This is a genomic window from Ruegeria sp. AL1 (genome assembly GCF_056540905.1).
The window spans coordinates 225,360-281,593 of record NZ_JBQFXP010000003.1; the positions used below are offsets into that span (position 1 = coordinate 225,360).

Consider the following 56,234-nt stretch of genomic DNA (forward strand, 5'->3'; position numbering starts at 1 on the left):
GACCGGTCGCGCGAAGTCTCACCTTGCGGACAGCCAATTGTTGATCTTCTGGCTTTCGGGGCCCGCTCGGATGTCGTTCTGGCGGTAGAGCATGCGCTGTCGGACGGCAAGGCAATCTCGGATTATGATCTGCTCAGCGGCATTTCCGAACTGGAAGGCGAGATGCAGGATCATCCTGATGATCCGATGATCGGTCTGGTTGTTGCGTTGGCGCATATCGACCTGGCATGGGCCTGGCGTGGCACCCGGGGACGCGGTGGTGCCCTGCCGCCGCTGCATCAATCGCGTTGTGCTGCGCATTTCGACCGGGCCGCGGCCATTCTGCCGGATTGTCAGGCGGCGCTGCCGGACAGCCCGGCCATTGCCGCTGCGGATTGCGCCTTGCTGGCAGGTCAGCGTGTCTCGCGCGCGCGGGTGGCCGAGAAATATGAGGCTCTGATTTCGTTGGACCCGCAAAACCACCGCCACATGCGGGCCATGGGCAGCCATTTGCTGCCGCGCTGGTTCGGCAGCTACGAAGAACTGGAAGTGCAGGCTTTGCGCAACGCGGCCCGCACGCAGAAAATCTGGGGCGCGGGTGGCTACACCTGGGTACAATTCGACGCCATCGCGCTGGATGACGAAGCCTGTGCGCGCGTGGATGTTGAGTATTTTCTGGAAGGGATGCGCGATATCGTGACGCGCCGCCCGGATCAGCAGACGATCAACCTTCTGGCTGCGTATTGTGCGATCACGCTCAAGTCCAGAATGGGGGCGTGTCCGCGTGCCGATCAGGCGCGCAAACAGATTTGCGCGGCGGCAGATTGGCTGATCCGCGACCATCTGACCGAATTGCACCCGCTGATCTGGGCGCATGCGGCGGATGGGTTCAACAACAGCCTGCGCGTCAGCTCTCCCGAGCGGTTCGCCGCCCGGGGCCACCGTGACGCAATGCGCGCAATCGCAGGGCTGCTTCGGGATGAACTGCGTAGCGGTCAAAGCGTGACATTCACCCCGACCGGGCTGCAGGTCACCGGGAACTAAACCGCCTTTGCCCCTTGCTCCTTTGGCCCGGCGCGCCTAATACGCAAACCTAGACTTTTGCGGAAATGAGGCGCGCCATGCTCGACCTGACATACGAAATGCCCAAAGTTAAAACCATTGCCGGGGCCAAGCACGATTGGGAACTGGTGATCGGGATGGAGGTGCACGCTCAGGTCTCATCCAATGCCAAGCTGTTTTCCGGCGCGTCGACGCAATTCGGGGCCGAGCCGAATTCGAACGTGGCCTTTGTTGATGCGGCGATGCCGGGGATGCTGCCTGTGATCAACGAATATTGCGTGGAACAGGCCGTGCGCACCGGGCTGGGCCTGAAGGCGGATATCAACCTGAAATCGGCGTTCGACCGCAAGAACTATTTCTACCCCGACTTGCCGCAGGGATACCAGATTTCCCAGCTCTACCACCCCATCGTGGGCGAAGGCGAAGTGCTGGTCGAAATGGGCGACGGCACCGCGCGCATGGTTCGCATCGAGCGCATCCATATGGAACAGGACGCAGGCAAATCGATCCACGACATGGACCCGCATATGTCCTTCGTGGACCTGAACCGGACCGGCGTCTGCCTGATGGAGATCGTCAGCCGCCCCGACATCCGTGGCCCCGAAGAGGCCGCCGCCTATATCGCCAAGCTGCGCCAGATCATGCGTTACCTGGGTACGTGCGACGGCAACATGCAGAACGGCAACCTGCGGGCGGACGTGAACGTTTCGATCTGTTTGCCGGGCGCGTATGAGAAATATCAGGAAACGCAGGACTTCTCGCATTTGGGCACGCGCTGCGAGATCAAGAACATGAACTCCATGCGGTTCATCCAGCAGGCGATTGAGGTTGAGGCAAGGCGTCAGATCGCCATCGTCGAAGGTGGCGGGACCGTTGATCAGGAAACCCGCCTGTATGACCCGGACAAGGGTGAGACACGGTCGATGCGGTCCAAGGAGGAAGCGCATGATTACCGCTATTTCCCCGACCCCGATCTGCTGCCTCTGGAGATCGAACAGGCCTGGGTCGATGACATCGCCACCAAGCTGCCGGAACTGCCCGACGACAAAAAGGCGCGGTTCATCGCCGAATTCGGCCTGACCGACTATGACGCCTCAGTCCTGACTGCCGAGGTCGAAAGCGCCGCTTATTTCGAGGACGTCGCGAAAGGCCGCAACGGCAAGCTGGCCGCGAACTGGGTCATCAACGAGCTGTTTGGCCGGTTGAAGAAAGAAGACCACGACATCACCGACTCGCCCGTATCACCGGCGCAATTGGGTGGGATCATCGACCTGATCGCGTCGGACGCCATTTCGGGCAAGATCGCCAAGGACCTGTTCGAGATCGTCTATACTGAAGGCGGCGACCCGGCGCAGATCGTGGAAGAGCGCGGCATGAAGCAGGTGACCGACACCGGCGCGATTGAGGCCGCTCTGGATGAGATCATCGCCGCCAACCCGGCGCAGGTCGAAAAGGCCAAGGTGAACCCCAAACTGGCGGGCTGGTTCGTTGGTCAGGTGATGAAGGCCACCGGCGGCAAAGCCAACCCAAAAGCGGTAAACCAGTTGGTCGCCCAAAAGCTGGGATCGTAACTCACCCGTGAACCATAGGACGGAGTCAGGCCACCTGCTTGACTCCGTTGTCATTTACCCCCTTTCTTCGGCAGCAAAGAGGGAGGGTACGATGCAGAACAGATTTGATCAGGAACTCGAAGCCCGGCTGATGCGCTATGCCGCCATTGACAGCCAAAGCGACGAGACCTCGCCCTCGACCCCCAGCACCGGCATTCAGTTCGACATGCTGCATCTGCTGCAAAAGGAACTGACCGAGATCGGTGCGCAGGATGTTGAGATCACCGGCGACAGTGTGGTCGTGGCAACGATCCCCGGCACGGCTGAGGGCCCGACAGTCGGCTTTTTGGCCCATGTGGACACCGCCCCGCAATTCAACGCGACCGGTGTGAAACCACGGGTGATCAAAGGCTACAACGGTGGCGAAATCACCTTTCCTGACGATCCTGATCTGGTTCTGTCCCCGGAAGAGCACCCCTATCTGGCCGAAAAGATCGGCCATGACCTGATCACCGCCTCTGGCACCACGTTGCTGGGGGCGGATGACAAGGCCGGCGTGTCGATCCTGATGACGATGGCGCGGCATCTGATTGAAAACAAAGACATCGCCCACGGACCCATCCGCATCGCCTTTACCCCTGACGAAGAGATCGGGCGCGGCGTGACCGAGCAATTGCCAAAGGATCTCAAGGCGGATTTCGCCTATACACTCGACGGGCAGGACGTAGGTGAGATCGAGTACGAGAGCTTTTCGGCGGATCGTGCGGTGATCAAGATCACCGGCGTCTCGATCCACCCCGGCCTGGCCAAGGACAAGATGGTCAACGCCGCCCATCTGGCCGCCAAAATCGTGCAGACCCTGCCGCAGGCCACTATGACACCCGAGGTCACCGACGGGCGCGACGGGTTCATCCATATCACTGACATGAACGGCGGGTCCTCCGAGATGGAGATCAAGCTGATCCTGCGCGATTTCGAGATGGAGGGGCTTGAAGCCCAGCGCGACATCGTCCGTCAGGTCTGCGACGCCGTGCAGGCGACCGAGCCGCGCGCAACGATCACCTGCGACATCTCCCATCAATATCGCAATATGCGTTACTGGCTGGAAAAGGACATGACCCCCGTCGATCTGGCCCGCGAGGCCTGCCGCGAACAGGGGATCGAGCCCGTCTCGGTCCCGATCCGGGGCGGAACGGATGGGTCCAGACTGACCGAATTTGGCACGCCCACGCCCAATCTGTTCACCGGAATGCAGTGCATTCACGGCCCGCTGGAGTGGATATCAGTTCAGGACATGGCCCTTGCGACCGAGCTTTGCCTGTCGCTTGTCGAAAAAGCAGCGCGGGCTGAAGGCAACACTGCGGGTTGATTTTCACGCCCACAAGAAGTTCGCTTTTCCCGGCGCTTCAAAATGTTAACGTGCCGAGAGATGGCAATCGGGACCGAATGATGCACCGCTACGAATACAAAGTTGTTCCCGCCCCGCAAAAGGGCACCAAGGCCAAAGGGGTCAAAACACCAGAAGGCCGTTTTGCCAATTCGGTTGAACAACTGCTCAACAAGCTGGGTCAGGACGGCTGGGAATATCAACGCGCCGAACTTTTACCCAGTGAAGAACGCAGCGGGCTGACCGGATCGACCACGAACTGGCGCAACGTTCTGGTATTCCGCCGCGCAATCCCCGGCGATGCCGTCGAAGAGGTGCCCGAACCGACTGCCCCACCAGTCGCAGAAGAGGCAACGCCCGGCGTGCGTCCCGTGCCGGGTCCGGACGAAGTTCTGGGGCAGAACACGCCCGAGTCCGTGGTTGCACCGGCACCGATTTCCGAAGCCCCTCAGGACCCGCCTCTGACACTGAAGCACCCCGACGACGACCAAAGCGACAAGCCCTGATCAAATACTACATTCCGTTCACAAGGGTGTTGCGTGAACGTGAGCACATCAGCGTGCAAAGTGGGCATGGAGTCTATCGGAGGATACCATGCCACTCACGCGTCGCAGTTTTCACGGTTTGCTGGGGGCAAGCGCCCTGGCCCCTTCCGCGCTTTGGGCGCAGGAGGATCCGGTACTGAATGCCATTCGGACGACCCTGTACTCCAGCCGCACGGATTTCGAAGCCGGTATGGCCTTTCTGAAGGACCGCGGTAATCCCGACGTGGTACCCGCCCTGTTGACAGCAATGCGCTTTGCCCGGCGGCGGGATGACGACATCGCCGAAGTTATGGACGCGCTGACAGGTCAGTCGATTGGGGCGGACTGGTTTGACTGGATGCTCTGGCAAGAGCGCAACCCCCAGATCGTCCCGCACCCCTCGCTGATCCCGTTCAAGCGCGAGGTTCTGCTGGGCATCGACCAGAACTTCGACGTGTTCCTGCGCCCTCAATATCTGGACCGGGACAAGATGAAGATCAGGCTTGAGGAGATCTCGTGGGGTGGCGTGGTCAAGGATGGTATTCCATCGCTGGACAATCCCGAGCTGATCTCGGCGAAGCAGGCCGATTACATGAAACCGGATGATCTTGTGTTCGGCGTTGAAATCAACGGCGACGTGCGCGCCTATCCGCTGCGGATCATGGGCTGGCACGAGATGTTCAACGAGGTGATCGGCGGCGTGCCCGTGGCACTGGCCTATTGCACGCTCTGCGGGTCGGGCATCCTGTTTGAAACCCGGGTTGAAGGGCGCCGCAAACCGCTGGTCTTTGGCTCATCGGGGTTCCTCTACCGCTCCAACAAGCTGATGTTTGACCGCGAAACGCATTCGCTGTGGAACCAGTATACCGGTAAACCGGTGGTCGGACCTCTGGTCAATAGCGGGATCGAATTACAACAGCGTCCGGTGGTGATCACCACGTGGGACAGCTGGAAAACTTCACATCCCGACACCAAGATTCTGTCACTGGATACCGGGCACCGGCGGAACTACGGGTCAGGCGTGGTCTACCGGGAATATTTCGCCTCACCCGAACTGATGTTCCCCGCCTTGGTGGATCAAAGAGATCATCGGCAGAAAGATTACGTCTTTGCCGTGCGCCAATTCGGTGCGGCGCGCGCGTGGCCGCTAGATGCTTTTGGGCGTCGCCGCGTTATCAACGATGCGATTGCAAACCGGCCTCTGGTTCTGATCGGCAACGAAGACAGGCGCACCGTCCGTGCTTATGAGCGGAAATCGAACCAGTTCTCGACGTCCGGCGGAGACCTTGTGGATCAGTCCGGCCAGAAATGGACCATGACCGAAGAGGCGCTGATTGGGCCCGATGGGGCGCAATTGCCGCGCGTGGCGGGCCACATTTCTTACTGGTTTGCCTGGGACAATTATCTTGGCGACGCGGCCACGGTCTATGATGGCTAGGCTATGAGTGCTCCTCGGCCGCAGTCGCGGCCAGAGCACGGTTATACGCTTTGAGCGCATCGATGTGATACAGCGCGCCGATTGGGATTTCGCGCCCATCCCCGTCGATCTCGACAACCGGGATACAAGGGATCTCGTCCCGGTCGAAATAGGGCATCGCAGCCTCGAGCGTTGCGGTGGCCTTTATGCACAAGCCCTGCTCCATCAGGTCCTGCGCCTCGTCCCGCGTAATTGAGCGCGCATCTCCAAGAGGACGCATAACGGCACCGGCGCGCAGCATCGCCAACAGATAGGCTTGCGGTCCGGCCGCCAGATGCACGTCACGTCGTTCCAGCTGGGTCAGGAAGAACGACCGATCCACCAGACGCGAGGCCAGTGCTGTAGACATCGAAACCGACACCATGACCGCCAACCCGATCTGCCAGTCGCCCGTCAGCTCAAACACGATCATCGTGGTCGAAATCGGCGCGCCCAGTACGGCCGCGGCGACGGCACCCATCCCGGCGAAGGCATAGAGTGTATGTGTCCCTGACACGTCCGGCAAAAGTCCAGTGGCGATCAGGCCAAAGGCCAGCCCTGTCAACGCGCCCACCATAAGCGCGGGCGAGAACACACCGCCCCCCATTCGGCCGCCCATGGTGATCGCAACTGCCACCGTTTTGACAACGGCAAACAGGATCGCGGCAGACAGAACCAGATCGCCAGTCAGCGCCCGGATCGTTGTTTCGTACCCCACCCCGATGATATGCGGAAACCAGATCGCGATCAGGCCCAGCATCGCACCGGACACCGCAGGCCGCAGCCAACCCGGCAAGGACAGCCGGTTTTGAATATGGTTGCCGATATCCTCGGCAAAGAAGATCGAGCGCATCAGTACCAACGCGACCAACCCGCAGATCAGGCCAAGGATCAGGAAAGCCGGAAGCTCTACATAGAACTGCAACGAGCCCGGCGTTTCCAGGGTGAACTCGGTCACGTCACCATATTCCAGCCGGTTGATCACGGTGCCCGCAACCGAGGCGATGACGATGGGCGCAAAGGCGTGTACCGCGAAATGGCGTAGAACGACCTCAAGCGCGAACAGCGCTCCTGCGATAGGCGAGTTGAAGCTGGCCGATACAGCAGCGGCAACGGCACAGCCCAGAAGATCGCGGCCCGTGATACCGTCCGCATGAATACGGGAGCTGACCCAGGTCGAGATCACACCGGCCATATGCACGACGGGCCCCTCTCGTCCTGTCGATCCGCCGGTGCTCAGCGTAATTAGCGAGGCGAAGAAAGACGCCACACCCGCTTTGCCTTCGACCCGACCATTGGTCAGGGCCGCCCCCTCGATCACATCCGCAACCGAGCGCACCCGTCCGTCATCGGTGAATTTGTGCAGTATGACACCGACGATCAAGCCACCGATGATCGGGGTAATCAGGATCAGAATCCAGGGCAGTTTTTCGACATGGCTGTGCAGCATAAGAATGTCTTCGGTATCATAGACCCATGCTTGCAGCGCCTGAATACCCTTCCGGAAGCCCAAGGCCATGAAGCCCGCCGCAATCCCGATCGCCAGCGCAATGAACCAGAACTGGATCTGGCTGGGCCCCCGGCGCAACATCACCCGCCACGCATCCCTCAATGCCGCCAAGGCCTGATTGAGCTGGTTACGCAGAACAGTGCGGGTCGATTGGGTCATTTGCCCTCGGCGGATGGGTCCATATCCCTTACTAAGCCACGGGCGGCACAGATAAAAGAAGGATCGCGTCTGTGAGAGGGCTTAAGCGTCCAGCAAGGCCCGCGCAGCGGCGCGCGCCTCATCCGTGATGGTATCGCCTGCGACCATGCGGGCGATCTCATCCACGCGGTCGGGATCGGCCAGCGGGATCACGGTGGACAGGGTTTGCCCGTCATTCACCTGCTTTTGCACCCGCCAGTGATGCGTCGCCCGGGCAGCAACCTGAGGCGAGTGGGTGACGACCAACACCTGCCCGCCCTGCGCCAGTGAAGCAAGACGGCGACCCACCGCATCAGCGGTCGCGCCGCCGACACCCCGGTCAATCTCGTCAAAGATCATGGTGCGGGCGCTGTCTTCACCGGTCAGACAAACCTTGAGCGCCAGCAGAAACCGGCTGAGTTCGCCGCCCGAGGCAATCTTGTTCAGCGGTCCGGACGGTGCCCCCGGGTTGGTCGCCACGGTAAAGGCAACAGCATCCGTACCCTCGGGACCCGGATCGGCCGGAGTAATCTCCGTTTGAAACACCGCGCGTTCCATTTTCAGCGGAGCAAGTTCTGCCATGACCGAGGCATCCAATTGACCCGCAGACTGCTTTCGAGCGCGGCTCAGCGCCTCTGCCGCTTTGTCAAATGCGGTCCGAGCGGCTTCGACTGCCGCGCGTTGCTCCGCCAGATCGGCGTCCCCGGCCTCAAGCTTGTTCAGGCGGTCGCGCAAGGTATCCGCGAAACCACCCAGATCATCCGGCGCGACATCATGTTTGCGCGCCAAAGCCCGGATGGCAAACAGGCGTTCTTCGGCGGCTTCCAGTTCAGCCGGATTGAAGTCCAGCGCCTGAAGGCAAGCCTGAACACCGTCCTGCGCCTCGCCCAATTCGATCAGAGCGCGGCCCAGCGCGGCGATTGGAGCCTCAAGTTGCCCGCCTGCAGTGTCCGACACACCCTCCAGCCAGCGCACGGCATCAGACATGGCACCTTCGGCCCCGTCACCGTCCAGTAGATCAAAGGCGCGGGCGACGTCATCGCGGATGCGCTCGGCCCCCTGCATCATCCGGCGGCGCGCGTCGAGCTCGGCGTCTTCTCCCGGTTGCGGGTCCAACTTGTCCAACTCGGCCACAGCATGTCGCAGAAAGTCTTCCTCGGCGCGCATGGCAGCCAGAGCGGTCTCGGTTTCGGTCAGAGCCTTCCTGGCACGCGCCATGTCCGACCAGCAGGTGCGAACCGCCTTCAGGTGATCTGCGACACCGGCATAATGGTCCAGCATGGCGCGATGACCGCGCGGGTTCAGCAGCCCCCGATCGTCGTGCTGGCCGTGCAACTCGATCAGGGTTTCCGACAACGCCCGCAGCACCTCGCCGGAACACCGTCGGTCATTGACCCATGCGGTCTTGCGCCCTTCAGCAGTGTTGATGCGGCGCAGGATCAGTTCTTCGCCGCCGGGAATCCCGGCTTCGGCCAGAACAGCATGGGCCGGATGGCCCTCGGGCAGTTCAAACTCAGCCACCACCTCGCCCTGCGCGGCCCCCTGGCGAACCAACTCGGCCCGTCCACGCCAGCCCAGCACAAAACCCAACGAATCCAACAGGATTGATTTGCCCGCCCCGGTTTCGCCGGTCAAAGCGTTCAGCCCCGGCTGGAAGGTCAACTCCAACCGGTCAATGATCAGCATGTCGCGAATATCGAGGGCGCGCAGCATCGGGTCTTTAACGTCCCAAGCCTTTAGCCATAGCGCTTACAACCATTCACCCTTGATCGTCTGGCGGTAAATCTGGCTGAGCCAGTTGTTACCACGGCTCTTGACGTCCAACCCACGCGAGACCAGCAGTTTGTAGCCCGCATCATACCACTCTGAGGACTGGTAGTTGTATCCGAGGATCGCACCGGCAGACTGCGCCTCATCCACCAGACCCAGCGACAAATACGCCTCGATCAGACGGTAAAGCGCCTCGGCGGTGTGGGATGTCGTCTGAAAGTCCTCGACCACCACGCGGAACCGGTTGATGGCCGCGGTATAGTGATCCTGACGCAAATAATAACGTCCGATCTCCATCTCTTTGCCGGCCAGATGATCAAACGCCAGATCAAATTTCAAAACCGACGAAGTCGCATATTCACTGTCGGGATAAACCTCGATCACCGTGCGAAGCGCCTGCAGCGCCTGGAATGTCAGGCCCTGATCGCGCCCCACCTCGTCAATCTGGTCATAGTAGCTGAGCGCGAGAAGATACTGCGCATAGGCTGCATCTTCGTCCGCCGGATAAAAGTCGATATACCGCTGTGCGGCCGCCCGGCTTTCTTCGTAATTCTCGTCCGAATGGAACGAAAACGCCTGCATGATCAGTGCGCGCTTGGCCCAATCGGAATAGGGATACAAACGCTCGACTTCAGAAAAATACCATGCCGCATCATCGGACCGATTCTGAGACAGCTCGAACTCACCTCGGGTGAAAATCTGCTCAGGGGTAAACCCTTCCAGGTTTTGATCGCGGTCTGCGCCTTTGCTGCCGCAAGCCGTCAAAACCGCTGCCAGAAGAAACGCGCCTGCGATTCTGACTGCCGCTTTGGTGCCAACCATTCCGCCCATCCTTGTCGTCATGTCTAACGGGTTTCGCCCCGGATCGGGCCTTGGTTTAGCACATATAACTCCGGTGCAAAACGCATTATGCGCCTGCTGGCGGAAATGTCGTAGAGTTGATCGGTTCAGGCAACTTCGGGAATTTCATCCCATACAAGGCCTTGCCCCGGAAGGCGTGCAGCCTGTTCCGGTGTGCACAATACCGGGCGCACGGCGCCGGGTGTTTCGAACAGTTTCCGCAGCAATGTGTTGGTCATCGCATGGCCCGATTTGTCGCCGGTGAAATGACCCAGAATCGGACCGCCTGCCAGGTACAGATCCCCCAGCGCATCCAGCATCTTGTGGCGCACGGCTTCATCGGCGTGGCGGAAACCACCGGGTGTCAGAACCTCATCCCCCTGAACAACCACCGCGTTGTCCAGTGTTCCGCCCAAGGCCAGTCCGGCCTCCCGCATCGCTTCCACATCGGTTCGACGACAGAAGGTCCTGCAGTCGCAAAGCTCACGCGCGAACGAGCCGTTGCCCATGTCCAGCGTCTTGGTCTGCTTTCCGATAGCGTCATCTTCGAACTCGATATGGAAATCGATAATCAGTCGATCCGCCGGCGCGATCGAGGCGCTCGCCCCCTCACGCGTTGCAGTAACAGGTTTCAGGACCTCAAAGGCCAAAACGGGGCTGGCCTGGCGGCGGACGCCCTTGGCCATGATGCCGCGCACGAATTCGATGGATGACCCATCCATGATCGGAACTTCCGGCCCGTCAATCTCGATCAGAGCGTTATGCACACCACATCCAGCCAGCGCTGCCATGATATGTTCGATTGTCGAGACAGACACGCCCGCGTCATTGACCAGACGGGTGCACAAAGGTGTGCGTTCAACCACGTCATAGATGGCCGGGATCAGCGCGTTGCCCAGTTCGATATCGGTCCGCTTGAACCAGATACCATGACCAGCTGCAGCAGGCTTCAGAACCATGGTCGCAGGTTTACCGCCGTGTAACCCGACGCCTTTGAAAGTGACCGATGATTTGAGCGTATGTTGCAAGACTGTCCTCAACGCGTGGTGTCCAGCCTGAGTGATGGCTGTGTTGCCAATCAGTTAAGGAAAGGCGCGCTAAGGCTCAACTCACTCTTTGCAACCGAATGAAACATGAATGTGACAGATCGGCAAAACCCTGCTGATATTACTATAACAACATGAAAAATAAAGAAAAAGAGCCGCCCTTCGGCGGCTCTTTGACAGGATTTTGTTACCGCGATCAGTTGGCCTGGCGGCGCAAAAAGGCGGGAATTTCGATACGGTCCTGATCCGGATCCGCCTCTTCATGGGCCGGGGCCGCCGCTTCGGACGCCCGCATCGCGGGCTGCTGGCGCGGGGGGTGCGCCGGCGTATCGGCAGCGTTACCGGTCATGCGGTCGATCAGACGGTTGAAGCCGAACCGCGGCCGCTCCTCGGATTCCGGACGTCCATGCGGCGCTGGATCTTGCGGTCTTTCCGCAGACAGGTGCTGCTTGGCGGACGGAACGCGCTGAACCGCAGCCTGCAGGCGTTGCATCGCGGCCGGAGACGGCGTGCCCGGCTCCGCCGCACGCGGCGCTGCATAGGTTTCCGTCACCTCTTCCTGCGGCTCGGGCTGTGGTTCGAACTGCGCGACCTGAGGCTGATATGCCGGCGGCGGCAAACCGTCATCTTCTTCGGCTACCGCTTGTTTTTCTTCGTACCAGCCGTCTTTCAGTTCGACATCTTCGATCGATTCAAACAGGGATGGTGCGATATTTGCATCCTCGGCGGCAGGTGCCTGCACCTCTTCCGCAGCGGGGGCGTGTTCTTCTGCCGACACGGTCCGGGTCAGCGGCTCGGACATCGAACGGCGCGCGACAGGCGCCTCTGTCTGAACATCAGTCGCGTCGATCCCGGTGGCGACAACGGACACGCGCATACCGCCTTCCATCGCGGTATCGAGGGTCGAGCCGACGATGATATTCGCCTCGGGGTCCACTTCCTCGCGGATGCGGTTGGCGGCTTCGTCGAGCTCGAACAGAGTCAGGTCGTCCGAACCGGTAATGTTGATCAGCACGCCCTTGGCACCTTTGAGGCTGATTTCGTCCAGCAGCGGGTTGGCAATCGCCTTCTCGGCGGCCTGCACCGCGCGATCTTCGCCCGTCGCTTCGCCTGTCCCCATCATGGCTTTGCCCATCTCGTCCATCACGGCGCGCACGTCGGCAAAGTCGAGGTTGATCAGGCCGGGGCGCACCATGAGGTCGGTCACGCCCTTAACACCTTGGTAAAGAACGTCATCCGCCATCGAGAACGCTTCGGTGAACGTGGTCTTTTCGTTGGCCAGGCGAAACAGGTTCTGGTTCGGGATGATGATCAGCGTGTCGACAACCTTCTGCAGCGATTCAACGCCATCTTCGGCCTGACGCATCCGCTTGGCCCCTTCGAACTGGAAGGGTTTGGTTACCACGCCCACGGTCAGAACGCCCAGTTCCCGCGCGGCCTGCGCGATGATCGGAGCCGCGCCCGTCCCGGTACCGCCGCCCATCCCGGCCGTGATAAAGCACATATGCGCGCCCGCCAGATGATCGACAATCTGCTCGATGCTTTCTTCGGCGGCCGCCGCGCCCACAGTGGGTCGTGCGCCCGCACCCAGACCTTCGGTGACTTTGACACCCAGTTGAACCCGCGCCGAAGACTGGCTTTGCTGCAGTGCCTGCGCGTCGGTGTTGGCGACGACGAAATCCACGCCATCCAACTGTTTTTCAATCATGTTGTTGACGGCGTTGCCACCTGCCCCGCCAACGCCAAATACTGTTATCCGAGGCTTAAGTTCGTCGTGCCCGGGCATCGAAAGATTCAATGTCATACTCTGTCCGCCTGTTTTATTGACCCGCCAAAGCGGTGTTTTTCTTACCTATCCGCCCCTAATCCTACCCAGCGAAACGGCAAACGTCACGTCAAAAATCGCCCAATCCCACAAAATATGGAGAGAATAAGGCAAACCTTACGGCGATATCGGTTCGTTCGCCAGATATTGGGGAAGCCAGCCCTTTGACTACAAGGCAATAAAATTCACCCCACTGCCGAAGAGCGTGGAAACTTACCAAAGTCTTACTTGTCACATCTGCGGAAAAACTGCTCGGGTCCTGCCGCTGGGCCTCTGACGGGTCCTGTGGATATCTTGCGGGATAACGTCCGGCGGTGCAACCCGATTTTAGCCAACAGGAGCACTTGGGCAATCTAAACTGTCCTCGGTGATGCCGCGCACTTCCTGAATTTCGGTATAGGCAAATGTGGCCAGCCGGACCATCAGGCGATCTTCATGCAAATAGGGCCACCAGCAGACGGGCAGACCATCCGCATCGTCATCGTAGAGAAAACAGATTTGCCCGTCGGGCGTGGTGATTTGCCCATAGACGCAGCCCCGCCCCTCCATCCGCCAAACTGAGACAGTGCGGCTCAGGAACTCCTCGGTTCCGACCAAATCGCCGCTGGGGTAATCGTGAAACTTGACCGTTTTACCTTGAACCGCGCTAAGAAACACATCCGGCGTGATGAGGGTTTGCGCCTGCAGCGCAAATGGGACTGTGGCGGCCAGTCCTGCGATCAGCGCCTTACCAATTGTCACGGAACCAGCGCACGGCACGTTTGAAGGGGCGCGCCGCATAGGTATCGACCGGAATTTCAAAGTCCCACCATTCGTCTTGCGGATGCGCGGCAAACAGGCTGAGCCCGACAGCTGACGAGAACCCCGGCCCCGTGGCTGATTGCGGCAATCCATGCACCCTCAACGGACGACCCAGACGCACGCGTTGCCCGAGGATGCGGGTCGCAAGCCCGTCCAGCCCCATAATCTGGCTGGCCCCGCCGGTCAGCACAATCTGCTGGCTGGGCATATGATCGAACCCGGCCGCGTCAAGGCGGATGCGTACCTCTTCCAGAATTTCCTCGACCCGAGGACGCATGATACCGATCAGTTCCGCGCGGCTGACAGTGCGGCGATCGTGTTCCCAATCGCCGGTATCGCCGCCAATATCGATCAGGTCGCGGTCATCCGCACCCGTCGCATGGACACCGCCATTGAAGGTCTTGATTCGCTCTGCCACGTTGGCCGGCACACCCAAGCCCATAGAGATATCACTGGTCACATGATCCCCGCCCATGCGCACGCAATCGGCGTAGATCATATGTTTCTTCATGAAGATCGACACACTGGTGGTGCCGCCGCCCATATCAATACAGGCGGCCCCCAGTTCTTGCTCATCCTCGACCAGCGCCGAGATACCCGAGACGTAGGCCGAATTCGCAATCCCCGCTAGTTCAAGATCGCAACGCTTGATACAGCGCACGATATTCTGAATCGCCACCGCATCGACCGTCAGCATGTGCATATCGACCGCAAGGCTCTGCCCCATCTGCCCACGCGGATCGATCAGGCCCGAGCGGTTGTCCAGCGCAAAGTTCACCGGTTGCGCGTGCAGAACCTCGCGGCCTGCCCCATAGTCAGGCACGTCGCAGGCGTTCAGCACACGGCCTACCTCGGCCTCGGTGACAACCTGTCCTTCCAGATCAACCTGCGCGTCGAGCCCATACGAGCGCGGATTGGCCCCGGAAAAGCTGGCGATCACATGATCCACCCGGATATCGGCCATTTTCTGTGCCGCCTGCAATGCGGTCCGGATGGCGCGCTCGGTCTCCTGCATGGCTGTGACTTCGCCAAACTCCACACCGCGCGAGCGGGTCGTTGCCGCGCCAATCACCCGGAAACCTGTCTGCCCGGCCAACGAGCCGATGCTGTTATCCTCGCTCAGCCGACCAGCCCCGTCGAACCGCAGGACCAGGCAGGCGATCTTGGAGCTACCCACATCCAGAATCGCAACCACACCGCGTTGCATGGCCTGCCTGCGCATCTGCCGCATGGCGCGTTGGGACTGGTAAAGATCGGTCATCATAATGGTTACTGTCCGCTACTCACATCTGTTTTTGTGTTCCACCAGTCTTCGCTGGCGGTTCTTGTCATTCTGATTGTCGGGCGTTGACCCAGACGCATATCAACTGCGGCCACGTCCCGTTCCAACAAGTCCTGCACTTCGTTCACGGCCAGCACGCGTTCCAGCGCACGCACCGGGCGTTCGGTGGGCAGCATGATACGTTGACCCCGGTCCAGAACCAGATCCCACCGACGTTCGCCCACGCGCACAAGTCCACGGACACGCCCGCCCAGACTGCGCGCAGTTGCCAAAAGCTGCAACGCTTCGGCCACATGCCCGTCTGCCCCCTTGCCCGCGATCAAGGGCAGGTCTGCATGATCCTTGCGCGACGCAATCCGCTCCACATGCGCGCCGGTATCGTCCAGCAATTCGGTTCCGCGACGGGTGCGCCAGACCACAACCGGCTCACGCTCGACCACGTCCACTTGCAAGATCCCGCCGGGTCGCACGCGCACCGTGGCGGATTTGACCGGGTCCAAGCCGGTAATCGTGTCGCGGATTTGTTCGGCATCCAGATCCCACGAGCTGATCGGGAAATCCAATGGCACCACGTCGCGAATGTCTTCCGACAGGTTCGTGCCTGCCCCGTCAATCGCCATCAGGTTGACCATAAATTCAGGTCGCTGCTGGATCGAGGTTTTGATGTCGTTGACATAGGCGACCACTGCCTCGCGCCGGTCCTCGGCACTGAAATAGAAGCCAATGGCGGCACAAACCGCAACAACGGGCAGACCGAATTTCAGCCCACGCCGGATGCCGGGGGTAAGCATCCAGCGCTGAATACGGTAGCTGAGGCGCGACGGCGCCGGATCCAGCCGGGTCGCCTTGCGCCGGAACAGGCCATGCAGACGGAACCTGGGCTTGACCTCAGACCGGGCACCAGAGGCGAAATCGGCATCTGGTCCGGCCAGCGGTTTTGACCGATGGATGACGGGCGTGCGCGTGGCGGTCAGCGGTCGCATGAGGCGTCCTCCACCATCCAGGCGCAGAGCTGGCCGAAGGTCATGCCGATGTGTTCGGCCTGTTCGGGCACCAGCGAGGTCGGGGTCATGCCCGGCTGCGTGTTGGTTTCCAGCAGGAACAGACCATCCGCGCCGAGGCTGTCATCCCAGCGATAGTCGGTGCGGGTCACGCCGCGACAGCCCAGAGCGTTATGGGCTTTCACCGCATACTCCATGCAGCGGTCGAAGATATCCTGCGGGATGTCAGCGGGCAGCACGTGCCACGAGCCACCCGGCTTGTATTTGGCGTCATAGTCGTACCAACCGCCATCGGTCATGATCTCGGTGACGGTCAGGGCGCGGTCGCCCATCACGGTCACGGTCAGTTCGCGGCCTGCGACGTATTTCTCGACCATGATATGCTCGGGCATGTCGTCGGACAGTTGAGGGGGGCCGTTCGAGCCTTCGTGGACGATGTAGATGCCGACGCTGGAGCCTTCGTTGTTGGGTTTGGCCACGTAAGGCGGCTCCATCACGTGAACCTCGATCACCTCGACCTTGGGCACGATCACGCTGGGCACGATGGGCAGGCCCTCGGTCTGGTAGATTTCCTTGCTGCGCTGCTTGTCCATAGCCAAGGCTGAGGCCAGCACGCCGGAATGGGTGTAAGGAATGCGCATCCATTCCAGCAGACCCTGCACACAGCCGTCCTCGCCCCAGCGGCCATGCAGGGCGTTGAAAACCACATCCGGTTTGATGTCCAAAAGGCGCGCATAGAGGTCGGGACCTGCGTCCAGCTCGACCACTTCAAAGCCTTCTCCCCTAAGGGCGGCTGCGCATTCGCGCCCAGAGCTGAGAGACACCTCGCGTTCCGCCGAGGGGCCGCCCATCAATACCGCCACTTTGGGGTTTGTCCTGCTCGACATACCCAATGTGCGCCTCAATGTCCCCGGACCTTATGTGGTGGTCCGTACTGCGTTTATGCCTTTGATCCGTCGCCGTTAATTGCCTGATTTTGGTCTGACGGTTGGGGCTTTATTATTCCAGCGGATCGCCGACCCGCATGATTTCCCACTCTAGCGTGATGCCGCTTGTTTCGTAAACCTTTTTTCGCACCTCTTCGCCCAGACCTTCGAGGTCGGCGGCGGTGGCGTCGCCCGTGTTGATCAGGAAATTCGAGTGCTTGGGGCTCATCTGCGCGCCGCCTTTGGTGGCACCGCGCATTCCGGCGTCGTCGATCACCTTCCACGCCTTGAGGTCATGGACATCGTCGGCCTTGCCGGTCGAGGAAAACCCGGCGGGGTTGCGGAAGGTCGAACCGGCGCTGCGGTCTTTGGTGGGTTGGGTTTCGTCACGCTTTTGCAGCTGCGCTTCCATGCGGGCATGGAGGTCTTCGGGGTTGCCTTTGGGACCTTGGAACGTGGCCGAGATCAGCACCGCGCCTTCAGCCAGGTCGGACTGGCGATAGCGGAAGTTGAGGTCTTGGGGTGAGAGGTCTTTCACCTCTCCGCCCCGTGTGACGATGGTGGCCTTTTGCAGAACGTCTGCGGTGTAGCTGCCATAGCAGCCCGCGTTCATGCGCACCGCGCCGCCGATGGAGCCGGGGATGGTGCGCAGGAAGGTCAGGTCAACGCCTGCACCCGCCGCCTTGCGCGCCACATGCGCGTCCAGCGCGGCGGCCCCGGCGGTGACGGTGGGGCCGTCGATCGCAATTCCGTTGAACCCACGCCCCAGCCGGATCACTACGGCGCGCAAGCCCCCGTCGCGGACGATGAGGTTCGAGCCGACGCCCATGGGAAAGACCGGTACTTCTGCGGGTAAGTTGCGCAAGAAATCCTGCAGGTCCTCCACATCAGCGGGCTGGAACAGATAATCTGCGGGCCCTCCGACACGCAGCCATGTGAGATCGTTGAGCGGACGCGCCTTGGTCAGGCGGCCCCGGACAGTGGGCACGTTGCTCATTCCCCGGCCCGTGCGGCCAGGCTGCGCCCGCCGACGCCGCCCATGATGGCAGCAAAGAGGAAGGGCAGAACCGCGCCGGTCAGCCAGACGAAGGGGCCGAAGGCCTGCTCTTCTTCTCCGGTTCCGACACCGGCCAGCATCACGATCAGCACAAGGGCCGTGGCAGCGGCCAACGCAAGCAACCAAAGCAGTCCCTTGACGCCAATCCAGCGACCGGCGACAAATCCCGCGAATGCTCCGAAAACGAAGGATATCAGGGGCAGATAGGCGAAAGTGGCGATGTCGACCATGGGGGTCTCCTGAGTACGGCCGTTACTTGTTGGTCGCCTTCATGCCCTGCAATTTCGCCTTTGTCCAACGGATCAGATAGATCACAGGCCAGCGCAACACCGACATGGCCGCTGCCAGCACAATCAGCCCGATCCAAGGCCCGTTTTGATAGGTGACATAACCCAGAATGGGAATCCCCACGGCGATCAGGATATAAGCGCGAGTCCAGTGATTGTCCTTACTGGGAATCATCGCCAGAATGTTGGCGACAAGCCCCCACAAGCCAGCAAGGGCAAGGGACCAGTTCATTCAGACACCTCTCGGCCGGTCCATCTGCGCCAGTAATAACGGATGGGGTTGCGGTACATGGAAGCGAAACCTGCAACTGCCAGTACAGAGTAGAACCAGCCGTAGTCATAACCCAACCAGACGATCAGCGCCGGGGCGCTGACGAACAGGACAATCCCGGGCGGGAATTGCAATCGCATCGGTAACATGGCCACCACAGTCGATGCCAGAACCCAAAAACAGGCGAGTATGACGGACGCCGCCACCTGATTACCCCGCCTTGAGCATCAGCCGGTCCGGCAACCCATTGGCCCAGGCGCTGATGGTCCCTGCCCCAAGGCAGACGACCATATCGCCGGGGCGGGCCTGTTCACGCACCAGACGCTCAAGATCTGCCTCGTCCAGCAGGGCGCGGGCGTGGCGGTGGCCGTGGCGGATCAGGCCTTGCACCAGATCGTCACGGGATGCGCCTTCAATCGGATCTTCTCCGGCCGCGAAGATATCGGCGATGGCAACCACATCAGCATCGTTAAAGCAGGTGCAGAAATCATCGAACAGGTTGGACAGGCGGGAATAGCGGTGAGGTTGGTGAACAGCGATGACGCGGCCTTCGGTCGCTTGGCGTGCGGCCTTGAGAACGGCGGCGATCTCGACCGGGTGATGGCCGTAATCATCGATAATGGTCACGCCGTTCACTTCGCCAACCTTGGTGAAGCGACGGTTGACGCCGCCGAAATTCGCCAGCGCCTCGCGGATTTCCGCCGCCTTCATGCCCAGATGACGGGCCACGGCCACAGCCGACAGCGCGTTCGAGACATTGTGGTCGCCGGGCATGGGCAGGGTGCAGTCTTCGATTACCTTGTCTTCGTATTGCAGGTGGATGTCGAAATGCGCGACGCCGCCTTTATAGGTCAGGTTTTCAGCCCGCACATCGGCCTGTGCGTTGAAGCCATAGGTGCGCACGCGGCGGTCAGTGATGCGGCCTACCAGCGCCTGAACCTCGGCATGGTCGGTGCAGCAGACGGCGAGGCCGTAGAAGGGCAGGTTCGAGACGAACTCGTGAAAGCCGTCGCGCAGCGTGTCGAAATCCCCCCAATGCTCCATATGCTCGGGGTCGATATTGGTGACGATGGCAATGGTTGCAGGCAGGCGGTTGAACGAGCCGTCGGATTCGTCGGCCTCGACCACCATCCATTCGCCCTGCCCCATGCGCGCGTTCGAGCCATAGGCGTGGATGATGCCGCCATTGATGACGGTCGGGTCGAAATCGCCCGCGACCATCAGCTCGGCCATCATCGTGGTTGTGGTGGTCTTGCCGTGGGTTCCGGCAATCGCGATGTTCGAGCGCAGGCGCATCAGTTCGGCCAGCATGTCGGCACGGCGCACCACCGGCAGGCCCTGCGCGCGGGCCTGATCCAGTTCCGGGTTGCCCGGTTTGATCGCGGTCGAGACAACGACGACAGCTGCGTTCTGCAGGTTCTCGGCGCGCTGGCCTTCGAAAATCTCAGCCCCGAGCGAAGCAAGACGATCGGTAATCTTTGACGCCTTGAGGTCCGAGCCCTGCACCTGATAGCCAAGGTTCAAAAGCACTTCGGCAATGCCCGACATTCCGATGCCTCCGATGCCAACGAAATGGATCGGTCCGACGTCCTGCGGCAGTTTGGTTGCTGGATTCATGAGGTCTCCTTCTGCGCCAGTTGCTCGACAAGGGCCACCAGACGCTCGGTCGCGTCCGGAGCCCCGACCGATAGCGCGGCATGGGCCATTTGCTGTGCGGCTTCGGGGTTGGTGAGAATCGTGGTCATTTGCTCGGTCAACGCGGAAACGTCAAGGGCGTTTTCAGGGATCATGATCGCCCCGCCCGCCTGAACCAGTCCACGCGCGTTGGCGGTCTGGTGGTCGCCTGCGGCAGTGGCCAGCGGGATCAGGATCGAGGGCCGTCCGATCACCGAGATATCAGCGATACTGGATGCACCTGATCTGGAGATCACAAGCTGGGCATCGGACATGCGCCGGGGGACATCATCAAAAAATGGCTGCACGTCGGCCCGGATGCCGTGTTCGGCGTAGAATGCAGTGACGCGCTCTCCGTCTTCGTCCCGCGCCTGATGCGACACGCGAATATGGGCGCGCAAGTCTTCGGGCAAGGCCGCAATCGCGCCAGGCACGACATCACTGAGAACGCGCGCGCCCTGAGAGCCGCCCATCACAAGAACGGACATCGGATAGTCACCGGGCGGAATGAAAGGCGCGCCCGCACGCTCCAGCACGCTGGCTCGGACCGGGTTGCCGGTGTGGATGCCTTTCACCCCATCGGGCAGGTCGGTTGGCCAAACACCGCAGGCCACCTGCGCCACGCGGGTGGCGAACACCTGGTTGACCCTGCCCAGAACGCCGTTTTGTTCATGGATCATGCGCGGGATTTTCAGCAGTGTTGCAGCACCCAGCGCCGGGATCGAGGGGTAGCCGCCAAAGCCCACCACGACGTCGGGCTTGTCGCGCATCATCTGCGCGGCCATGCCGGTGACGCCAGCGGCGATCTTAGGGCCGACCAATACCTTGGCGGCCAGGCCACCGCGGGCGAAGGTGGCCGAGGAGGCTTCGACAATCTCAACACCTTCGGGGAAGGCCCCGGTATATCGCGCGCCGCGCGGATCGGTGGACAGGCGCACGCGCCAGCCTTTGTGCAGCATCGCCTCGGCCAACGCCTGCGCGGGGAACATATGCCCCCCGGTGCCGCCCGCTGCGATCAGAAGATATGGCATCAGCCTCGTCCGCGCAGAATGTCGCCCAGTTCGCCTTGAGGGCGAGAACGGGTGAACGCCAGTAGCATACCAACCGCGATGCCGCCCGCAATCAGCGACGAGCCGCCATAGCTGACGAACGGCAAAGTCATGCCCTTGGCGGGCAGCAGGCGCACGGCGACGCCCATGTTGATCATCGCCTGCACGCCAAACATGCAGGCCAGCCCGGTCCCGGCCAGACGGATGAACATGTCACGTTCGCGCATCAGCCGCAGAAGCGAGCGTACGACGATCAGCGAATAAAGCGCGATGATGATCAGAACGAGGATCAGCCCGTATTCCTCAGCCGCGACCGCAATGATGAAATCCGTATGCGCATCGGGCAGCGACCATTTCACTTGTCCCTCACCCACGCCGACACCGAACAGGCCGCCCTCCTGAATAGCGTTTGTTGCATAGCCAAGCTGAGTGGTCGGATCGACCTCTTGGTTCAGGAAACCGTCGATGCGGCGGGCAAAGTGTTCGGAATTGGAATAGGCAAACATGCCGCCCAGAACCACAGCCCCGGCCATGCCAACCAGCAGCAGCATCGGCGCGCCTGCGACGAAATACATCACGCCCCAGCCAAACAGGATCAGGCAGGCCTGCCCGAAATCGGGTTGCAGCACCAGCATCGCCACAATCGCCATGCACAGCGCGAACGACCACAATCGCCCCGGAGGCCCGTTGATCTCTTGCGATGCAGCCAGCAGCCATGCGGCCACCACCACGAAACCGGGTTTCAGAAACTCGGATGGCTGCAGGGACGCAAATCCCAGCGAATACCAGCGCACAGCGCCTTTGCCAAAGTCAGTACCAAAGACCGGCAGGAAGGCCAGCGCCACGAATGAGGCCAGAAAGCCGAGAATGGCCAGCCGTCGGACGAGCGTCGGCGACATCATCGACGTCAGAAGCATGGCAATCAGCGCCATCCCGCCGAACAGCGCCTGACGCTCGACATAGTGAAACGGATCAAACCCGTTGCGACCGGCCAGCGGCGGCGACGAGGCCAGCCCCAGCAACAGCCCGATGACAAACAGGATCAGGACACAGGACATCGTCCAGCGATCAATCGTTCGCCACCATTTTGGTAGAATCGGTTCTCCGCGCGTGTCCCGGACCGCGCCATACACCATCTCAGTCATGAGATACCGCCACTATCTGCCTCGTTGCCGCCCCGTTTTCGGGGTCTGAGTGCAAGTCTACAGGGATTTTGGCGTTTGGGCTAGCGGAATGAAGGCCCTGCACAAAATTTGCGGTATCTTCTGGGAGAGGTTTGACGCACCCTTGATCGTTGTTCGCGCGGTGTGCTGCCAAACGCCATCAGCAGCACATGCCGTAAGAGCTAGGAGACCAGAGGCTTACCATTCTTAACATGGCGTTGGACCATGCTGCGCATCTGCCGCCCTTTTGGCGGAATGGGACGTGCGGTCATCGGTGTATGCGCTTCCGTCGCGATTTCAGGGAAAATCTCGGTGATTTCCTCCAAAGCCTCTTGGCCGACGCCCTTCAACGCCTCGGGTCCTGTGAACAGGCTTTCGGTGGGAGCGCCTTCGGCGAAAATGACCTCATGACGATCAAAAAGAAGATGAATATAAATCACCGGTGCCGCCCCATCTTCAATCGAAACCCCCGGCAGATCCAAAAGCCGCTTTGCAGGGATCAACACCTCGTGCTTGGCGAACATTCGCGCCGCAATGGGTGATCTGGCCAACATGCGATGCTGCGGTGAGACAAGCAGATCAGTCTCGGGCAGCCCCTGCCCCAACGCGCCCTTGCGGATACGGATCGGCCTGAGTTTGGGTTTCATCGTCAGGTCAATACTGTCCAGCTCCCGCGATCCGATCCAGCGTATCGCCTGTGGGCCATTGTCCATCGTCTCGACCAGATCGCCAACACACAGGCTTTCGATCGGGCGAGCACCGTCAGGAGTAAGAATGGTTGTACCCGCCACAAAACACGGAACGACAGTATCGACATCGATGCTGGGGCCGTTATCCGTAATCGCTGTGATTGTCAGTGTGGTGTTCAGCGGCGGGATATTGCCGCCGATAAAGCCCAGAAAAAACCCGTCCTCGGCATCCACACCGATCGAGTTGCCATCTCCATTGATATCAAAATCGAACAGGGCGATTTCATAGGTATTGGTGCCATCCGTGACCGAAACCGTGAAATCCCAAAAGATGATCTCTCCGTTGAAGGTTTGCGCCGGGTCGTTCGAGATTTCGTTAGAAATGCTGTCGCCGCTATAGATTGTGCCGTCTGCGCCATCTTCAATCGTGATCTGGCTATAGGCTGAAATCTGAAACGAAGACCCCACGACAGTTGTCGATGCGCCAGCATCTGACAGGGTGGAGTCGGAACGAAATGCGCCAAAAACGGACGAGGACATGGAAACGAGACTCCGCGCGACTGGGAAAAATCATTGAACTTCGATTGTGCCGCTCATTGGTAAATTCCCTCCTAAAGTGGGTCAAGTATCGCGCCAAAGATCGCCCGTGCCACTGTGACGACCCTGCACCCACGGTGCCGTGAGGGGCGCTCGGCATGTTGAGTTTGCCTCGAAATTTCCGAGTCAGAAACCGAAACTCACTAATCAAGGGCCTATCCCGCCGACTCTTGCAAACGCGACGAAATCCGGTCATGCGCAGCTTATGACTTTCGACACGATCATCCTTGGCGCCGGTGCGGCAGGCCTGATGTGCGCGGCGCATTGTGGCGGGCGGGTGCTTGTGATCGACCACGCAAAGGCAGCGGGAGAAAAGATCCGAATCTCGGGCGGTGGACGCTGCAATTTCACCAATATGTACGCAGGGCCGGGTAATTTCCTGTCGCAAAACCCGCATTTCTGCAAATCCGCACTGGCACGGTATACGCAGTGGGATTTCATCGATCTGGTTGGTCGTCACGGCATTACCTGGCACGAAAAGACGCTGGGGCAGCTTTTCTGCGACGGATCATCGAAACAGATCATTCAGATGTTGCTGGACGAGATGGCGCAGGCAGGGGCCGAGCTGTGGGTGCAGACCTCGCTGCGTGATCTGCGCAAGACTGAGATTGGTTTTGCGCTGGAATTCGAGCGTGAGGGGCAGCGCCACAACTTGACCTGTGCCAATCTGGTATTGGCGACGGGTGGCAAGTCGATCCCCAAGATGGGCGCGACCGGGCTGGCCTATGACATCGCAAAGCAATTCGGGTTGCGGGTGACCCAGACCCGGGCGGCGCTGGTGCCGTTCACCTTTTCCGAGGGCCGGTTCAGGGACCTCTCGGGCGTGTCCCTGCCCGCGCGTCTTGCGAATGACCGCACCAGCTTTGACGAGGCGTTGCTGTTCACCCATCGCGGCCTGAGCGGGCCAGCGGTGTTGCAACTCTCCTCCTACTGGCGCGAGGGTGAGGTGATCCGGGTCAACCTGATCCCTGACCTGCCCCTGTTCGACCTGCTGCGCGATCAGCGTCAGGCCGGAGGGCGCAAGGCCCTGACCACGGAACTGGCGCGGCATCTGCCCGCGCGGCTGGTGGAACATCTGAGCAAAGAAATCCCGATGGCGGGCAATCTGGCGGATCAGTCCGATGCGGCGCTGTCCGATCTGGTCGCGGCGCTGTCGGGTTGGGAACTGACGCCCTCGGGTACCGAAGGGTATCGCACGGCCGAGGTCACTCTGGGCGGGATCGACACCGATGATCTGTCGTCAAAAACGATGGAGGCCAGGGATGTCCCCGGCCTCTATGTCATTGGTGAAGCGGTAGATGTCACCGGTTGGCTGGGTGGCTATAATTTCCAGTGGGCGTGGTCCTCGGGCCACGCCGCCGGGTGCGCCATCGCAGGCCGTTAGCCTACACAATCGATCGCGCGGCCTTAGCCGACGACGTTGTAGCCGCGATTGCGCATACAGTTGCGCACGATGACTTCCTTGTTCTGGTTCTTGTTGATCACATCCGCGCCCGCGCCGACCAGCGCACCGGCAACGGCTGCACGGCCCAGATTGTCGCTGCTGTCCTGAATGATCGCCGTGGTCGCAGCGGCACCTGCGGCACCTATTGCGGCATTACCTGCGGTCGATCCATCGACGCTGGCCTGGGAAGCAGCCAATTGCTGGCACTGCGCCAAATCCACATTGTAGTTCGGGCCCACAGCACCATCAATAACGGGCTGATAATTGGCTCCTGTATTGGTGCAGGCCCCCATTATAACGAGGGCTGGCACGATCAGAGTCAGGTTTAGATATTTCATGGGAATATCCTTTTGTTGAGTTGCAGGCAGGCAAATCCAGCAGGTTCCGAACGTCAAGTCGATCACCCGCCAGCTTCGCTGAACCGGCGGATCATTGCAAATCCCTAACCAGCCAACCGTTGTTTGACCTGAACGGCAAAGTCCTCTCCGCGCTGTTCGAAATTGTCGTATTGGTCGAAACTGGCCGCCGCAGGAGCCAGCAATACAGTCTCACCGGGCTGTGCCTCTGACATTGCCTGTTCGACGGCGGCGGCCATGGTCGTACAGACCTGAGTTTCGGGTGCCAGTTGCAACGCAAAATTCGCAGCCTCGCGCCCGATGACATAGGCTTTGACCACATGATCGCTGACTTGGCTCAACGCTGCCAGCCCGCCCTCTTTCTCAAGCCCACCGCAGATCCAGCGGATTTGTTTGAACGCGCTCAGCGCTTTCAGGGCGCTGTCGACATTGGTGGCCTTGGAGTCGTTCACATAGGTCACCCCGCCCGCCTCGGCGATGATCTGACTGCGATGCGGCAGGCCGGGGAAGGAGTGCAGCGCATCCTCGATCACCCGGGGCGCGAGGCCCAGCGACCGGCAGGCAGCATAAGCTGCGCAGGCGTTCTGGTGGTTATGCGTGCCGGGCAGGCCCTTGATGCCACGCAGATCGATAGAGCCCGCCTGACGGCCCTTACGGTATTCAGCCAGGTATCCTTTGCGCGCAAAGACCTGCCAGCCCGGCGCGGTCAGCTTGCGCGCCACCGAGACGCGGATCACCCGGTCATCCGTCGGGCCTTCGGCCAGTTGCCCGGCCAGAAACGCGCCCTCGGCCTCGTCAATACCAATCACGGCGCGATCGGGTCCGCCCTCGGCGAACAGGCGGCGCTTGGCGGCGAAATAGCCGCCCATGCCGCCATGGCGATCCAGATGATCGGGCGAGAGATTGGTGAATACCGCCACATCCGGGGTCAGCGCGCGGGCCAGTTCGGTCTGATAGCTGCTGAGTTCAAGCACCACGACCGAGCCATCACCGCCCGGGCCGATATCCAGAACGCCGCGCCCGATATTGCCCGCCAGTTGCGAGTCGCGCCCCGCCTCAGTCAGAATATGGTGGATCAGCGCGGCGGTGGTCGATTTGCCGTTCGAGCCGGTCACCGCAATGACGCGCGGCGGGGTGTCGTAATTGTTCCACTCCGGTCCGGCGAAGGACCGAAAGAAAAGACCGATATCATTGTCGACCGGCACACCCGCGTCCAAAGCGGCGGCCACAACCGGGTTGGGCGAGGGATAAAGATGCGGGATACCGGGCGAGACGATCAGCGTCGCAACCCCCTCAAACGCCCCGTGACGGCGCAGATCGGCGCAGGCGAAGCCTTCACCCTCGGCAGCCTCACGCGCGGCGGGGTTGTCATCCCAGCAGATCGGCTCGGCCCCGCCTGCGCGCAGCGCCCGCGCGGTGGTCAGGCCCGACCGACCCAGCCCCAGAACTGCAACCTTCTGTCCTGAAAACCCTTTGACCGGGATCATGCCGCCCACCTTCATCGCCTAGAAATCTGCGCCACCCTGCACCGAAGGATTTGCCAAAGGCAAGGGCGGGTTCAGGCTCGCGCGACAGCGCGAGCCGGGCCCAACGGGTGGCAGGGGGGCCGCAGGCCCTCCGAACCCGGCGGGAGCGTTACCGGACCTTCAGCGTCGCCAGCCCGATCATCGCGAGGATCAGCGAGATGATCCAGAAGCGGATGACGATGGTCGGTTCCGCCCAGCCCTTTTTCTCATAGTGATGATGGATCGGAGCCATCAGGAACACCCGCCGCCCCGTGCGCTTGAAATAGAGCACCTGAATGATCACGCTCAGCGCTTCGACGACGAACAGACCGCCGACCACGGCCAGAACCAGCTCGTGCTTGGTGGCCACGGCGATGGCGCCCAGCGCGCCGCCCAGGGCCAGCGATCCGGTGTCGCCCATGAACACCGCTGCCGGTGGAGCATTGTACCAAAGGAACCCGAGCCCTCCGCCGAACAATGCAGCTGTAAAGATCAGGATCTCACCCGTGCCGGGCACGTAATGGACGTCGAGATATTCCGTAAAGTCGACCCGCCCCACCGCATAGGCGATCACGCCAAGGGTCGAGGCCGCGATCATCGCGGGCATGATCGCCAACCCGTCCAGACCATCGGTCAGGTTCACCGCATTCGCCGCGCCGACAATGACCACAATTGCAAACGGGATGTAGAACACCCCCAAGTTTACCAGCGTGTCCTTGAAGATCGGCAGCGCCAGTTGGTTTTGCAGATCCGCCGGGTGGTGCAACGTTGCCCAAAGCGCCGCTAACACTGCGATCAACACACCCAACGCCAACCGCATTCTGCCCGACACACCCGATGTGTTTTGCTTCGAGACTTTGGCATAATCGTCAGCAAAGCCGATGGCCGCGTAGGCCAGCGTCACGAACAGCACCATCCAGACATAAGGATTGTCCCATCGCGCCCAGATCAGAGTCGAGGTCACCAGCGCGCCCACGATCAGCAGCCCGCCCATGGTGGGGGTTCCGGCCTTCGAGAAATGCCCCTCGGGACCATCATCACGGATCGGCTGGCCTTTGCCCTGCTTGCGACGCAACACGTTGATCAAAGGCTTGCCGAAGATGAACCCAAAGATCAGCGCGGTCAGAAAGGCGCCCCCTGCGCGGAAGGTGATATAGCGGAAGAGGTTCCAGAAATCGCCTCCGTCCGACAGGGCGGTTAACCAATAAAGCATACCAATACCTTTCTTACGCACCGGGCATGGATCACGCGCGCACTTGCCCCATTTTCCGCAGAGCGTCAACAATCTGCGCCAATGCCATGCTGAGCGAGCCCTTGGCCAACACCGCATCACCATCACGGATCAGTTCGGGCAGGTGCGCGGCCATCTCGGCGCTGGTCTCAGCCCAAAGCCCCCGTTTGCCTTCGGGCATCGCCTGATGCAGCGCCTGCATCAGAGGGCCAATACAATGAACCTGATCGATCTGCGCCATTGCCGCGACATCCGCCATCGCGGCATGCATCGCCTGTTCCTGCGTACCCAGTTCCTTCATATCGCCCAGAAACGCGATCTTGCGTTTGCCTTGGGATGCGGCCAGCACGTCCAGAGCAGCCTCCATCGAGGTCGGGTTGGCGTTATAGCTGTCGTCCAGCAATTCGATCTGTCCCTCGAGCAGCGCGATCACCTCGCGCACGCCGCGCCCCTTGACCGGAGACCAACGGCGCAGGCCCGCGATGGCCTGATCCAGATCGACCCCCATCTCGACGCAAGCCGCCAGAGCGCCCAGAGCGTTCATGGCGAAATGTGTTCCCGCCGATTGCACCTCGAATTGGATGGGCTTGCCGCTGACTGCTCCTTGCGCCTGCAGGTTGTCCGGCCCCTGCTCCACCTCGGTCAGGGCATAATCCTGTGCTGCGCGGCCAAATTCGACGATCTTCGCGCCTTTGGCTTGCGCACAGTCGCGCAGGATGTCGGCGTGGTCGATATCGGCATTGACGATGGCGGCTCCGTCTTTCTTCAGTCCGTCGAAAATCGCGGCCTTTTCGTGGGCGATGCCTGCCACGTCCTCGAACGCTTCCAGATGCACCGCCGCGACGGTCGTCACCAGCGCCACATGCGGCTGCGCCTGACGAGCCAGCGGGGCGATTTCGCCCGGATGGTTCATGCCGATCTCGATCACGGCGAATTCGGTGTCGCGGGGCATCCGGGCCAGTGTCAGCGGGACACCCCAATGGTTGTTATAGCTGGCGACGCTGGCATGGGTTTTGCCTTGGGTTTCCAGAATACTGGCCAGCATTTCCTTGGTCGAGGTCTTGCCGACGCTGCCGGTGACGCCCACCACGCGCGCATTCGTCCGGGCGCGGGCGGTTTGGCCCAGCGCCTCGAGCCCTTGCAACACGTCATCTACGATCAGCAGCGGTGCATCGTCGGACACACCTTCGGGGATGCGGGACACTAGCGCAGCCCCCGCGCCTTTCTCAAGCGCCTGTGCGACGAAATCATGACCATCGCGGGCCGCCTTGAGCGCAACGAACAGGTCGCCGGGTTGCAGGGTGCGGGTGTCGATGGAGACGCCGTTGACCTGCCAGTCACCGGTGGCACGGCCTTTGGTGGCCTCGGCGGTCTCGGCTGCGGTCCAGAGCGTCATGCGACCCTCCCGTCCAATGCGGCGACCGAGATGCTGGCCTGCTCGACATCGTCGAAGGGCAGCACCTGATCACCGACGATCTGACCGGTTTCATGGCCTTTGCCTGCGATCAGAAGCGCGTCGCCGGGTTGCAGGGCGTCGATGCCGCGCAGGATAGCCTCGGCCCGGTCGCCGACCTCGGTGGCCTCGGGCGCGCCCAGCATGACGGCGGCGCGGATGGTGGCCGGGTCTTCGCTGCGCGGGTTGTCATCGGTGACAAAGACCAGATCGGCGTTTTCTGCCGCCGCCTGTCCCATCAGCGGGCGTTTGGTGGCGTCCCGGTCACCGCCCGCGCCGACGATGGCGATCAGGCGGCCCATGACATGCGGGCGCATCGCTTTCAGCGCCGTGGCGACAGCGTCGGGCGTATGGGCGTAGTCGACAAACACCGCAGCGCCGTTTTCGCGTGTCGCAGCCAACTGCATCCGGCCCCGGACGGTGGACAGATGCGGTAGAGTTTCGAACACGCGGTCGGGGTCTTCTCCAGCAGCGATGACCAGACCGCAGGCCAGCAGGACGTTTTCGGCTTGAAACCCGCCGATCAGGTTCAGGCGGGTTTGATGGACCTTGCCCTTCCACGAAAAGCGCAGATCCTGCCCGGTCGCATCAAAGCGTTGATTCAGCAGGCAAAGATCGGCACCCTCGGGGCCGACGGTGATGATGTTCTGTCCGCGGGCCTCGGCGATCTTGCGCACTTGCGCGCCCTTGGGATCACTGAGGTTGATCACCGCGACGCCGTCCTCGGGCAGCACCCGGTCGAACAGGCCCGCTTTGGCGGCGAAATAGGCCTCGAACGTGTCGTGATAGTCCAGATGGTCCTGCGTGAAGTTCGAGAACCCTGCGGCGGCCAGATGCACCCCGTCCAGACGGCGCTGTTCGAGGCCGTGGGACGAGGCCTCCATCGCCGCATGGGTCACGCCATTCGCGGCGGCCTCGGCCAGACAGCGATGCAGCGTGATCGGTTCGGGCGTGGTGTGGGCCAGCGGGGCGGTCCATGCGCCTTCGACCCCGGTTGTGCCGAGGTTGACTGCGGCAAGGTCCAGTTCCGTCCAGATCTGGCGGACGAAGCTGGCGACGGAAGTTTTGCCGTTGGTGCCGGTCACCGCGACGATGGTCTGAGGCTGCGCGCCGAACCACAGGGCGGCGGCCCCGGCCAGTGCCTGACGCGGGTCTTCGGTGACAATCAGGGCGGCGTCCGAGGCGACCAGTTCTTGGGCGGCGATCTCGGCCCCTTTGGCGTCGGTCAGGATCGCGGCAGCGCCCATGCGCAAGGCGTATTGGATGAACTCTCCGCCGTGGACGCGGGTGCCAGGGAGGGCCGCGAAGAGGAAGCCGTCCTTTACCTCGCGGCTATCGACCGCCAGCCCGGTAATGTCAGGATTCGCCCCGCCCCGTGCGGTCAGGGCCAGTTCGCTGAGTTTCTTTGACGGATTGCCCATGACCCACCTTTCGCCGGACAGCCTAATTTGAGGTCAGCGTTATAGCAGCGCGCGCCTCAGGCTCAAGCCGGGGTCTGAGGCCCAACAAAGGCGCAATGCGCGCGATCAGTTCGGCGGCGACGGGCACGGCGGTCCAACCGGCGGTACGGCGCTTTTCGCCATAGGCGACGATGGAGGGTTCATCCAATGTAACGATTAGCACGTATTTCGGGTCGTAGGCCGGGAAGATAGTGGCGAAGGTGGCGATCACCTTGTCATCATAATAGCCTCCGCGGGGCTTGGGCTTGTCAGCGGTGCCGGTTTTGCCTGCCACATCATAGCCTGCCACGTCACCAAAGCTGGCGGTGCCATCGGTGACGACCTTGCGCAGCATGTTCTGCGCCTGCTTGGCGGTGTTTTCGGACATCACGCGGGGGCCGTATTGCGGACCGTTGCGGCGCAGGATGGTCGGGCTGACATAATACCCGCCATTGGCAATCGCGGCATACCCGGCGGCCAAATGCATCGGGCTGGTCGACAGGCCATGGCCATAGGAAATGGTCACTGTGCTCAGCTCACCCCATTTCTTGGGCTTGAGCGGCTGGCCGCCCTTCGCCTCGACAATCTCGAACGGGGTCGGGTCGAACATGCCCAGCGCGTTCAGGAAATCCTGCTGCCGCTGCGCGCCGATCTGCAGCGCCAGCCGCCCGGTACCCCGGTTCGAGCTGTGGACGATCACATCAGCCACGCTGATCTCGCCATAGTTCTTGCCGTTGAATTCACCGATTGGGAAACGGCCGATCTTCATCGGGCCTGAAGTGTCGATGATCGTGTTGGAATTCACCAATCCCAGTTGCACAGCCTGCGCTGCGGTAAAGATTTTGAATACCGAGCCCAGTTCATACACGCCCTGCACATAGCGGTTGAACAGCGGGCTGTCCGAGGGATCGAAGCCCGAGGTCGGCGGGCGTGGGCGGTCGTTGGGATCAAAAGACGGCAGCGAGGCCGCCGAGACAACCTCGCCGGTATGCGCGTTCATCAGAACCGCCGAGGCGCCCTTGGCGTTCATGATCTTCATGCCGCCATAAAGCACCTGTTCAACGGCGGCCTGAACGGTCAGGTCCAGCGACAGTTGCAGCGGCTTGTTGCCGTTGGCCGGGTCGCGCAGATAGTCGTCGAACTGTTTCTCGACACCGGCCACACCGATCACCTCGGCGGCACTGACACCTTCGCGGCCAAAGCCCGAGCCGCCCAGAATATGCGCGGCCAGCTTGCCGTTCGGGTACAGTCGCATTTCGCGCGGGCCAAACAGGATGCCCGGATCGCCGATATCATGCACCGCCTGCTTCTGCTCGGGCGAGATTCGTTTCTTGATCCACAGGAACTTGCGCTTGCCGGTGAAATCCTTGACCAGACGCTCTTTTTCCAGATCGGGGAAGATCGCAACCAGTTGATCGGCAGCCGCAATCGGGTCGATCATCAGGGGCGGCTGAGCATAGACCGAATAGGTGTCCAGATTGGTCGCCAGAATGCGCCCCTCGCGGTCGACAATATTGCCGCGCTGCATCGCGATGGAAGCACCCGGTGCGCTGGCCAGCGGCTCCTGCGCCTCGGAGGTCGCAAGCGCGCCCATGCGGAAACCCACGACCGAGAAGGCGCAGAAGAAGAAGAGGCCCAGCACCAGCAGGCGGCCTTCGGCCCGGGCGCGGGCGCGGTCTTTCATGTCTTCGTGGCGTTTGCGGATGTTCTCGCGCTCAATCGCCTTGGGGTTTTCGCCCTTGGCGCGGGCGTCAAGGATGCGGGCCAGCGGGCGGAGCGGTGTGCGGGTCATGGGAATTGCACCTCGCCCAGCGCCTGAATATCGGTGATTTCCTGCAGTTCAAGCGGATCGAGGATGGGTAGGTCGGGGTCTTCGCCATAGGCAATCTGATCGGCGCGGCCAAACTGCTGTGCGCGCAGAGGCAAGAGGCCCAGACGTTCGAAATTGAGATCCGCCAGTTCCCGCAGGCGGTCGGGCCGGTTCAGATAGGCCCATTCTGCATTCAGCACCGCCAGGCGCGCTTGCGCAATTCCAATCTCGCGCTGCAGCGACTGGGTTTCCTTCAGCACCTGCTGCGTTCGGTAGTTCTCTTGATACGCCCAAAGCGCTAGCCCGAATACGGAAAGGGCCGTCAACACATACAATATACTCTTCATCTTCCTCGTCCCCCCAGTTGCGGCATGCCGATGGCGCGGGCCTCAATTTCCCCCGCCGGAGCCTCAGTTCGTATCGCCACGCGCAGCTTGGCCGAGCGCGCGCGTGGGTTTTCCTGCAATTCCTGATCGTCGGGACCCACCGCCTTGCGGGTCTTGAGCGTGAATTGCGGCAGTTCCTGTGCCATCTCGGGCGCATAGCGGTTGGCGCGACCCGTCTTGCCTGCGCGCGATTGGAAGAACCGCTTGACCATCCGATCCTCGATGGAGTGGAATGTCACAATGGCCAGTTGTCCGCCCGGTTTCAAAGCGCGCTCAGCCGCCATAAGGCCCTGAAACAGTTCTTCGTATTCCGCATTCACCGCGATGCGCAGCCCCTGAAAGCTGCGCGTTGCAGGATGCGATTGGCCCGGCTTCGGGCGCGGCAGGCAGGATTCGATGATCTCAGCCAGACGCAGAGTCGTGGTGATCGGCTCCTCGGCCCGCGCCTTGACGATGGCCTTGGCAATACGACGGCTGGCACGTTCTTCTCCGAAATGGAACAGGATATCGGCCAGTTGTGCCTCGGTCGCGGTATTCACCAGATCGGCGGCGCTTTCGCCCTGCTGGCTCATGCGCATGTCCAGAGGGCCGTCTTTCATGAAGGAAAAGCCGCGCTCGGCCTGATCCAGCTGCATGGACGAGACGCCGAGGTCCAGCACCACGCCATCAAGGTCCTGCGCATACTCATCCATGCGCGAAAACACACCCTGCTGCATCACCAGCCGGTCACCATAATCCCCGGCCCAATCGGCGGCCATTTCAAAGGCCTGCGGGTCGCGATCCACGCCAATGACCCTCTCGGCTCCGGCCTCCAGCAGGCCCCGCGTATAGCCGCCCGCGCCGAAGGTTCCATCCAGCCAGACACCCGACACAGGCGCCACGGCAGCCAGCAACGGACGCAACAGAACAGGTATGTGAGGGTTCGATGAGATCTGAGCGCCGGCCATGCCGTCACCCATCCCCGATGCCGTCGAGATACTGCATCGGATCGAAATCCTCGGGCAGATCGTCCAGCCATTCCTCGGTCGCGGCCAGTTCGTCGGCCTCGTAAGTCTCGGGTTTCCAGATCTGGAAGGTGTCCCCGGCGGCGATAAAGAATGCCTCGCCCTCAAGGCCGATCTTGTTGCGCAGCTTGGCGGGCAGGACCAGACGGCCAGTTTCATCGACATTGGTCGGAAAGGACTGACCATGGAACAGACGCTGCAGCATCCGGCGCTGCATCGAGCCCCGCGGCAAAGCGTCGATCTTGTCGTCGACCTCGTCAATCGCCTGCATGGTATAGCATTCAAGATATTTGCGGCGGTGGTCGCCATAGACAATCACCAGTTCAGGATTGTCACCGGGCTGCCAGTTGGGATCCGAGGCCTCAAGCACACGGCGAAACGAGGCCGGGATCGAGACCCTGCCCTTCGTATCTACCTTATGCTGGCTTTCGCCTCTAAACCTGCGCGCCAAGACGACTGTCCCTTTCGCTTGCGCCCCACCTGAAATTCACGTTCCCCCCGGAAGTAAAAACGGCGGGTTGATCTGCTGCCACTGATCAACCCGCCGCATTGACCCGCTGAGCGGGATGTCCAGCTGCGCGCGCCACCTGGGGGGATGTCTGCTCGCCCGCGCGCCGGATCTGTTGAGTGATGAAAGCGAGATGCCTGTATGAAACCTGTTTTTGTATTTTTGGTCCGGGGTCGTTTGGCGCCCCTTAACTGTCCTCGCCCTCATCGGGTAAACAAGGGATCGCATGGGAAATTATGGAAATCAAGGGAAATCTTGGGACTATACTCGCTGAGCAGGTGTTGAAGGTGTCGGTAAAACACCAAATCAACACCCTTGGGCACCATATATTGATAAGAATATCAAAGCATCGCATAAATGTGCATCAAATTCAGGGCAATTCGCGCATCCCACGATTTCCCAATAATTTTTGGATTTTCTTAGTGACGGCCGTATTCTGATTGGAAAATGGGCCTTATTGACGATTCGTTTCGGACTCAGCCCCATGAGAATCCCGGTCGCGCCCATAATTTCCCGTCACTCCTAAATTAGCGGAGTTCGCCCAAATCGCGACGCACTGAACAAAGGGAAAGTAACAGGTTCACCCCACTCTCATATAGTCTCAGACCACTGCGGCCAGAATTGGCTACACAATGCGGACAAGCATATCACTTATGTGAGAATGAAAGCTCTGGTTGCCGAGTTCTGTCGCATACCAAGCCGCAGTCCCAGAAAATAGACGAGGAAACAACTGCAAAACGAAGAACGGCCCATGCCCATGGCAAAAGTGGACAAAGTGGTCGATCACCTGAAAGGCGGGGACGCCAAAAACGGGATGCTGCCCGCGCATGAGTCGACCCATGTCATTCAGCAGACGGGCGGAGGAAAGATGCCCAAGCCGTAAAAGGATAAAGTGCTGGTTTCAAAGCAACCAAAGGGCGTTGTCCATCCTGAGACGCGCAGATGTCAAATACTGCGTGAGGATTTCGGCGTATTGCAAACGCGCACCCCACCAACTGCCTTATGGGATTTGACACACTAACCAAGTCAGTTGGATGAAAGGGTGACGCCCGGGACCGCTCATCATTGAAGAAAGAAAGCCGACAGCAAGCCCGCATTTCAGGCAGAACGCTTCAGGCTGGAAATCCTGACCTTTCCACATCAAATTGCCGATCCCAACTACGAAAAACTCAAACCCTGTTTAAAGCGCGCTCACGACGCAGTCGTACCCTTCCCTTTCTCAGGATTGCCTTTCCAAACGCTCAAATTTCGTGAAGTCGTGCTCAAACAACAGGCATCAATCCCGGGTCGTTTGATGCGCGCAATCTTGACCCTAGGGAAAAGACATCTCCAAAACCCATATTTTCAAGGGCTTTACCTCAACATCCTGATATCCATGCATTTGCTGCATAGCAGCATTGACATCGCCAGCTATTGTGCAATCGCAGCATTTGCCTATTTTCAGTCTCAAGCAAGCGCCGGACGATGCCGGCAGCAGCAAGAATGAACGGATGATGAAAATGGCAGTCGCAAGCACACACACAACCCTGAAAGGCGCGCCGGCATTCGGTATCGCAGCGCTGGTTGACAACGTAAAAGCCCGCGTTGCGCGCTATCGCCTGTACCGCCAAACGGTCAACGAACTGTCGGCCCTGTCCGACCGCGAACTGGCCGATCTGGGCCTGCACCGGTCGATGATCCGCCGGCTGGCCGTGCAGGCCACCGAAGAGCAGATCGCGCATTAAGCGCGACACGATACACCGAGATCAGGTCCGTCCTCCTCCCTTTCGGACCTGTGTTTCAGCGGCAACGTCTCTCATCCTCCCTGACGTTGCCGCACCTTATACCGGCCCTGACCGCCGGAACCTGATACATCGGGGCTCTCCTCCTCCCTGCCTCGATGTTGAAAGCGCGCGGCGACGTCTTCCTCCTCCCTGACGTCGCCGCGTCTTCCTCATACCGGGATCAAACCCGGGTTCGGATACATCGGGGCTTCCTCCTCCCTGCCCTGATGTAGAAAAGAACGGCGGTTCCCCTTCTCCTCCCTGGGAACCGCCGTTTTTCTTTTTCCAAAGCAAAAAAGGGGCGCGAACGCCCCCTGCTTCTTCTGTTCAAAAATACCTCGGAGCGCGAGGCAGAGCCTCGCAAAAATTCAAAACGGCACGTCGTCCTTGGCGGTCAGAAAGCGCGATACCACCTTCTTCACCCCGGCCTTGTCGAACTCGACCTCGACCTTGTCGCCTTCGATACCGATCACCGCGCCATAGCCGAATTTCTGGTGAAACACCCGCTCGCCCAACGTGAAGCTGGCCACGGCAGTCGCATCAATCACCGTATTCCGGCTTTCTTTTGGCTGAGACATCCCGTACTGCCCCTGCCGCGCCTGCATCCGTTTCCAGCCGGGCGAGTTGTAAACATTCGCCTCCGCCGCGCGGGTCTCGATACTGGCCGCAACCTGCCCGCCGCCGTAAAGGCCCGGAGGCGTCAGCACCTCAACATGTTCCTCGGGCAGTTCGTCGATAAAGCGCGAGGGCATCGAATTCTGCCACTGCCCGAAAACCCGCCGGTTGGCCGCGAAGGAGATCGTACAGACTTCCTCGGCGCGGGTGATGCCCACATAAGCGAGCCGCCGTTCCTCTTCCAAACCCTTCAGCCCGGATTCGTCCATCGAGCGCTGAGACGGGAACAACCCATCTTCCCACCCCGGCAGGAACACGGCCGGAAACTCCAGCCCCTTGGCCGCGTGCAGCGTCATGATCGAGACCTTCGCCCCGTCGCCATCCTGCTCGTTATCCATCACCAGACTGACATGCTCCAGAAACCCTTGCAGGTTCTCGAAATTATCCAGCTGGTTGACCAGTTCCTTGAGGTTCTCCAGCCGCCCCGGTGCCTCGGGTGTCTTTTCGTTCTGCCAATGGGCGGTGTAACCGGATTCGTCCAACACGATCTGCGCCAGTTCGATATGCGTATGCTCGGGCGCGCCATAGCGGATGGGTGAGATGCCATCGTCGATCACGGTGTCATCATCCACCTCGATCCGAGGCCCCCGCGTCATCGCATTCCACCGCGCCAGCCCGTCGATCAACTCGCGCAGCGCCTTGGCCCCTTTGCCTTTGATCAGAGCATTGTCGACCGCGATCCGCGCACCCTCGACCAAAGACACGCCGTTTTCCCGCGCCACCACCTGAATCGTCTGCTGCGCCTTGTCGCCAAGGCCGCGTTTGGGCGTGTTCACGATCCGCTCAAACGCCAGATCATCCTCGGGGCTGACCACCAGCCGGAAATAGGCCATGGCATCGCGAATCTCCATCCGTTCATAGAACCGAGGGCCGCCGATCACCTTGTACGGCAGACCGATGGTCAGAAACCGATCCTCAAACGCCCGCATCTGGTGCGAGGCGCGGACAAGGATGGCGATTTCGTTGAATGAATAACTCTCAACAGGACTAGCCAATACTGATTTGTACATGTTGGAAGCATTCGGATCGTCTCTTATCAAACGTTTCACAAGGTTTTGGACCTTAAGATCGGAATAGGCAGACCCTGTTTCAAAAGCTTGGCGCACAAATTCTTGGCGCGTTAACCTTCCCAAACCGGCTTTTGCACGTCGGTCCAACTCTTGCTGAAAAGATTGAGAACGGGGGTTGCTTCTTCTCTTTGCCTCTGGCGCTCGACCAGAAAATAGATCCTCAATTTTCTCGCCAATGCATCGGGCTTCTTCCTCACCGTCCCAACGCCCCGCCAATTGGACTTTCTCCCCCCATTCTTCCACCGTCCAAAGCTCTTTGCCCAAACGGCTTTCGTTGCCACGAATGACGTTGGAGGCAGCCGCCAGAATATGCGGAGTCGAGCGATAGTTCTGTTCCAGCCGGACTACAAACGCCCCGGGAAAATCCTTCTCAAACCGCAGGATGTTGCCCACCTCGGCCCCGCGCCAGCCATAGATCGACTGATCATCATCCCCCACGCAGCAAATATTCTTGTGCCCCCCGGCAAGCAGGCGCAGCCAGAGATATTGGGCGACGTTGGTATCCTGATATTCGTCCACAAGGATGTAGCGGAACCAGCGCTGGTATTGCTCCAACACGTCCGGGTGGGTTTGGAAAATCGTGACCATGTGCAAAAGAAGGTCGCCGAAATCCACGGCGTTCAGCTCGCGCAGGCGGGTCTGATACTGGGCATAAAGTTCGATGCCCTTGTGGTTATAGGCCCCAGCATCCGCTGCGGGCACCTTGTCGGGCGTCAGGGCGCGGTTTTTCCAATCATCGATGATGCCGGCCAGCATCCGCGCGGGCCAGCGTTTGTCGTCGATATTGGCCGCTTGGGTCAGTTGTTTGAGCAACCGTTTCTGATCGTCTGTGTCCAGAATGGTGAAGTTCGACTTCAACCCCGCCAGTTCCGCGTGACGGCGCAGCAGCTTGACGCAGATCGCGTGGAACGTGCCAAGCCAAGGCATCCCTTCGGCGGGTCGACCCAGCATCCGGCCCACACGCTCTTTCATCTCGCGCGCGGCTTTGTTGGTGAATGTCACCGCCAGAATCTCGTTCTCGCGCACGCGGTGGGTTCTGAGCAGATGGGTGATCCGCGCGGTCAGCGCCTTGGTCTTGCCCGTCCCCGCCCCGGCCAGCATCAGCACCGGGCCATCCAACCGCTCGACCGCTTCGCGCTGCGCCGGGTTGAGGTCGTTCAGATACTCGGCAGACGCCGCAGGCATCGCCCGCGCCGACAGCGATGCGCCCTCGAAGCCGTCCATTTCGTCAAAACTGCTCATGGGTCCAAACTACGCCGGATGCGCGAGAAGGGAAAGGGTTTGTTCACGCCTTGTTCGCAAGGAATTTGCAACGTGATCCGATCAATTCTAGATAATCATCCCAACGCCATTAACCCTCTGTCAAACCTTGCCAAACATCCTGATCCCATTGCTGTGGGAGCGCGGGTTATGAAACAGAATGACATGGCGGGTCGGACCTCGGCCCTGAAAGTTGCGGGCATCTCGGTGATGCTGATGATGCTGACGGCGCTGGCGGGCTGGGGGATTTACGCGATCCCGGCCCCGGTGGTCGACCGGATGCTGGAATCGGACCTGCGGCATCGCGCAGCGCAGTTGAACCAACAGGTGGCAAGCCATCTGCACGATGTCGAGGCGACGTTCAAACACGGCATTCTGGATGATCATGATGAAGAGTTTCTGGAACTTTTACCCGAAACCTCGGACATCTACCGGTTCAAGCTGTTCGACAGTCAGGGCCGCGTGTTCTGGTCAACGCGCGCGGGGGATGTCGGGACAGTTAACTCCAAGCCCTATTTCACCGAAATCGTCGCTGCGGGTGGTTCATATTACAAGCATGAGGAAAAGCCGGTCTCTGAAGTCAGCGGCCTGAATCACGAGGTGATGGCGGGATCAGGCAAGAAAACCTGTCACGTGGCCGAGATTTATACGCCGGTGATCAAGGACGGTCAGTTCCTGGGCGCGATCGAATTCTATTCGGACATCACACCGCAGCGCGATCTGTTCATCACCCGCGTCCGCTGGTCGCTGGCGGTGCTGTGCGGTGTGTCACTGCTGGCGCTGACGGCGGTGATTCTGGTGATCTATCGCACGAATCGCAAACAGGTACGCGATCTGCGGGGCCGCGCCGCGAAGGAACGCGCATTGATGGACGATCAGTTGCGTCTGGCGCGCGAGGTGCGGCTATTGGGAGAACTGAACGAATGGCTGCAATCCAGCCGCTCATTGGATGAGCTGTTCGACATGGTGTCGCGGTTCATGACCCATATCCTGCCCGAGGCCGAGGGCAGCGTATACGTCTACTCGAACTCGCGCGATGTGCTGGATGGCTGCGCCAGCTGGAACGGCGGGTCGCACAAGGCGCATATCCACCCCGAAGGCTGTTGGGGCCTGCGGCGCGGGCGGACTTATGAATTCGGCGCGTCCGAGATCGATTTTGTCTGCGAACACGCGGAACCGCATGACGGTCGGCCCTATTTCTGCTTTCCCATTCTGGCCCATGGCGAGACCGTCGGCCTGCTGCATCTGCGCGCGCATGAGGGCAGTGGCGAGGCGTTTCACGACAGTAAGAAACTGGCACAGCTTTGCGCCGAACAGATCAGCATGGCAATCGCCAATGTGCGCATGCGAGATCAATTGCATGACCAGTCGGTGCGCGACCCTCTGACCGGGCTGTTCAACCGCCGCCACATGACGGAGACGCTGCGCAAAGCGATCAGCCGCAGCCAGCAGACCGGCGCTGCGCTCAGTCTGATTGCGGTAGATGTCGACCATTTCAAGAAATTCAACGACACGCACGGGCATGACGCGGGCGACATGGTTTTGCGCGCCGTTGGCTCGGCACTGGAACAGGGGTGCGACCGGGATGAGGTCGCCTGTCGGATTGGCGGTGAAGAGTTCATGCTGATCCTTCCCGACAACGCGCCCGATGACGCCCTGACCCGCGCCGAGCACGTGCGGCAGGCGGTCGAGGCAATCTCGGTCCGGTATGGCGAGAAATCGCTGCCGCGCATTACCATCTCGGTCGGGGTCGCGCATTATCCGGCGCATGGTACGATGCCTCAGGACCTGATGCGCGCCGCGGATGATGCGCTTTATGCTGCAAAGGACAAGGGACGCAATCAGGTGCAGGTCGCACGGTCCGCGATGGGGGGTGGCGCGACCAAGGAGGTCGCCGGGAATGACGCCTATAAGATCAACGAAGCGTCCCACACGCCTGCAGCTTGATCGTCGCCAATAAACCGGTTCCGGAGCTGGACATGGCCGGAACCGCATAAGGTGGCGCGAATCATCAATACCAGCGTTGCCGTTCAGACAGGCTTATACCAGTTTGGTCATTCAGTCGTTCAACGGTCGGGATTGCAGATCGGCAAAGGCGCTGCGATGCAGCTGTCCAAACCGGGAATGTGTTGTTTTCCCGCAGGATGGCGAGCCCGTGCAGGGCGCTCGCCGTCAAACAAATTTCGAAACAAAAATACAACATTTGATGCTGCGACGCAGCATGTGTAAAAGAAAAGCGCCAAAAGGCGGCGTTTGCGAGCGATAACATGCCGGTTCTACCCAGAACTACAGATGTACGTGGCCGTATTGTCCGCCTAAGCAAAAGGCCACACCTATAAAGACCGGGACCTGAAATGACAGACTTCAAGAAAATCCTGATCGCCAACCGCGGCGAGATTGCGATCCGTGTTATGCGGGCAGCCAACGAGATGGGGAAGAAAACCGTCGCGGTCTTCGCCGAGGAGGACAAGCTGGGCCTCCACCGGTTCAAGGCGGATGAGGCTTATCGCATCGGGGCCGATCTGGGACCTGTCGCAGCCTATCTGTCAATTGATGAGATCATCCGCGTGGCCAAGGAATGTGGTGCCGACGCGATCCACCCCGGTTACGGCCTGTTGTCCGAGAACCCGGATTTCGTTGACGCCTGTGTGCAGAACGGCATCACCTTCATTGGTCCCAAGGCCGAGACCATGCGCGCATTGGGCGACAAGGCCAGCGCGCGGAAAGTGGCGATTGCCGCCAATGTGCCGGTGATCCCCGCGACCGAAGTGCTGGGCGACGACATGGCCGCCATCAAGAAAGAAGCCGCCGAGATCGGGTACCCTCTGATGCTGAAAGCCAGCTGGGGCGGCGGCGGGCGCGGGATGCGCCCGATCCTGTCCGAGGATGAGCTGGAAGAGAAGGTTCTGGAAGGCCGCCGCGAAGCCGAAGCCGCATTTGGCAATGGCGAGGGTTATCTGGAAAAGATGATCACCCGCGCCCGTCACGTCGAGGTTCAGATTCTGGGCGACAAGCATGGTGAGATTTATCACCTCTACGAACGTGATTGCTCGGTTCAGCGCCGGAACCAAAAGGTCGTTGAACGCGCCCCTGCCCCGTATCTGACCGAGGAACAGCGCGCCGAGATTTGCGAATTGGGCCGCCGCATCTGCGCCCATGTGAACTATGAATGCGCAGGCACGGTCGAATTCCTGATGGATATGAACACCGGCAAGTTCTACTTCATCGAAGTGAACCCTCGCGTGCAAGTCGAGCACACCGTCACCGAAGAGGTCACGGGCATCGACATCGTGCAGGCGCAAATCCTGATCGCCGAGGGCAAGACCCTGGCCGAGGCCACCGGCAAAGCCGGTCAGGATGAGATTCGTCTAAACGGTCACGCGCTGCAGACGCGGGTGACCACCGAGGATCCGCTGAACAACTTCATCCCCGATTATGGCCGCATCACCGCCTATCGCTCGGCCACGGGCATGGGCATTCGTCTGGATGGCGGCACGGCCTATGCGGGGGGCGTAATCACGCGGTACTATGACTCACTGCTGACCAAGGTCACCGCATGGGCGCCGACCCCCGAGAAAGCGATTGCGCGGATGGATCGCGCGCTGCGCGAGTTCCGCGTGCGCGGTGTCAGCACCAACATCGCCTTTGTCGAGAACCTGCTGAAACACCCGACCTTCCTGTCGAATGAATACACCACCAAGTTCATCGACGAGACGGCGGACCTGTTCCAGTTCAAGAAACGCCGCGACCGGGGCACCAAGGTTCTGAACTATATCGCCGACATCACCGTCAACGGGCATCCGGAAACCAAAGACCGTCCGACCCCGCGCCCCGACCTGAAAGAGGCGCGCCCGCCCGCTTTGAAGGCGGAACCGCAGATGGGCACGCGCAATCTGCTGGAGCAAAAAGGCCCGCAGGCCGTGGCCGACTGGATGAAGGCACAGCGGCAGTTGCTGGTCACCGACACCACGATGCGCGACGGGCACCAGTCGCTGCTGGCCACGCGGATGCGCTCGATCGACATGATCAAGGTGGCTCCGACCTATGCGGCGAACCTGCCGCAGCTGTTCAGCGTCGAATGCTGGGGCGGCGCGACCTTTGATGTGGCCTATCGCTTCCTGCAGGAATGCCCCTGGCAGCGCCTGCGCGATCTGCGCGAGGCGATGCCAAACCTGATGACCCAGATGCTGCTGCGTGGCGCGAACGGCGTTGGCTATACCAACTACCCCGATAATGTGGTGCAGGAGTTCGTGCGTCAGGCCTCGCAGAATATCGATGTGTTCCGTGTGTTCGACTCGCTGAACTGGGTCGAGAATATGCGCGTGGCGATGGATGCGGTCGTCGAAAACGGCAAAATCTGCGAAGGTACCGTTTGTTATACCGGTGATATCCTCGACCCGGACCGCGCCAAGTATGACCTGAAATACTATGTCGGCATGGCGAAAGAGCTGCGCGATGCAGGTGCGCATGTGCTGGGCCTGAAAGACATGGCTGGACTGCTGAAACCGGCCTCGGCCCGCATTCTGATCCGCGCGCTGAAGGAAGAGGTCGGCCTGCCGATCCACTTCCACACCCATGACACCGCCGGTATCGCCAGCGCGACCATTCTGGCGGCGTCCGAGGCGGGCGTGGACGCGGTGGATTGCGCGATGGATGCGTTCTCGGGCAACACCAGCCAGGCAACGCTGGGTACCGTGGTCGAGGCCCTGCGCCATACGGACCGCGACACCGGGCTGGACATCAAGGCCATCCGCGAGATCAGCGACTATTTCGAGGCAGTGCGCGGCCAGTATGCCGCGTTCGAATCCGGCCTTCAGGCTCCGGCCTCCGAGGTATATCTGCACGAAATGCCCGGCGGCCAGTTCACCAACCTCAAGGCGCAGGCGCGTAGCTTGGGGCTGGAGGAGCGCTGGCACGAGGTTGCCCAGATGTATGCCGACGTGAACCAGATGTTCGGCGATATCGTGAAGGTGACGCCGTCGTCCAAAGTTGTTGGCGACATGGCATTGATGATGGTCAGCCAGGGTCTCACCCGCGATGACGTGGAAAATCCGTCAACCGATGTGGCCTTCCCCGACTCGGTTGTGGACATGATGCGCGGCAATCTTGGGCAACCTCCGGGCGGATTCCCTGCGGGCATCATCCAAAAGGTCCTCAAGGACGAGGCGCCCAACACGGAACGCCCCGGCAAGCATGTCGAAGCGGTCGATCTGGAAGCCACCCGCGCTGAACTGTCCAAGCAGCTAGAAGGCAAAGAGGTCGATGACGAAGACCTGAACGGCTATCTGATGTATCCCAAGGTCTTCCTCGATTACATGGGCCGCCACCGCACCTATGGCCCGGTTCGCACCCTGCCCACGCGCACCTTCTTCTATGGCATGGAGCCGGGCGAGGAAATCACCGCAGAAATCGACCCCGGCAAGACACTGGAAATCCGCTGTCAGGCCATTGGTGAAACGGATGAAAAGGGCGAGGTCAAAGTCTTCTTCGAACTCAATGGCCAACCGCGCGTGATTCGTGTGCCGAACCGTCTGGTCAAGGCCACGACCGCACAGCGCCCTAAGGCTGAGGTTGGCAATGCCAACCACATTGGCGCTCCTATGCCCGGCGTTGTCGCCACGGTTGCGGTCAGCGCGGGTCAAGAGGTGCACGAAGGCGATCTGCTGCTGACCATCGAGGCGATGAAGATGGAAACCGGCATCCATGCCGAGCGCGACGCGGTGGTCAAAGCCGTCCATGTACAGCCCGGCGGACAGATTGACGCCAAGGACCTGCTGGTCGAGTTGGAATAAACCAAATATCGTTTTGCAGCTCACGGGGCCGCGCGGGCAACTGCGCGGCCTCTTCACCATCAGGAGGCCCCCATGCTGACCATCACCCCGATCTATGCCGCGCTGATCGCGTTCCTGTTCGTCGCGCTCAGCGTGAATGTCATTATGCAAAGGCGCAGAGGCAAGATTTCGGTCGGGGACCATGGCGACAAAGCGATGATCAAGGCCATGCGGACGCAGGCGAACTGCGCCGAATACGCCCCTTTTGGTCTGCTACTGATCGCGATGGTCGAATTGCAGGGCGCGGGCGGCTGGCTAGTGAATCTGTTGGGCTTGATGCTGTTGGCCGGACGTCTGCTGCACGCATATGGTTTCGGAAAAACGCCGCAAACCATCGTTTTGCGTCAAATCGGCATGGGTCTGACATTTTCGGCGATTCTGATCGGTGCACTGGCCGCACTGGTTCTGGCGCTATAGGCGCACGCCTTAACCCCTCCAGACCAGCACCTGGGTGCGCTCCATCCCGACCGCGTGCACGCCGTCCTGTTCATGCGCCGATTTCGACGTCACCGTGACCAGAACAATCATGATGCCCAGGGCAATCGCCTTGATATCCGAACCTTTGATCATTGTCTCGCTGCCCCCTTACGCGTGTTTGCGTTCTGATGTCTATTGAACGTGCCTTACTCGGGTTTCCGTCGAAAGAAATTTGCCAGCGTCCGGCATTTTCCTCTTGCAGGCCCGCGTTGGACTTTATACATCCCTCCTCACTCAACGGCGCGGGCGTAGCTCAGGGGTAGAGCATAACCTTGCCAAGGTTAGGGTCGGGCGTTCGAATCGCCTCGCCCGCTCCATTGAGAGGTCTTCGGACCACATAAGTATCTGATGCGGGCGTAGCTCAGGGGTAGAGCATAACCTTGCCAAGGTTAGGGTCGGGCGTTCGAATCGCCTCGCCCGCTCCAGATATCTAATCTTTCAGAACGCCTTGAATGTCATCGTAGTCAGTGACCGTTCGATATCGGGGATCACCAGCAGATTTTCGTTGATGAAATGGCCTACATCTTCGGTTTCCGGGATGTAGAGCTTCAACAGCAGGTCATATTCGCCACTGGTGGAATAAAGCTCTGAGTGAATTTCGCGCAGGGCGATGTCTTCGGCCACCTTGTAAGTGGTGCCGGGTTTACAGCGGATCTGGATGAAGACGCAGGTGGACATGGGCCGGGCCTTGTTGGTTCGTGTTGCCCGCAGGCTGGCACGGGCGGCCCCCGGGTGCAATCCCCCGCAACAGTTTACGGCGAAGGCGTTTAGTGGACTGGATATACCCACCCATCCGCGTCTATAAGCGCCCTTGAAGCAAAAGGAATTCGCCCATGCGCAGCGCAAAGATCAGCCGTCAGACTGCCGAGACCGACATTGTGGTCGAGGTCAATCTCGACGGCACCGGCCAGTATGACAACCAGACCGGCGTCGGGTTCTTTGACCATATGCTGGACCAGTTGGCGCGCCATTCGCTGATCGACATGACAATCCGCGCCAAGGGCGATTATCACATCGACGACCACCACACGGTCGAGGATACCGGCATCGCTCTGGGTCAGGCTTTGACGCAGGCCTTGGGCGACAAGAAGGGTATTCGCCGTTATGGGGAGTGTCACCTGCCGATGGACGACGCACAGGTGCGGTGTGCGCTGGACCTGTCGGGGCGCCCGTTTCTGATCTGGAACGTGGACCTGCCGACGCAGAAAATCGGCACTTTCGATACCGAACTGGTGCGCGAGTTCTTTCAGGCGCTGGCCACCCATGGCGGCATCACCCTGCATATCGATCAATTGCACGGGTTCAACAGCCACCACATCGCCGAGGCCGCCTTCAAGGCCGTCGCCCGCGCGCTGCGTTTGGCGGTTGAGACCGACCCGCGGAAGGCGGATGCGATTCCATCGACCAAGGGCGCGCTGTAAGCGCAACCCAAAAAGTGGGCACCGGTTTTCGGACAAGTTGCGCGGAGAAAGGACTCAGATGCTGACCGCCATTATCGACTACGAGAGCGGCAATCTGCACTCGGCAGAAAAGGCGTTCCAGCGCATGGCCCGCGAGGTGGATGCGGGTGAGGTCGTCGTGACCTCGGACGCCGACGTCGTGGCGCGGGCGGATCGGCTGGTTCTGCCCGGTGACGGGGCGTTTCCGGCCTGTGCGGCCGAGCTGCGCGGCCACAAGGGCATCTATGACGCGATGGTTGAGGCGGTCGAACAAAAGGGCCGCCCGTTTCTGGGCATCTGCGTGGGGATGCAGTTGATGGCCTCGAAGGGCCATGAATACAGCGAAACCGATGGGCTGGGTTGGGTCGCCGGGGATGTGGTTCGTATTGAACCGTCAGATGCTGCGCTGAAGGTGCCGCATATGGGCTGGAACGATCTGGTATTGGAGAGCGACCATCCGGTGTTCAGTGGTGTGACATCGGGCGATCACGCCTATTTTGTCCATTCCTACCATTTCCGCGTCACCGACCCGGCGCAGCGGCTGGCTTATGTGGAGTATGGGCAAGAGGTCACGGCCGTGATTGGCCGCGACACGATGGTTGGGATGCAGTTTCATCCTGAGAAAAGTCAGGATGTGGGCCTGCGGATGATCGGGAATTTCCTGACCTGGACGCCCTGAGGCCTTATTCCACGCGCGTCCAGACCTGCCCGCGGCACACCAGACCTCCGACAGCGCAGCCCTTGACGGTCAGCTTGTTCTGGTCGTCCAACGACATTTTCGAACTATAAGTCTTGTCGCGATCGGGGGCCCAGATTTTGCCGTCGTCATAGCTGCCGCCGCCTTCGGGGATCATGTCCCAAATGATTTGCTTGCCGAGGTTCTCGTATTCCAGCTGCTGATTGCCGTCGGCGTCAAAGGCGCTGTCGATGGTGCCGCAGATGGCGCTGCCGCATTCGGAAATCGACACATGTAGATAGCCGCCCGTATCGCCCGGAGCTGTCTTCCACAGACCGTCCACAGGATCGGCGGCCATCGCTGCGGTGGCCATTACGGCGAAACCCGCTGCAAGAGTAAATGTCTTCATGGTTTTCTCCCTGTATTTCCCATCAGTCTGGCCCGCCAATCGGCACCGGGCAAGACTGACTTTGCGTCGCGTTGCGCCCCTGCCCCGCCTGTGCGATATCCCGCGCGTGTAACAGTGATATAGGGCCGCCTGACATGATCCTCTACCCCGCCATCGACCTGAAAGACGGCAATGCCGTGCGCCTGCTACGTGGTGAGATGGACAAGGCCACCGTCTTTAACGAAGACCCGGCGGCGCAGGCCCGCGCCTTTGTCGAGGCCGGGTGCGCGTGGCTGCATCTGGTCGATCTGAACGGCGCCTTTGCGGGGGAACCGGTCAACGCCGCCCCGGTCGAAGCAATTCTAAAGGCTTGTGACGTGCCTGCGCAATTGGGAGGCGGTATCCGCGATATGGCCACGATCGAGACATGGATCGACAAGGGGCTGGCGCGGGTGATTCTGGGCACCGTGGCGGTCGAGAACCCCGATCTGGTGCGTGAGGCGGCGCGGGAATTCCCCGGCAAGGTCGCCGTCGGTATTGACGCGCGCAACGGCATGGTCGCCACCAAGGGCTGGGCCGAGGAAACCGACGTGCAGGTCACCGATCTGGCCCGCAGTTTCGAGGACGCAGGCGTCGCCGCGATCATCTACACCGATATCAACCGCGACGGCGCGATGCAGGGCCCGAATATCGAGGCCACGGCGGCGCTGGCGCAGGCGGTCTCGATCCCGGTGATTGCGTCGGGGGGCGTCAGTTCGCTGGACGACCTGATCGCCCTGCGCGATTGCGGTGTAGAATTGAACGGCGCGATCTCTGGCCGCGCCCTTTATGATGGCGCGATTGACCTGGCCGAGGCCATTCGCGCCCTGAGCTGAGTTACTGGGCGGCAGCGGCGGTCAGCTTCGCCAGAGCGCCGCGCATTTTCTCGATGACCGGCGATTTTTCGACCTCGTCGAAGTCATCCATGGTCTCTTTCGGGTCTTCATAGATCAGCCAGACCTGCCCATCCGCATCCTGATAAGCCTGCACTTTCAGCGGCAGGAACAGCCCGGCCCGCGGGTCGATTTGCATGGCGGGCGTGCCCAGCGCGGGGTTGCCGAAGATCAGCACCTGATTGGGCGGGATCGGTGTGCCGACCTTTTCGGCCCCCGCCGCATGGTCGATACGGGCAAACACAGTGGCACCTGCATTGCCAACTGCCGCTTCCAGCGCATCGAGCGCCTCGGCCACGGATTTGTCGGTTTGTACTTTGATGATGTCGTCAGCCATGGCGGATAGGGTGCCTCCGAATGTGAGTATTGAAGCCAGCAGAAGATGTCGCATAGTTATATTCCCTTTGATGAATTTCACCCCTAAGTTCCACAGCTTTGCGTGACATCACAATCACAAGTCTGGCATCGGCGAGGCGTTGCCGGTAAAGGTGCCCTCAATAAAGGACACACCATGCTGAAAACCCGTATCATTCCCTGTCTGGACGTCGCCGATGGCCGCGTGGTCAAGGGCGTGAATTTCGTCGGCCTGCGCGATGCGGGCGATCCGGTGGAATCGGCCAAGGCCTATGACGCCGCCGGCGCGGATGAGATCTGTTTTCTGGACATCCACGCCACCCATGAAAACCGGGGCACGATGTTTGACGTGGTGCAGCGCACCGCCGAACAGTGCTTTGTGCCACTGACCGTGGGCGGTGGTGTGCGCAGCAAGGACGACGTGCGCGCCCTGTTGCTGGCGGGGGCGGATAAGGTCAGCTTCAACTCGGCCGCCGTGGCGAACCCGGATGTGATCGCCGAGGCCGCCGACCAGTTCGGCAGCCAGTGCATCGTCTGCGCCATCGACGCCAAGACCGTCAGCCCCGGCAAGTGGGAGATTTTTACCCATGGTGGTCGCAAACCCACCGGCATCGATGCGGTGGAGTTTGCCCGGACCGTTGTGGCCAAGGGTGCAGGAGAAATTCTGCTGACGTCGATGGACCGAGACGGCACCAAGGCCGGATTTAACCTGCCCTTGACCCGGGCGATCTCGGACGCCGTTGACGTACCGGTGATCGCCTCGGGCGGCGTCGGCACTCTGGACCATCTGGTTGAAGGCGTGACGAAGGGCGGGGCCAGCGCGGTGCTGGCGGCCTCGATCTTTCATTTCGGCGAATTTACCATCAGCGAGGCCAAAGAGCATATGGCCGCCGCAGGCATTCCGATGAGGCTGACATGAGCATTCTGCACGATCTGGCCGCAACGATCGAGGCCCGCAAAGGGGCCGATCCCGACAGCAGCTGGACCGCCAAGCTGCTGGCGAAAGGCCCCGAAAAATGCGCCGAAAAATTCGGGGAAGAGGCCATCGAGGCCATCATCGAAGCCACCAAGGGGGATCGGGAAAAGCTGACCTCAGAGGCGGCGGATGTACTGTATCACCTTCTGGTCATGTTGGCCGCACGGGATGTGGCACTGGATGATGTGCTGGCTGAACTGGCCCGCCGTCAGGGCACCAGCGGCATTGCTGAAAAGGCGGCGCGGCCCAAAGGGTAAGCGGGTTCCGTGGGGTGGCATGGCCCGCTATAGTCCGGGTTCGGTGCAGTGATGCAAAGGGCGTGCGCATGATCAGAGTTTTGGTGTTTGCAGCCGCGCTTGCCACCCTCGCCGCCTGCGCCACGCCTCCGCCATCGACGGGGGATGAGGTGCAGCGACTGGCGGCGGAAATCCAAAGCCTCGGGCCCGATATCGACCCTGCCGAGGCGAACCGGGCCGCGCGCATCGCCTATACCTATACCGCGCAACTGGCGCAGGAATACGAAATCACAGACCCGCCGCTGATCCACAATGCCAAGGTCAACAAGGGCCTGCGGCCACGGGGCCTCTGCTGGCATTGGGCCGAGGATATCGAGCGGCGTCTGGATCAAGAGCAGTTCCGCACGCTGGAAATGCACCGCGCCATCGCCAATGCGGATAACCCGTTCCGCATCGACCACAGCACCGCCATCATCAGCCGCAAAGGTGAGAGCATGTATGAAGGCGTGGTGCTGGACCCATGGCGCTATGGCGGGGTGCTGTATTGGGGACCGTTGACCGAGGACACGCGCTATGACTGGGTCCCGCGTGACGTGGTGCTGGAAAAGCGGCGTCTGGAACAGGCGGCGAAGCTGGCTCCGCTAACCGCGCGTTAAGCCCGCCGCAACGGGCGGCTTGCGCCTAGATCACCACCTTTTCGGCAGCAGTTGCCGCATCTCCGGTATTGGGCAGGCCTTCGGGTTCGATAAGCAGCAAGTGAACTTCTTCTTCCGCAACCGGCCTGTGTTCGACCCCTTTGGGGACCACAAACATCTGACCCGGGCGCAGTGTCACTTCCCCGTCGCGCATTTCAATTCGCAAAGTGCCCTTTAGAACCAGAAAAAAGTCATCCGTATCGTCATGATGGTGCCACTGAAACGCGCCCTGAACTTTGACGACCATGACATCGTTGTTGTTGTACCGAGATACGATCTTCGGGCTCCAATGCTCGGTGAAGGTCGAGAGTTTCTCGGATAGATTTATCGGTTCGTAACGCATGCGTTCCAGCTTTCTGGGGATGTGGTTCGAATTTTGGCGAAGTTACAGCTTGGACGAAATCACCCCGGTGGCAAACCCACCCATCCGAAGCTCTCCGAACAGGCGTTGATATTCGATCTTGGGACAGCGGTTCATCACCACATCCACGCCCCGCGCCTGTGCCGTGGCGGCCGCGCCATGATGTTCAACGCCGATCTGCATCCAGATCGTGCGCAGGTCGGGGAACGCGGCCAGCGCGTCGTCTACGATGGGCGGTACTGCCTCGGATCGGCGGAAAATGTCGACCATGTCGACGGGCTCGGAAATCTCGGACAGGGACGCCCGCACCGTCTGGCCGAACAGCATCTTGCCCGCATGGCCGGGATTGACCGGGATCACCGTATACCCCTTGAGCGACATGTACCGCGCCACATAATAGCTGGGCCGCACCGGGTTCATCGATACGCCGACCACGGCCACCACGTTGGTGCGCTTCAGGATCGTTGTCAGGAACTCATCAGAATAGTCTGGCATGGGGCACCCTAACCGGAGCTTGGACAAGAAAAAAGCGCCCAGGTAAACACCTGGGCGCAAGTTGTTGGAACGAGGGACAGTGAAATGACCCGCGGCAGTTCCGTTCCGCGGTCATGTGACATTTAAGCATGTATTTGCAGAAAAAAAGAGGGGGTGCGCGTTTTTGTGATGACAACTCACGAAAAGCGGAGAATCGCCTAATTGTGGTACAGAATAACCGGCCAGTTTTCCTCGGCCATACGAATGAATTCAGTACGATCCCGGTCCCACAATTGCTCGATTTCAGCGGAATGGGTCAGGTACAGGCGCCCATCGACCACTTGCCACAGCGTCGGATCGGTGCTGACAAGTTCACCTTGTGCCATGCCATATGCACAGTATCCACCGAACTGGGGCGCGTAGGCGCGCGGGTTCATTTCGAAAGCATCGCGGTTTTCAGCACTGGCAAAGTGCCACTCGGCCCCTTTCCAAACCACAGAGTATTCGGGCAAACCGCGGACAGGAGTACCATTGCTGAAATAGGATACCGGGTCATAGCCGGACATGGCTGCACCACCTCTCTTGAAAAAGACAGGCATATCCTGCGCAAATGCAGCAGGCGCAAAAAAGGCAGCGCCCAGCGCGCCGATCAGAGTACGTCGATTCAGTTTCATCGCAACCTAGTTAGAAAACCAGACCATCTAGATACAAATCATTTATGCATCTGAAACCCGAATTAACGCGGATGTGAACGCGCGTGGGTGAATAGGGCTGATTTAGTCGAATACATCTTCGATGACGTCCCACGCTTCATCCAGCACCCGCGAGAACATACTCTTTTTCTTCTTTTTCTTCTTGTTTTTGTATGGCTGCTCGCCTTTGCCCGAATGACGCGTTGTCTTGTGTTCCGCGAGCTTTCGCTTGGGAACCATTTTCAGGTCATGAAGCGGCGCGCCGCAGCTGGAACAGCTTAGTTCATGGCGCTGCTTGCCCTTCAGAACCAGCGCCGCGCGGGTTCCGCAATAGCAGCAGGTCGCGATTTTCGAGGGGGTGGAAATGGTGCTCTCCCGTTTATCTGTGTCTAGATGCATATAGGGCAATCGCGGCGGCATTTGAGACGTTGAGCGACCCAAACCCACCCGTTGCGTCGATTTTCACCAACTGATCAACGGTTTCCTTCGTCTTTTGGCGCAAACCCGGCCCTTCTGCGCCAAGCACAAGGGCGACGGGTTGGTGCAGATTGCCGCCCAACGCGGCCTCGATGGTGCCTTCGGCCTCACCATCCAGCCCGAGCACAAGAAATCCCATACCCTGAAGTTCGACTATCGCATCAGCCAGATTGCGCACACGCAGATAGGGTTGTCGTTCCAGAGCACCGCTGGCGGTTTTGGCCAACGCACCTGTTTCTGGCGCCGAATGGTGACGCGTTCCAATCACCGCACTGGCACCAAGCACTTCGGCCGACCGTAAAATTGCACCCACATTGTGCGGGTCGGTCACCCGGTCCAGCAGGATGACTCGCGGGTTTTCTCGTCCGATGCAGTTCTCGACCAGACCGCCCCAATCCAGCGGCTTGACCTCAAGCGCGGCCCCCTGATGGACCGAACCTGGATCGATCGGAGCGGGGAATTTGCGCGGGTCAGCCATTTCGGCCTCTATCCCTGCAAACGCAATGGCATCCGCCAGTTTATCCTGCGCATTTCGCGTCACAATCAGGCGCAGTTTCTGCCGGTTCGGGTTCATCAATGCGTCCCGAACGGCATGCAGACCGAACAGCCAAACGGTCTCGGCTGCAGCTGCTTTGCGCGCCTGTTCTTTTTCGACGACCCACTTGGGTTTCTTCATGTCGCGGGCCTCCGGACCGGGAAATCGGTTTCCTGCGTCAAAGCGGTATTTTCCTGTTGACGCTTCTCTAAGGCGCTAGTAATCACGCCTCCACGTCAGGTGCAACGCCTGACAGTGGGCGACAGGCCGCAAGGTGTGGCAGGGGACTGTAACTCCCTCGCGGAGACGCACGCCTGGTTCGATTCCAGGGTCGCCCACCATCTCTTACACTCAAAAATCCACACTTGAGAACCGTGCGTTGTACGGAGATCAGCGTTCCTGCGCCTGTCGGGGTCGTTCCCGACAGACGTGAAGCAGTGGTATTGATTTGGTTCACGCTGCGGCGGCTCGCAAGGCGGAGACGCGGTCAAACCATGCGACGATTGCGTCCTGATCAGCGTTGACCTGCTCGGCTGCGCCTCCGGTGAATTCTTCGAACTTGTCTTTGTTCAGGCCGTTTACACCCACCAGAACCGGGATGTCCTGCGCCAGAGCCTCGGCAATAACGGGGCGGAATCCCCGCCCGTCTGCCTCGTGCTTGCCAAACTTGTTGATGATCAGCAATTGCGGTGCATCTTCCAGCGACGCCGTCACGTAACCCACCGCCTGCTCCAGTGCAGCCGGGTCCAGACGACATCCTCGCGATTGCGTGCCCAGAGATTGCGAGATGCGAATGGTTTCACCTTCAGGCAGGACGCGAACATCCATGTCGCATTTGGTGTGGTCAGCGCATTCCGTGTTTGTTTGTACGACACCGGACAGGCGTGCGCCCTTTTCCAACAGGCGCTCGGCCACCGCGCTCAGCAGGCGATCAGTTGCGCCGCGATCGGTGGTTGTGACATAGGCCAGATGCATTTTGGGACCTCTAGACTTCGTATACTGGTGTTTCAGATAGCACGGGTTGTGCGGGTCGGCCACTCTGACGGGTCAAGGCAGCGGCGAAAGCCCGATCACGGATGCGTGCAGGTGGAGGATGGCCGCATAAGCGGCGATGGCAGTAAGCCACACCCAGAGGCGCGGCCAGGGACGGGGCGCGCGCAGGGACAGGCGCGCGGTGTTGCGGGACAGGCGATGCCAGTCTGACCCCATCTGCCGCGCGGTGCGGCGGTCGATCAGGGCCATGCCCATCGCGGCGAACCCTGCGAAGAGGCCAAACAGGATGACATGCGACAGGCTGCCATTGGCCAGAAGATGTGCGACGGCCCACAGCATCAGTGCCGCAAGGATCGGATGACGGGTGGTACGCAGGATGCCGGGTTTGTCAGGATCGAAAGGGCGGTTCCCCAACCCGCCGAAGGAAAACGGGTTCTGGATCGACAGGCCCGCAATCGCCAGCCAGCAGACAATCGGCATGATCAGGAGCGGTAGCCAGCGGAAGATTGTGAGCGGTGGAATGACCTCGACATAAGGCGCGTTGGCGGCGGCGATGATCAGCCAGCCTAGCACGGCCAGTGAAACCAGCGAATAAGTGGCGAAATAGCCGGTGCGGCCCAGCGTACCGATCAGCCAGCCGCGCACCGCTGGGCGGGCGGGGATCATGTGGCTCAGCAGGAACGTGGCGAGTGCAGCGAGGAAGAGGCCCCAACCGGTCATGAGTGTCTCCGAACGTGTTGCGCCCGGTTTAGGCCTTCGGGCCGTAGCGGTCTTTGTCCGAAATCAAGTGAGGGCACTGGGGCGGCTGCCCGCCCCTGCTCTGTTTTACAGGCCCAGCGCTTTGCGGCGTTCCTCGGCAAAGCCCTGCACC

General features: G+C 60.5%; 56 protein-coding genes and 3 tRNA genes (2 of these 59 cut by a window edge). 20 read left to right on the forward strand and 39 right to left on the reverse strand.

The features are described 5' to 3' along the window. The 5 genes from ACRZ9X_RS06550 to ACRZ9X_RS06570 all read left to right on the forward strand — a co-directional run. Positions 1-1,023 carry the 3' portion of a hypothetical protein gene (locus ACRZ9X_RS06550; protein ID WP_480517015.1) on the forward strand. It extends 168 nt beyond the left edge of the window, so the window shows 1,023 of its 1,191 coding nt (coding positions 169-1,191); its start codon lies off the left edge, out of view; the stop codon is at positions 1,021-1,023. Positions 1,024-1,100: 77 nt separating this feature from the next. Further along, a complete protein-coding gene (gatB, locus tag ACRZ9X_RS06555) occupies positions 1,101-2,612 on the forward strand; it encodes an Asp-tRNA(Asn)/Glu-tRNA(Gln) amidotransferase subunit GatB (RefSeq protein WP_480517017.1) in 1,512 nt (503 codons plus the stop codon). 91 nt (positions 2,613-2,703) lie between these two features. Next, a complete protein-coding gene (gene pepT / locus ACRZ9X_RS06560) occupies positions 2,704-3,960 on the forward strand; it encodes a peptidase T (protein ID WP_480517019.1) in 1,257 nt (418 codons plus the stop codon). Positions 3,961-4,040: 80 nt separating this feature from the next. Next, the gene (locus tag ACRZ9X_RS06565) at positions 4,041-4,484 is read left to right on the forward strand and encodes a DUF4177 domain-containing protein (RefSeq protein WP_480517021.1); all 444 of its coding nucleotides are present in this window, start codon (positions 4,041-4,043) and stop codon (positions 4,482-4,484) included. An 88-nt stretch (positions 4,485-4,572) separates the two neighbouring features. Then, entirely contained in the window at positions 4,573-5,940 is a 1,368-nt protein-coding gene (locus ACRZ9X_RS06570; RefSeq protein WP_480517023.1) for a DUF3179 domain-containing protein, read from the forward strand. Between the two features lies 1 nt (position 5,941). Here the strand turns inward: ACRZ9X_RS06570 and ACRZ9X_RS06575 are convergent, their stop codons facing one another. From ACRZ9X_RS06575 to ACRZ9X_RS06655, 17 genes are all read right to left on the reverse strand, one after another. Further along, entirely contained in the window at positions 5,942-7,627 is a 1,686-nt protein-coding gene (locus ACRZ9X_RS06575) for a chloride channel protein (protein WP_480517025.1), read from the reverse strand. An 81-nt stretch (positions 7,628-7,708) separates the two neighbouring features. Beyond that, positions 7,709-9,358 carry a DNA repair protein RecN gene (recN, locus tag ACRZ9X_RS06580; RefSeq protein ID WP_480517027.1) on the reverse strand — a complete coding sequence of 550 codons (1,650 nt, stop codon included), beginning with the start codon at positions 9,356-9,358 and terminating at the stop codon, positions 7,709-7,711. A gap of 36 nt (positions 9,359-9,394) precedes the next feature. Then, positions 9,395-10,237: an outer membrane protein assembly factor BamD gene (locus ACRZ9X_RS06585; RefSeq protein WP_480517029.1), complete on the reverse strand. Its 843-nt coding sequence runs from the start codon at positions 10,235-10,237 to the stop codon at positions 9,395-9,397. A 125-nt stretch (positions 10,238-10,362) separates the two neighbouring features. Continuing rightward, positions 10,363-11,283 carry a UDP-3-O-acyl-N-acetylglucosamine deacetylase gene (gene lpxC / locus ACRZ9X_RS06590; protein WP_480517031.1) on the reverse strand — a complete coding sequence of 307 codons (921 nt, stop codon included), beginning with the start codon at positions 11,281-11,283 and terminating at the stop codon, positions 10,363-10,365. Positions 11,284-11,497: 214 nt separating this feature from the next. Continuing rightward, complete coding sequence (gene ftsZ / locus ACRZ9X_RS06595) at positions 11,498-13,105, reverse strand: cell division protein FtsZ (RefSeq protein WP_480517033.1); 1,608 nt, start codon at positions 13,103-13,105, stop codon at positions 11,498-11,500. 348 nt (positions 13,106-13,453) lie between these two features. After that, positions 13,454-13,867 carry a hypothetical protein gene (locus ACRZ9X_RS06600; protein WP_480517035.1) on the reverse strand — a complete coding sequence of 138 codons (414 nt, stop codon included), beginning with the start codon at positions 13,865-13,867 and terminating at the stop codon, positions 13,454-13,456. After that, positions 13,854-15,188, reverse strand: coding sequence for a cell division protein FtsA (ftsA, locus tag ACRZ9X_RS06605; RefSeq protein ID WP_480517304.1), 1,335 nt, complete (start codon positions 15,186-15,188; stop codon positions 13,854-13,856). The genes ACRZ9X_RS06600 and ftsA overlap by 14 nt, the downstream gene beginning before the upstream one ends. 8 nt (positions 15,189-15,196) lie before the next feature. Further along, positions 15,197-16,192 carry a cell division protein FtsQ/DivIB gene (locus tag ACRZ9X_RS06610; protein ID WP_480517037.1) on the reverse strand — a complete coding sequence of 332 codons (996 nt, stop codon included), beginning with the start codon at positions 16,190-16,192 and terminating at the stop codon, positions 15,197-15,199. Beyond that, entirely contained in the window at positions 16,180-17,097 is a 918-nt protein-coding gene (locus ACRZ9X_RS06615) for a D-alanine--D-alanine ligase (protein ID WP_480517039.1), read from the reverse strand. The genes ACRZ9X_RS06610 and ACRZ9X_RS06615 overlap by 13 nt, the downstream gene beginning before the upstream one ends. 112 nt (positions 17,098-17,209) lie before the next feature. Further along, on the reverse strand, positions 17,210-18,133 hold the full coding sequence (gene murB / locus ACRZ9X_RS06620; RefSeq protein ID WP_480517041.1) for a UDP-N-acetylmuramate dehydrogenase: 924 nt from the start codon (positions 18,131-18,133) through the stop codon (positions 17,210-17,212). Next, positions 18,130-18,423, reverse strand: a complete 294-nt coding sequence (locus ACRZ9X_RS06625; protein ID WP_480517043.1) for a hypothetical protein — start codon at positions 18,421-18,423, stop codon at positions 18,130-18,132. Before ACRZ9X_RS06625 ends, murB begins: the two co-directional genes overlap by 4 nt. A 22-nt stretch (positions 18,424-18,445) precedes the next feature. Beyond that, entirely contained in the window at positions 18,446-18,712 is a 267-nt protein-coding gene (locus ACRZ9X_RS06630; protein WP_480517045.1) for a DUF2484 family protein, read from the reverse strand. After that, the gene (locus tag ACRZ9X_RS06635) at positions 18,709-18,957 is read right to left on the reverse strand and encodes a DUF2484 family protein (protein WP_480517047.1); all 249 of its coding nucleotides are present in this window, start codon (positions 18,955-18,957) and stop codon (positions 18,709-18,711) included. Before ACRZ9X_RS06635 ends, ACRZ9X_RS06630 begins: the two co-directional genes overlap by 4 nt. A gap of 4 nt (positions 18,958-18,961) precedes the next feature. Continuing rightward, complete coding sequence (gene murC / locus ACRZ9X_RS06640) at positions 18,962-20,368, reverse strand: UDP-N-acetylmuramate--L-alanine ligase (protein ID WP_480517049.1); 1,407 nt, start codon at positions 20,366-20,368, stop codon at positions 18,962-18,964. Then, positions 20,365-21,456, reverse strand: coding sequence for a UDP-N-acetylglucosamine--N-acetylmuramyl-(pentapeptide) pyrophosphoryl-undecaprenol N-acetylglucosamine transferase (locus tag ACRZ9X_RS06645; protein ID WP_480517051.1), 1,092 nt, complete (start codon positions 21,454-21,456; stop codon positions 20,365-20,367). Before ACRZ9X_RS06645 ends, murC begins: the two co-directional genes overlap by 4 nt. Further along, positions 21,456-22,619 (reverse strand): putative lipid II flippase FtsW, encoded by a 1,164-nt coding sequence (ftsW, locus tag ACRZ9X_RS06650; RefSeq protein WP_480517053.1) that lies wholly within the window; start codon positions 22,617-22,619, stop codon positions 21,456-21,458. The genes ACRZ9X_RS06645 and ftsW overlap by 1 nt, the downstream gene beginning before the upstream one ends. Before the next feature lie 200 nt (positions 22,620-22,819). Then, entirely contained in the window at positions 22,820-23,866 is a 1,047-nt protein-coding gene (locus ACRZ9X_RS06655) for a Hint domain-containing protein (protein WP_480517055.1), read from the reverse strand. Positions 23,867-24,128: 262 nt separating this feature from the next. Here ACRZ9X_RS06655 and ACRZ9X_RS06660 point away from each other — a divergent pair, with 262 nt between their 5' ends. Next, the gene (locus ACRZ9X_RS06660; RefSeq protein WP_480517057.1) at positions 24,129-25,307 is read left to right on the forward strand and encodes a BaiN/RdsA family NAD(P)/FAD-dependent oxidoreductase; all 1,179 of its coding nucleotides are present in this window, start codon (positions 24,129-24,131) and stop codon (positions 25,305-25,307) included. A gap of 23 nt (positions 25,308-25,330) precedes the next feature. Here ACRZ9X_RS06660 and ACRZ9X_RS06665 read toward each other — a convergent pair whose 3' ends face one another. The 9 genes from ACRZ9X_RS06665 to mraZ all read right to left on the reverse strand — a co-directional run bounded on the left by ACRZ9X_RS06665 (position 25,331) and on the right by mraZ (position 35,002). Then, positions 25,331-25,705: a glycine zipper family protein gene (locus tag ACRZ9X_RS06665; protein WP_480517059.1), complete on the reverse strand. Its 375-nt coding sequence runs from the start codon at positions 25,703-25,705 to the stop codon at positions 25,331-25,333. A 104-nt stretch (positions 25,706-25,809) separates the two neighbouring features. Beyond that, positions 25,810-27,210, reverse strand: coding sequence for a UDP-N-acetylmuramoyl-L-alanine--D-glutamate ligase (murD, locus tag ACRZ9X_RS06670; RefSeq protein WP_480517061.1), 1,401 nt, complete (start codon positions 27,208-27,210; stop codon positions 25,810-25,812). Positions 27,211-27,358: 148 nt separating this feature from the next. Next, on the reverse strand, positions 27,359-28,441 hold the full coding sequence (gene mraY / locus ACRZ9X_RS06675; protein WP_480517063.1) for a phospho-N-acetylmuramoyl-pentapeptide-transferase: 1,083 nt from the start codon (positions 28,439-28,441) through the stop codon (positions 27,359-27,361). A gap of 31 nt (positions 28,442-28,472) precedes the next feature. Then, positions 28,473-29,855, reverse strand: coding sequence for a UDP-N-acetylmuramoyl-tripeptide--D-alanyl-D-alanine ligase (locus ACRZ9X_RS06680; protein WP_480517065.1), 1,383 nt, complete (start codon positions 29,853-29,855; stop codon positions 28,473-28,475). Beyond that, positions 29,852-31,333 carry a UDP-N-acetylmuramoyl-L-alanyl-D-glutamate--2,6-diaminopimelate ligase gene (locus ACRZ9X_RS06685; RefSeq protein ID WP_480517067.1) on the reverse strand — a complete coding sequence of 494 codons (1,482 nt, stop codon included), beginning with the start codon at positions 31,331-31,333 and terminating at the stop codon, positions 29,852-29,854. Before ACRZ9X_RS06685 ends, ACRZ9X_RS06680 begins: the two co-directional genes overlap by 4 nt. A gap of 22 nt (positions 31,334-31,355) precedes the next feature. Further along, entirely contained in the window at positions 31,356-33,143 is a 1,788-nt protein-coding gene (locus ACRZ9X_RS06690; protein WP_480517069.1) for a peptidoglycan D,D-transpeptidase FtsI family protein, read from the reverse strand. After that, complete coding sequence (gene ftsL / locus ACRZ9X_RS06695; protein ID WP_480517071.1) at positions 33,140-33,508, reverse strand: cell division protein FtsL; 369 nt, start codon at positions 33,506-33,508, stop codon at positions 33,140-33,142. The genes ACRZ9X_RS06690 and ftsL overlap by 4 nt, the downstream gene beginning before the upstream one ends. Beyond that, on the reverse strand, positions 33,505-34,494 hold the full coding sequence (rsmH, locus tag ACRZ9X_RS06700) for a 16S rRNA (cytosine(1402)-N(4))-methyltransferase RsmH (protein WP_480517073.1): 990 nt from the start codon (positions 34,492-34,494) through the stop codon (positions 33,505-33,507). The genes ftsL and rsmH overlap by 4 nt, the downstream gene beginning before the upstream one ends. 4 nt (positions 34,495-34,498) lie before the next feature. After that, positions 34,499-35,002, reverse strand: coding sequence for a division/cell wall cluster transcriptional repressor MraZ (gene mraZ, locus ACRZ9X_RS06705; RefSeq protein ID WP_480517075.1), 504 nt, complete (start codon positions 35,000-35,002; stop codon positions 34,499-34,501). A gap of 808 nt (positions 35,003-35,810) precedes the next feature. Between mraZ and ACRZ9X_RS06710 the strand changes: the two genes are divergently transcribed. Continuing rightward, positions 35,811-35,942: a hypothetical protein gene (locus ACRZ9X_RS06710; protein ID WP_480517077.1), complete on the forward strand. Its 132-nt coding sequence runs from the start codon at positions 35,811-35,813 to the stop codon at positions 35,940-35,942. Between the two features lie 616 nt (positions 35,943-36,558). After that, a complete protein-coding gene (locus ACRZ9X_RS06715) occupies positions 36,559-36,783 on the forward strand; it encodes a DUF1127 domain-containing protein (RefSeq protein WP_480517079.1) in 225 nt (74 codons plus the stop codon). A 407-nt stretch (positions 36,784-37,190) separates the two neighbouring features. On the opposite strand, the gene ACRZ9X_RS06720 is transcribed toward ACRZ9X_RS06715, so the two are convergent. After that, the gene (locus tag ACRZ9X_RS06720; RefSeq protein WP_480517081.1) at positions 37,191-39,809 is read right to left on the reverse strand and encodes an ATP-dependent helicase; all 2,619 of its coding nucleotides are present in this window, start codon (positions 39,807-39,809) and stop codon (positions 37,191-37,193) included. Positions 39,810-39,977: 168 nt separating this feature from the next. Between ACRZ9X_RS06720 and ACRZ9X_RS06725 the strand changes: the two genes are divergently transcribed. From ACRZ9X_RS06725 to ACRZ9X_RS06735, 3 genes are all read left to right on the forward strand, one after another. Beyond that, a complete protein-coding gene (locus ACRZ9X_RS06725; RefSeq protein WP_480517083.1) occupies positions 39,978-41,774 on the forward strand; it encodes a sensor domain-containing diguanylate cyclase in 1,797 nt (598 codons plus the stop codon). A 407-nt stretch (positions 41,775-42,181) separates the two neighbouring features. Further along, positions 42,182-45,619 (forward strand): pyruvate carboxylase, encoded by a 3,438-nt coding sequence (locus ACRZ9X_RS06730; RefSeq protein ID WP_480517085.1) that lies wholly within the window; start codon positions 42,182-42,184, stop codon positions 45,617-45,619. Positions 45,620-45,691: 72 nt separating this feature from the next. After that, positions 45,692-46,075 (forward strand): MAPEG family protein, encoded by a 384-nt coding sequence (locus ACRZ9X_RS06735; protein ID WP_480517087.1) that lies wholly within the window; start codon positions 45,692-45,694, stop codon positions 46,073-46,075. A gap of 9 nt (positions 46,076-46,084) precedes the next feature. On the opposite strand, the gene ACRZ9X_RS06740 is transcribed toward ACRZ9X_RS06735, so the two are convergent. Next, positions 46,085-46,228: a hypothetical protein gene (locus ACRZ9X_RS06740; RefSeq protein ID WP_480517089.1), complete on the reverse strand. Its 144-nt coding sequence runs from the start codon at positions 46,226-46,228 to the stop codon at positions 46,085-46,087. 149 nt (positions 46,229-46,377) lie between these two features. On the opposite strand from ACRZ9X_RS06740, the gene ACRZ9X_RS06745 reads away from it, so the two are divergent. Beyond that, positions 46,378-46,452, forward strand: a tRNA-Gly gene (locus tag ACRZ9X_RS06745). A gap of 33 nt (positions 46,453-46,485) precedes the next feature. Continuing rightward, positions 46,486-46,560 (forward strand) — tRNA-Gly (locus ACRZ9X_RS06750). Positions 46,561-46,573: 13 nt separating this feature from the next. Here ACRZ9X_RS06750 and ACRZ9X_RS06755 read toward each other — a convergent pair. Then, complete coding sequence (locus ACRZ9X_RS06755) at positions 46,574-46,813, reverse strand: Lrp/AsnC family transcriptional regulator (protein ID WP_170753098.1); 240 nt, start codon at positions 46,811-46,813, stop codon at positions 46,574-46,576. 155 nt (positions 46,814-46,968) lie between these two features. Here ACRZ9X_RS06755 and hisB point away from each other — a divergent pair, with 155 nt between their 5' ends. Both hisB and hisH read left to right on the forward strand, forming a co-directional pair. After that, positions 46,969-47,556 (forward strand): imidazoleglycerol-phosphate dehydratase HisB, encoded by a 588-nt coding sequence (gene hisB / locus ACRZ9X_RS06760; protein WP_480517091.1) that lies wholly within the window; start codon positions 46,969-46,971, stop codon positions 47,554-47,556. 58 nt (positions 47,557-47,614) lie between these two features. Beyond that, a complete protein-coding gene (gene hisH, locus ACRZ9X_RS06765; protein ID WP_480517093.1) occupies positions 47,615-48,253 on the forward strand; it encodes an imidazole glycerol phosphate synthase subunit HisH in 639 nt (212 codons plus the stop codon). Positions 48,254-48,257: 4 nt separating this feature from the next. Here hisH and ACRZ9X_RS06770 read toward each other — a convergent pair whose 3' ends face one another. Continuing rightward, a complete protein-coding gene (locus tag ACRZ9X_RS06770) occupies positions 48,258-48,659 on the reverse strand; it encodes a DUF2147 domain-containing protein (protein WP_480517095.1) in 402 nt (133 codons plus the stop codon). Positions 48,660-48,793: 134 nt separating this feature from the next. Between ACRZ9X_RS06770 and hisA the strand changes: the two genes are divergently transcribed. Continuing rightward, complete coding sequence (gene hisA / locus ACRZ9X_RS06775) at positions 48,794-49,513, forward strand: 1-(5-phosphoribosyl)-5-[(5-phosphoribosylamino)methylideneamino]imidazole-4-carboxamide isomerase (RefSeq protein ID WP_480517097.1); 720 nt, start codon at positions 48,794-48,796, stop codon at positions 49,511-49,513. Between the two features lies 1 nt (position 49,514). Here hisA and ACRZ9X_RS06780 read toward each other — a convergent pair whose 3' ends face one another. Continuing rightward, complete coding sequence (locus ACRZ9X_RS06780) at positions 49,515-49,961, reverse strand: DUF302 domain-containing protein (RefSeq protein WP_480517099.1); 447 nt, start codon at positions 49,959-49,961, stop codon at positions 49,515-49,517. 120 nt (positions 49,962-50,081) lie between these two features. Here ACRZ9X_RS06780 and hisF point away from each other — a divergent pair, with 120 nt between their 5' ends. The 3 genes from hisF to ACRZ9X_RS06795 all read left to right on the forward strand — a co-directional run bounded on the left by hisF (position 50,082) and on the right by ACRZ9X_RS06795 (position 51,792). After that, positions 50,082-50,843: an imidazole glycerol phosphate synthase subunit HisF gene (gene hisF, locus ACRZ9X_RS06785; protein ID WP_480517101.1), complete on the forward strand. Its 762-nt coding sequence runs from the start codon at positions 50,082-50,084 to the stop codon at positions 50,841-50,843. Further along, positions 50,840-51,157, forward strand: coding sequence for a phosphoribosyl-ATP diphosphatase (locus ACRZ9X_RS06790; protein WP_480517103.1), 318 nt, complete (start codon positions 50,840-50,842; stop codon positions 51,155-51,157). The genes hisF and ACRZ9X_RS06790 overlap by 4 nt, the downstream gene beginning before the upstream one ends. A 68-nt stretch (positions 51,158-51,225) precedes the next feature. Beyond that, entirely contained in the window at positions 51,226-51,792 is a 567-nt protein-coding gene (locus ACRZ9X_RS06795; RefSeq protein WP_480517105.1) for a hypothetical protein, read from the forward strand. Positions 51,793-51,817: 25 nt separating this feature from the next. Here the strand turns inward: ACRZ9X_RS06795 and ACRZ9X_RS06800 are convergent, their stop codons facing one another. The 5 genes from ACRZ9X_RS06800 to rlmB all read right to left on the reverse strand — a co-directional run bounded on the left by ACRZ9X_RS06800 (position 51,818) and on the right by rlmB (position 54,511). Then, positions 51,818-52,174, reverse strand: a complete 357-nt coding sequence (locus tag ACRZ9X_RS06800; protein ID WP_480517107.1) for a cupin domain-containing protein — start codon at positions 52,172-52,174, stop codon at positions 51,818-51,820. A 42-nt stretch (positions 52,175-52,216) separates the two neighbouring features. Then, complete coding sequence (locus ACRZ9X_RS06805) at positions 52,217-52,687, reverse strand: CoA-binding protein (protein WP_480517109.1); 471 nt, start codon at positions 52,685-52,687, stop codon at positions 52,217-52,219. Positions 52,688-52,884: 197 nt separating this feature from the next. After that, the gene (locus tag ACRZ9X_RS06810; RefSeq protein WP_480517111.1) at positions 52,885-53,340 is read right to left on the reverse strand and encodes a YHS domain-containing (seleno)protein; all 456 of its coding nucleotides are present in this window, start codon (positions 53,338-53,340) and stop codon (positions 52,885-52,887) included. Between the two features lie 102 nt (positions 53,341-53,442). After that, positions 53,443-53,757, reverse strand: a complete 315-nt coding sequence (locus tag ACRZ9X_RS06815; RefSeq protein ID WP_480517113.1) for a hypothetical protein — start codon at positions 53,755-53,757, stop codon at positions 53,443-53,445. Beyond that, entirely contained in the window at positions 53,738-54,511 is a 774-nt protein-coding gene (gene rlmB, locus ACRZ9X_RS06820) for a 23S rRNA (guanosine(2251)-2'-O)-methyltransferase RlmB (protein WP_480517115.1), read from the reverse strand. The genes ACRZ9X_RS06815 and rlmB overlap by 20 nt, the downstream gene beginning before the upstream one ends. A 116-nt stretch (positions 54,512-54,627) precedes the next feature. Here rlmB and ACRZ9X_RS06825 point away from each other — a divergent pair. Continuing rightward, positions 54,628-54,711, forward strand: a tRNA-Tyr gene (locus ACRZ9X_RS06825). 112 nt (positions 54,712-54,823) lie between these two features. Here the strand turns inward: ACRZ9X_RS06825 and ACRZ9X_RS06830 are convergent. From ACRZ9X_RS06830 to ACRZ9X_RS06840, 3 genes are all read right to left on the reverse strand, one after another. Continuing rightward, positions 54,824-55,345, reverse strand: coding sequence for a DUF2478 domain-containing protein (locus tag ACRZ9X_RS06830; RefSeq protein WP_480517117.1), 522 nt, complete (start codon positions 55,343-55,345; stop codon positions 54,824-54,826). 72 nt (positions 55,346-55,417) lie between these two features. Further along, positions 55,418-56,083 (reverse strand): NnrU family protein, encoded by a 666-nt coding sequence (locus ACRZ9X_RS06835; protein WP_480517119.1) that lies wholly within the window; start codon positions 56,081-56,083, stop codon positions 55,418-55,420. A 105-nt stretch (positions 56,084-56,188) separates the two neighbouring features. Further along, on the reverse strand, positions 56,189-56,234 hold the end of the coding sequence (locus ACRZ9X_RS06840) for an ABC transporter permease (protein ID WP_480517121.1). It continues 2,015 nt past the right edge of the window; the window shows 46 of its 2,061 coding nt (coding positions 2,016-2,061); its start codon lies beyond the right edge, outside the window — the gene reads right to left on this strand; its stop codon occupies positions 56,189-56,191.

Coding starts and splice junctions, on each gene's coding strand:
- ACRZ9X_RS06770 (WP_480517095.1), bottom strand. CDS start 48,659: ATGAAGACATTTACTCTTGCAGCGGGTTTCGCCGTAATGGCCACCGCA.
- ACRZ9X_RS06660 (WP_480517057.1), top strand. CDS start 24,129: ATGACTTTCGACACGATCATCCTTGGCGCCGGTGCGGCAGGCCTGATG.
- ACRZ9X_RS06790 (WP_480517103.1), top strand. CDS start 50,840: ATGAGCATTCTGCACGATCTGGCCGCAACGATCGAGGCCCGCAAAGGG.
- ACRZ9X_RS06575 (WP_480517025.1), bottom strand. CDS start 7,627: ATGACCCAATCGACCCGCACTGTTCTGCGTAACCAGCTCAATCAGGCC.
- ACRZ9X_RS06805 (WP_480517109.1), bottom strand. CDS start 52,687: ATGCCAGACTATTCTGATGAGTTCCTGACAACGATCCTGAAGCGCACC.
- ftsW (WP_480517053.1), bottom strand. CDS start 22,619: ATGACTGAGATGGTGTATGGCGCGGTCCGGGACACGCGCGGAGAACCG.
- ACRZ9X_RS06755 (WP_170753098.1), bottom strand. CDS start 46,813: ATGTCCACCTGCGTCTTCATCCAGATCCGCTGTAAACCCGGCACCACT.
- ACRZ9X_RS06715 (WP_480517079.1), top strand. CDS start 36,559: ATGGCAGTCGCAAGCACACACACAACCCTGAAAGGCGCGCCGGCATTC.
- ACRZ9X_RS06665 (WP_480517059.1), bottom strand. CDS start 25,705: ATGAAATATCTAAACCTGACTCTGATCGTGCCAGCCCTCGTTATAATG.
- murC (WP_480517049.1), bottom strand. CDS start 20,368: ATGAATCCAGCAACCAAACTGCCGCAGGACGTCGGACCGATCCATTTC.
- rlmB (WP_480517115.1), bottom strand. CDS start 54,511: ATGAAGAAACCCAAGTGGGTCGTCGAAAAAGAACAGGCGCGCAAAGCA.
- hisA (WP_480517097.1), top strand. CDS start 48,794: ATGATCCTCTACCCCGCCATCGACCTGAAAGACGGCAATGCCGTGCGC.
- ACRZ9X_RS06625 (WP_480517043.1), bottom strand. CDS start 18,423: ATGGTCGACATCGCCACTTTCGCCTATCTGCCCCTGATATCCTTCGTT.
- ACRZ9X_RS06780 (WP_480517099.1), bottom strand. CDS start 49,961: ATGCGACATCTTCTGCTGGCTTCAATACTCACATTCGGAGGCACCCTA.
- ACRZ9X_RS06740 (WP_480517089.1), bottom strand. CDS start 46,228: ATGATCAAAGGTTCGGATATCAAGGCGATTGCCCTGGGCATCATGATT.
- pepT (WP_480517019.1), top strand. CDS start 2,704: ATGCAGAACAGATTTGATCAGGAACTCGAAGCCCGGCTGATGCGCTAT.
- ACRZ9X_RS06810 (WP_480517111.1), bottom strand. CDS start 53,340: ATGAAACTGAATCGACGTACTCTGATCGGCGCGCTGGGCGCTGCCTTT.
- recN (WP_480517027.1), bottom strand. CDS start 9,358: ATGCTGCGCGCCCTCGATATTCGCGACATGCTGATCATTGACCGGTTG.
- ACRZ9X_RS06615 (WP_480517039.1), bottom strand. CDS start 17,097: ATGTCGAGCAGGACAAACCCCAAAGTGGCGGTATTGATGGGCGGCCCC.
- ACRZ9X_RS06800 (WP_480517107.1), bottom strand. CDS start 52,174: ATGCGTTACGAACCGATAAATCTATCCGAGAAACTCTCGACCTTCACC.
- ftsL (WP_480517071.1), bottom strand. CDS start 33,508: ATGAAGAGTATATTGTATGTGTTGACGGCCCTTTCCGTATTCGGGCTA.
- ACRZ9X_RS06725 (WP_480517083.1), top strand. CDS start 39,978: ATGAAACAGAATGACATGGCGGGTCGGACCTCGGCCCTGAAAGTTGCG.
- ACRZ9X_RS06720 (WP_480517081.1), bottom strand. CDS start 39,809: ATGAGCAGTTTTGACGAAATGGACGGCTTCGAGGGCGCATCGCTGTCG.
- ACRZ9X_RS06565 (WP_480517021.1), top strand. CDS start 4,041: ATGCACCGCTACGAATACAAAGTTGTTCCCGCCCCGCAAAAGGGCACC.
- ACRZ9X_RS06645 (WP_480517051.1), bottom strand. CDS start 21,456: ATGCCATATCTTCTGATCGCAGCGGGCGGCACCGGGGGGCATATGTTC.
- ACRZ9X_RS06835 (WP_480517119.1), bottom strand. CDS start 56,083: ATGACCGGTTGGGGCCTCTTCCTCGCTGCACTCGCCACGTTCCTGCTG.
- ACRZ9X_RS06735 (WP_480517087.1), top strand. CDS start 45,692: ATGCTGACCATCACCCCGATCTATGCCGCGCTGATCGCGTTCCTGTTC.
- ACRZ9X_RS06610 (WP_480517037.1), bottom strand. CDS start 16,192: ATGCGACCGCTGACCGCCACGCGCACGCCCGTCATCCATCGGTCAAAA.
- gatB (WP_480517017.1), top strand. CDS start 1,101: ATGCTCGACCTGACATACGAAATGCCCAAAGTTAAAACCATTGCCGGG.
- ACRZ9X_RS06630 (WP_480517045.1), bottom strand. CDS start 18,712: ATGAACTGGTCCCTTGCCCTTGCTGGCTTGTGGGGGCTTGTCGCCAAC.
- ftsZ (WP_480517033.1), bottom strand. CDS start 13,105: ATGACATTGAATCTTTCGATGCCCGGGCACGACGAACTTAAGCCTCGG.
- ACRZ9X_RS06585 (WP_480517029.1), bottom strand. CDS start 10,237: ATGGTTGGCACCAAAGCGGCAGTCAGAATCGCAGGCGCGTTTCTTCTG.
- rsmH (WP_480517073.1), bottom strand. CDS start 34,494: ATGGCCGGCGCTCAGATCTCATCGAACCCTCACATACCTGTTCTGTTG.
- hisF (WP_480517101.1), top strand. CDS start 50,082: ATGCTGAAAACCCGTATCATTCCCTGTCTGGACGTCGCCGATGGCCGC.
- ACRZ9X_RS06730 (WP_480517085.1), top strand. CDS start 42,182: ATGACAGACTTCAAGAAAATCCTGATCGCCAACCGCGGCGAGATTGCG.
- ACRZ9X_RS06815 (WP_480517113.1), bottom strand. CDS start 53,757: ATGCATCTAGACACAGATAAACGGGAGAGCACCATTTCCACCCCCTCG.
- ACRZ9X_RS06830 (WP_480517117.1), bottom strand. CDS start 55,345: ATGCATCTGGCCTATGTCACAACCACCGATCGCGGCGCAACTGATCGC.
- mraY (WP_480517063.1), bottom strand. CDS start 28,441: ATGCTTTATTGGTTAACCGCCCTGTCGGACGGAGGCGATTTCTGGAAC.
- ACRZ9X_RS06795 (WP_480517105.1), top strand. CDS start 51,226: ATGATCAGAGTTTTGGTGTTTGCAGCCGCGCTTGCCACCCTCGCCGCC.
- ACRZ9X_RS06655 (WP_480517055.1), bottom strand. CDS start 23,866: ATGTCCTCGTCCGTTTTTGGCGCATTTCGTTCCGACTCCACCCTGTCA.
- ACRZ9X_RS06680 (WP_480517065.1), bottom strand. CDS start 29,855: ATGACGCTCTGGACCGCAGCCGAGACCGCCGAGGCCACCAAAGGCCGT.
- hisB (WP_480517091.1), top strand. CDS start 46,969: ATGCGCAGCGCAAAGATCAGCCGTCAGACTGCCGAGACCGACATTGTG.
- ACRZ9X_RS06690 (WP_480517069.1), bottom strand. CDS start 33,143: ATGACCCGCACACCGCTCCGCCCGCTGGCCCGCATCCTTGACGCCCGC.
- murD (WP_480517061.1), bottom strand. CDS start 27,210: ATGATCCCGGTCAAAGGGTTTTCAGGACAGAAGGTTGCAGTTCTGGGG.
- murB (WP_480517041.1), bottom strand. CDS start 18,133: ATGAGCAACGTGCCCACTGTCCGGGGCCGCCTGACCAAGGCGCGTCCG.
- ACRZ9X_RS06570 (WP_480517023.1), top strand. CDS start 4,573: ATGCCACTCACGCGTCGCAGTTTTCACGGTTTGCTGGGGGCAAGCGCC.
- hisH (WP_480517093.1), top strand. CDS start 47,615: ATGCTGACCGCCATTATCGACTACGAGAGCGGCAATCTGCACTCGGCA.
- ftsA (WP_480517304.1), bottom strand. CDS start 15,188: ATGACCGATCTTTACCAGTCCCAACGCGCCATGCGGCAGATGCGCAGG.
- ACRZ9X_RS06685 (WP_480517067.1), bottom strand. CDS start 31,333: ATGGGCAATCCGTCAAAGAAACTCAGCGAACTGGCCCTGACCGCACGG.
- ACRZ9X_RS06710 (WP_480517077.1), top strand. CDS start 35,811: ATGCCCATGGCAAAAGTGGACAAAGTGGTCGATCACCTGAAAGGCGGG.